The following is a 57,671-nucleotide window of genomic DNA, read 5'->3' as shown; positions in this document are numbered from 1 at the left end:
TCTACGGCCTGTCCGCTTCTCCGGAGGTTCAGGAACAACCCAGCCTTCTTCGAAACCTTTATCGATAATGGCCTGTTCAATCGTCTTGATCGTGACCGGCTCTCCGATCAGACCTACGGTACAAGAGCCTTCACAAGGGGCCGGACAAACTCGCCCCGTAAATTCCGGGAAGTTGTTGGTTTTGTGCAAACGGTCCAGCGCTTCCTTCCAGAGGTTACGGTATACCAGATTATTCCACTCCGGAATCAAGTTGTGTACTGGGCAGCCTGCTGTCCCGCCGGCCATATCAATGCCCGTGTGGCAATAAGGCGTGCCGCAATCCATGCAGCGTGCGCCTTGAATGCGCAAATCCTCCTCGGACATATGCTTATGAAATTCTTCCCAGTCCTTCACCCGTTCGGACGGGCTCCGGTCCCCGGGAAGTTCGCGTTTGAACTCCATAAATCCTGTTGGTGTAGACATCACAAGTTCCCCCATCCGTTATCATGTCACATGATACAAAAAGTCGCGAGTCGCCCGATCCGGGCAATCGAAAACTTTTCATACGCCGTCATCAATGTATCTTGATGTTAGCATTCGGGGGAAATGTTATTAATGGATTAATGATACGATAATTTGTACTTATTATCACATCATTTGCGGCGTTCGTAAGTAAGAAAACGGTAATCATAGGGATTCTTCTCGTCCCTTACTCCCTGTTCCTCATGGACTAATTCAAAATCTTCCCATGAAAAGTCAGGGAAAAACACATCCCCTTCGATATCCTCATCGATTCGGGTCACGATCAGCCGGTCCGCGAGGGGCAGGAAGTGCTGGAACACCCCCGCTCCACCGATGACCATCAGCTCTCCCCGATCCGTGTAGGTTAACGCTTCCTCCACGGAGTGGACGATATCCGCGCCTTCCGCTGTGAAAGAAGGATCCCCTGTCATCACGACACTATGCCGGTTTGGGAGCGGCTTACTGCCCATGGATTCCCAAGTCTTGCGTCCCATCACGATCGTTTTCCCAGTTGTATTCGCTTTAAAAAACTTTAAGTCCGCCGGCAGCCTCCAGGGCAGCTGATTATCCCGGCCAATAACCCCATTTCTGGACATCGCCCAAATAAGCGTGATCATTCCGATCGATCCCTCCGTCCTCCGTCAATGTTACACAGCAACCGTTGCTTTGATCGTCGGATGATACTTATAATCGATGAATTCAAAATCCTCGTACTTATAGTCGAAGATTGATTCCGGTTTCCGTTTGATCACCAGCTTCGGCAATGGGTAAGGCTCGCGTTCCAATTGGGTTTTTACCTGCTCGATATGGTTGTTGTAAATATGCACGTCTCCGCCGGACCAGATGAATTCGCCAACCTCCAGGTCACATTGCTGGGCGATCATGTGGGTCAGCAGCGCGTAACTTGCGATATTAAACGGCAGGCCAAGGAAAGTGTCCACCGAGCGCATCGTCAACATACAGGACAGCTTGCCGTTGGCCACATAAAATTGAAAAACAAAATGGCATGGCGGCAGCTTCATTTGATCGACTTCAGCTACGTTCCAAGCACTTACTAAATGGCGGCGAGAATCCGGATTTTTCTTAATCGCTTCCACCACGTTTGCGATTTGATCGATTTTTCGGCCGTCCGGGGCTTCCCAAGAACGCCATTGCGACCCGTATACCGGGCCGAGATCGCCATTCTCATCCGCCCACTCGTCCCAAATCCGAACGCCATGTTCCTTAAGATAAGCAATATTCGTATCGCCGCGCAAGAACCACAGCAATTCGTGAATTACTGATTTCAAATGAATCCGTTTGGTCGTTACCAACGGGAAGCCTTCGTTTAAGTCAAACCGCAGCTGCCGGCCGAAGACCGAGCGTGTCCCTACACCCGTCCGATCTTCTTTGGGCGTTCCGTTCTCCAGAACATCCTCCAGCAAATCCAAATATTTTCTCATGGTTCTAACACCCCGTCACATTGGTCTACTAATCCATCCTATTATAGCAGATTTATTTGCGACTTTCCGACTTTAACAAATCGAGTAAGTAAGCCTTCAAATCGACGATTCGTAAAAATTCCGGCCGCTTCTCCGTCCCGTAGATGATCAGAGGCACCAGCGATGCGGACGCATCCAGCCCCCCATGCGCTCCGCCACCGGAATGTGTCGGGGCTCCAGCTTCCGCGAGCTCATACCCCGGTTTGGCGGTGACGATAAGAAATCGCCCTTCGTGGGATTGTAAAGCGCCTTGAAGGCGACGCAGCGGATCAGGATATTTTCCATACGTAATATGGCGTGATTTGTTGCGTCTGCTTGTGCTCTCTCGCTTCAAATCAAGTATCTGCTCCGTCCCTTGAACGGTCCAGGATTGATGATAAGGATCGATCCAATCCCCGCCTGCTTTGAATCTCATCGATGTCGGATCCCCCGCGTTTACACAATGAATCCAGCCATCTTCTTGCCAGGTAATGAGGTCGATTCGTGGGTCGTTCCTCAATACATCGGCGATCTCCTTCAGCGAATTCTCCGGTTTCAAACTGTAGACGTAGGCCATCGTGTCGTTAACAGCGAGGGCAATTTCGGTGGATGAGTTCATGGTTTGGCCAGTCGGTAACACGTGAAACCGCTGTAACAGCTTGGGTAAATCAATTACAGGCTGTTGTTCTTTGGGCAATACTTGGCTCATTCCACTATCTCCCGCAACGATCAGAATCGTATCGTGTAACGCATGTGCTCGAGATTCATAAGCATCCAGCAGCTCTTTTAGTCGACGATCCGTCTCCTTGATGCCTTCACGATCGGTAAGGCCGCGTTTGTGCAACTTTCCATCCAGGTCCGGCAAATAAATCAGCAAAAAATCGGGCAATTGACCGGTTTGGATCAAGTATTTTGCCACTCCAATCGCATATCGATCATTAAAGCCCATCCGGTCCGCAGGCCCGTCAGGCAAATTCGTCACCCCGTCAAGCGGGTTCGACAATGCCCCGAAAGCCAGAAAATCCGGCCCTTTCACTTGAAAAGGCAAGTCCAGCGGAACAAGCTCGCGTAACGGTTGCGGCAAGTCGATTTGGTGTGAGGTCATCCCTCGGTAAACCAATCCGTTCACCGATCCGGAGGTGAAGCCCAACTGCTTCAAATCCTCATATTTAGTTGGCACATCGGGGTTTAAGTGCTGATTGTTTAAATCTTTTAACGCATGTGTCAAAACGGACTTCGTCCCGCGGCGCAAAATTTCAACGGGAGCTGAGCCATAACCTATCACTTTCTGTCCCTGATGCGGATACCAGGTTAAGCCCGGCACATGATGAGCATCCGGGTAACGCCCGGTAAGCAGCGTGCTGTCAATCGAGATGGACATGGTCGGAAAAGAGCTGATCATATCAGGATAATATTGGCCATGCTGAATGAGATATTGAAAGGCGGGGAGCTCATTATGCTCAATTCCGCGTTGAATCAATTGGTCCATAAGGGAGTCAACCAGGACAAAAATAACCTTCTTTTTTCCGTTGAAAGTGTTGTTTGTTGATTGGATATGCAGTAGATCCGCTTCTTTGGGATTCGAGGTTGAACGGCAACCACCCAGCAATAGACATATGACAAAGATCAGAAGCCAGAAACAGATTCGCCCGCTCCACAAGAACTTGAATCGCATGTTGTTCACCCTCTTTAAAGTTTAACCATAGTATGCCAATTCCGCTTGTGCCAATACCTCAGACCCTACTCTACAGAACGTAAGTTCGTAAAGAGGATTGACTTTTGGGAGCTGGTAGTTTATAGTTAAATATGCCAAAATCATATAGAATCAAGCGAGTGAAGCACCTCGCAAGTCTGGCGATATCGCCTTTCTTGCAGGTGCTTTTTTTGCGTTTCTATGAGAATGGCAAATTCATATAGGATGGAGTTGACGGTTATGAAGTGGAGAAGTTCGATCAAACTGCTGTTGCTGACGGTCATCACGATTTCACTAATGTTAGGCGGATATCGACCGACGTATGCTGCAAGCTCTTGGGATGCTGCCTTGAGTGGAATAGACGCGATGTATGATGGGTTAACCGCGGTACAAACGTTGGTTAAACAGGAGAGCCTCGAAATTTCAGCACTGCGCAAGAAGAATAACGACGCTTTGGCTGCCATCAATGCGAAGCTCAAAGTCATTGATCAAGCTACCATCACTCGCCTGACACAGGAATCCGAGTCATTGCAGCGGAAGCATGCCTCCTTGCTAGAGGAATACAAATCATTGGGCAAGCAAGTGACAGCAGCCAAGAAACGCAAGGATAAGAAAACCGCTGATTTATTGGAATTGAAGCGCAACAAGTTGAAGCCTGCGGCAACTGCTGCTTCGGCAGAAATTAAAGCGAAAAAGGATGCGTTAGCCGCTGCTAAGAAAGCGAAAACCGCCAAAGTCAAAGTCGTGAAAGATGCGCTCACTCCCGTGCAAACGTTAAAAAAGCAGATCACCGCCGAAAACAAATCCGTCGCCGCCGCGCGAAAACACCTTTCGGCGGCTGACAAGCGGTATAAAGCCAGTGTCAAGCGCGGTGACGCCATTGTCGCTGCATTGGAGTTGAAGACCGTATATGATCAAACGAAAGCCATTCACACTTCTTTAGCGAAAGTCTACGATTGGGAGAAGCAAATCTCCCGGATCATCACGAACGCATCTGCAAAACTGCCAAAATAGAAGGAATTCAATTTTCCTTCATTTCTCCTGTCGGTGCTCTAGACAATCTTCATTCGCCAATAGGGTGCCGACAGGTTCACCCCGATTCCTCTCCCCTTACCGGTCGTTTGAGCCGCAATCAGAAAGGATAATATCTCTGGGATCACCTCCTCCTGGTATCTACCCTCCAGGCCCTGTTTGTATCCTCGGCATCTACAGGATAGTCCAGTACGACCTCACCTTGGCCCTGACCTTCCCCATTCTGATCTTGTCTGGTCATGGACCTCACTAAATGGACCTTACTAATAACTGTATCTAACGCAAGTAGTACTTAGTTGCAAATTATATCGATATATCGTAATATTACAATATAGCGATTGATACGATTATAGTGAGGTGCACCTGCATGGATAACCATTTCAAAGCCTATCAGGAAACAGCAGAAATGCTGAAAGCCTTGGCGCATCCGGTTCGGTTATGTATCGTCCGCGGCTTGCTGGAGAAGCAGCATTGCAATGTGACGTACATGCAAGAGTGTTTGGATCTGCCGCAATCGACCGTATCCCAACACCTGCAAAAACTGCGCAGCTTAGGCATCGTTGAAGCCGAACGCAGCGGATTGGAAGTTAACTATCATCTGGCGAATGAGAGAGTCATCAAATTGGTTCGCCATTTATTCGAGGAGGAACAATAATAAGATGAGCAAAAAGGTAATCATTGTGGGAGGCGTTGCCGGCGGCGCCTCTGCGGCTGCAAGACTTCGCCGTCTGGATGAAGAAGCGCATATCATTATGTTTGAACGGGATCCTTATATTTCGTTCGCGAACTGCGGGCTCCCCTACTACATCGGTGATTCCATCAAGGAACGCTCGAAGCTGTTGGTGCAAACACCGGAAGCGATGCATCGCCGTTTCAACATCGATGTTCGTACGGAAAGCGAAGTGATCGGAATCGATCCAACGACCAAAACAGTGCTGGTCCGCAACAAAGAACGCGGTGAGTACCGAGAAAGCTACGATGCCTTGATATTATCACCCGGCGCGAAACCCATCCGCCCGAATCTTCCCGGCATCGAGAGCAATCGAATTCATACGCTGCGGAATATTCCGGACACCGACCGCCTCAAACAAAGGGTTGCTGAGGAGAACGCGGCTTCGGCCATCGTCATCGGCGGCGGGTTTATCGGTGTGGAAATGGCCGAGAACTTAAGAGAAATCGGGCTTGATGTTACGTTAATTGAAGGCGGCCCGCAAATTCTTGCGCCGTTTGATCCCGAAATGGCGGGTGTCCTGGCCAAAGAACTGGAGGATCACGGCGTAAAGCTGCTGATGTCGCAGACCGTCACCTCGTTTATTGAACAAGGAAACCGCATTACGGTTCAGACTTCGGACGGCCGCGAAGTTTCTGCTGATTTCGTGTTATTGGCGATTGGCGTACAGCCGGATACGGCTTTTCTGAAGGATACCGGTATCGAGTTTGGCCCACGAGGACATATTCTCGTAAACGATAAACTGGAGACGAGCATTCCTGACATTTATGCCGTTGGGGATGCAGTTGAAGTCGTTGATTTCGTCAATGGCTCGAAAACAGCGATCCCTCTCGCTGGACCTGCGAACAAGCAAGGACGGATCGCCGCGGACAATGTCTGTGGTCTAGGGACCACCTACAAAGGCTCGCAAGGCACGTCCATCATTAAAGTATTTGGCCTCACCGGAGCAGCGACCGGGAACAATGAGAAAACACTGCAACGGATGGGCATCCCTTACCATGTCACTGTCGTTCATCCCAGCTCCCATGCTTCTTATTATCCCGGCGCTACCCCGCTCTCGATCAAGCTGCTGTTTCAGCCTGATGGAATGCTGCTTGGTGCGCAAGCTGTTGGTTATGACGGGGTAGATAAACGGATTGATGATATCGCCACGGCGATTCGTTTCCGCGGGACGGTAGCGGATCTGGCCGAGCTGGAGCTGGCCTATGCCCCTCCCTACTCGTCAGCGAAGGATCCGGTCAACATGGCAGCGTATACCGCGGAGAATATCTTGAGCGGAAGAGTGCGCGTGTATGTTCCTCAGGATTTGGCGACTCGGGATGAACAGACCACCATGTTGGTGGACGTTCGTTCGGCAATGGAGCATGCCAACGGTCATATCCCCGGCTCCTTGCTCATCCCGGTCGATGAATTACGCGATCGCTTAAGTGAGCTGGATGCCAACAAGGAGATTTGGGTCTACTGCCAAGTGGGGCTGCGCGGGTACACCGCCTCTCGGATTCTGCAGCAAAAAGGTTTCAGGGTTCGCAACCTCACCGGCGGTTACAAGCTGTATCAAATGGCGAATTACCAGCCTGGCCGGGCAAGTTCACAGAAACTTCCCACAGATCCTGCGGCAAAAATGGAGGTTGCCGCAGCAAAGGCAGATCCGGCTGTACCGCAGACTGAACGTCATTCGGCTGCACCAAACGAAGCCCCAGCCCCGCTGCAGGCTGATGCAGAGCTAGACGCTTGTGGATTATGCTGTCCAGGCCCGTTGATTCAAGTGAAACAAGCAATGGACCGTTTGGAATCCGGACAAACTCTGCACGTCACCGCATCGGATCCTGGTTTCTATGAGGATGTGCAGGCCTGGGCGACCATGTCCAAACATCAGGTGCTCCAGGTCACCAAGCGTGCAGATGGGATCATCGAAGCCTACTTGCGGAAGGAAAGCCCAGCTCAGTCTGACACTACAGTAACCACGCAACTGGCGTCCTCACCGGAAGGCACAACGATGATTGTGTTCAGTGGCGATTTAGATAAGGCGATCGCTTCGTTTATTATCGCCAATGGCGCAGCGGCCAGCGGCAAGAAGGTTACGTTGTTCTTTACCTTCTGGGGTCTGAACATTCTGCGCAAATCGGAAAAGGTTCCCGTCGCCAAAACCTTCATCGGCCGCATGTTCGGCATGATGATGCCACGCGGCAGCCGCAAATTGTCGCTTTCCCGGATGAATATGCTTGGATTCGGGGCGAAGATGATTCGTGGCGTGATGAAACAGAATAACGTCTCGTCCCTGGAGGAATTGATGACCACTGCCATGGAGCAAGGGGTTGAAATCGTAGCCTGCCAGATGTCCATGGACTTGATGGGCATCCGCCAGGAAGAGTTGATCGACGGGGTCAAAATCGGCGGCGTTGGCTATTATTTAGGGAAGGCTGATCAATCGGGCATTAATTTATTGATTTAAACGTAACAAGGGTTCTTGGTCTACGCGACCAAGAACCTTTTTTGCGGTATAATTTGGGAATAACTTTCGTCTTGCGAATAAAAGGAGAGTTGCCCGATGAGCGAACAAATCCGCCAAAACAACATTGAACGTTTCACTGGGTTCAGTGATTTGTATGACCAAAACCGCCCCAAAGCTCCAGTTGATTTGATTGACATCCTCACGATGTATTTAGGACGCCGCCCCGAGGTCGTTGCAGATGTTGGCTGCGGTACCGGTCTCTCCTCTTTTATTTGGTTGGAGCGTGCGAAGCAAATCGTAGGGATTGAACCCAACGATGATATGCGTGCCGTAGCGATCAACCGTTGGCAGGAAGTCGGCAAGCCACAGCAGCTTCAATTTGTGAAAGGCTTGTCCTATGAACTGCCATTGGAAGCCTCCTCCGTTGATCTGGTTACGTGCTCACAATCCTTTCACTGGATGGACCCGCAACCCACACTGCAGGAGTTCGCTCGGGTATTGTGTCCTGGAGGCATTTTTGCTGCATACGATTGCGATTGGCCACCGGTTGTTTCGCCCGAGCTAGAGCAAGCTTACGAAGAGCTCACCAAGCTAGCTGACCAACGAGCCAGCGAACTAAGTGAGACCGGGAAAGAAGCTTATAAATGGCCAAAGGACCAGCATTTGCAGCAAATCCGCAAGAGCGGCCTGTTCCGATATTCCCGTGAGATCGTCTTCCACCATTGGGAGGACTGTGATGCAGATCGGTATGCGAACTTGGCCCTTAGTCAAGGTGGAGTACAAACTGCCTTGAAATTAGGCTCAGACGAGATTCTAACCGCTGCCGAGCATTTTCGCAAGCAAGTGAAACAAGGATTTGGCGGAGAACGTCGACGGATTCTGTTTGGCTATCGGATGCGGCTTGGAGTGAAATAAAGCAATTAAAAAAAAGGCAAGACCGTAACCTCGGTCTTGCCCAAAATATTAGGAGATGAACCACTTCTAGAAGAAGTGGGAGAGACGTACGCTAAACTTAGCGAGAGATGACGTGGATTGGATGACCTTCGACCAGCTCTGCAGTTTCCATTACGATTTCGCCCAAGGTTGGGTGAGCGTGGATGGTCAGCGAGATATCTTCGAGCGTTGCACCCATTTCAACCGCGAGACCCAGCTCAGCGATCAGGTTGGATGCTTCGATCCCTACGACTTGCGCGCCGAGTACAACATGGTTATCCGCGTTAGCGACGATCTTGATGAAGCCGTCAGGCTGATTCAGAGAAGTTGCGCGACCGTTGCCCGCAAACGGGAACTTGCCGGCTTTGACTTTGTAGCCCTTCTCTTTCGCTTCCGACTCCGTCAGCCCTACGCTGGCACATTCTGGATCGGTAAATACGACCGCTGGGATCGCTTTGTAGTCCACCACGGAAGGAAGTCCTGCGATTGCTTCGGCAGCAACTTTCCCTTCATAGGAAGCTTTGTGCGCAAGCGCTGGGCCCGCTACGATATCGCCAATCGCGAAAATTTTCGGGTTGCTGGTGCGGCCTTGATGGTCAACTTTCACCAAACCGCGGTCAGTCAACTCAACGCCAGCCAGATCCAGACCCAAATCGCCGTCAGTGTTCGGACGACGACCTACTGTTACCAACAGGTAATCAGCAGTTACTTCTTTGGTTTCACCGTTTACAGAATATTTCACCGTTACGTTCTTATCCGTTTGTTCTGCACTTTCAGCTTTCGCATTCGTCACGATTTCGATGCCGGTTTTCGCCATGTTCTTGGCAACCAGGCGAGTCATGTCTTTATCAAAGCCAGGCAGTACGGTATCCATACCTTCGATAATCGTCACTTTCGTGCCGAATTTAGAGTACATTTGACCGAGTTCGGCACCGATATAACCGCCGCCGATCACGATGAGGCTGCTTGGTACTTCTTGCAGTTCCAACGCTTCCGTCGAGGACAGGATGCGTCCACCAAACGGGAAAGGTTTCAGCTCAATTGGACGGGAGCCGGTTGCCAAAATGCAATGTTTGAAGCGATAACGCGGCGATTCATGATCGTTGAAGCAACGAGCTTCGCTTTCATTGATGAACATAACTTCACCGTTGAAAACTTCGATCTTGTTGCCTTTCAGCAGACCGGTAACGCCTTGGGTCATTTTCTTCACGACACCGCTTTTGAATTCTTGAGTTTTCTTGAAGTCAACGGTGACTTTCTCCGCCTTAACCCCAAATACTTCCGCATGCTGAGCAGATTCAAATTGATGAGCTGCTGCAATCAGCGCTTTGGATGGGATACAACCGCGGTTCAAGCAAACGCCGCCAAGCTCTGCTTTGTCGACGATGAGCACTTTTTGCCCGAGTTGGGCGGCACGAATGGCCGCCACATATCCGCCGGGACCTGCCCCAACAACTAATGTATCAATATCAATAGAAGCGTCTCCTACTACCATTGACGATTACACCTCCATAACGAGCAGCTCTGGGTTAGCGAGCAGCTGTTTGATATAGTTCATAAAGTTCTGTGCTGTCGCACCGTCGATCAGACGGTGGTCGAAGCTAAGCGACAAGGCCATAACTGGTGCTGCAACGACTTCACCGTTCTTAACTACCGGTTTTTCGCTGATACGACCCGTACCCAAGATCGCGACTTCAGGGTAGTTAATAATCGGAGTAAAGAACATACCGCCAGCAGAACCGATGTTTGTGATCGAAATCGTGCTTCCCTTCATTTCGTGAGGTGCCAGTTTACCTTCACGACCACGGGATGCCAGGTCTTTGATCGCTTCAGCGATCATCCAGATGCTCTTCCGATCCGCATCCTTGATCACCGGAACAATCAAGCCGTTATCGGTGTCAGTTGCGATACCGATATTGTAATATTTCTTATAAACGATCTCGTTGTTCGCTTCATCGATCGAAGCGTTCAGAGCCGGGAATTGACGAGAAGCGGCCACCAGCGCTTTAACGATGAACGGCAGATACGTAACTTTAATGCCTTTCTTCTCAGCGATTGGTTTCATGCGAGTACGGAAAGCAACCAGTTCCGTTACATCTACTTCATCCATAATGGTGACATGCGGAGCTGTGTAAGCCGATTTCACCATCGCGTTGGAAATTGCTTTGCGGATACCCTTGAACGGAACGCGTTCTTCTTCGCCCTCTGTTGCGATCGCTGTTGGTGCAGCAGGTGCTTTTGCAACTTGGGCTGGAGCAGCGGCTGGTGCAGGTGCAGCAGCTTGAGCCGGAGCAGCAGCAGCAGCTCCACCTTTCTTGAAGTTATCAACGTCTTCTTTCGTGATTTTACCGGCTTTGCCTGTCCCTGGTACCAGCGACAGATCAACGCCTTGCTCACGAGCATATTTACGAACGCCAGGCGTAGCGAGGATTTCGCGGTTTGGAGCTGCAGGAGCAGCGGCTGCGGCTGGTGCACTTGCTGCAGCAGCAGGAGCATCATGCCCTTGTGCAGGAGCTGCAGCTTGTTCAGGCAGATCGCCTTCAGCATCGATGACAGCCACAACTTCGCCTACGCGGAACACCGCACCGTCTTTACCGAACACTTCCAGAACCGTACCGTTAACCGGACATGGAACTTCAACGACCGCTTTGTCGTTTTGAACCTCCATAATGATATCTTCATCCGTTACCTTGTCGCCCGGTTTAATATGCATTTTGATAATTTCCCCTTCATGCAAACCTTCGCCAAGCTCAGGGAAGCGGTATTCGAATTTGTTAGACGAAGCAGCTGCTTGCGGAGCCGGAGCTGCAGCGGCAGCCGGTGCGCTTGCTTCAGCTGCTGGAGCTGGAGCCCCTTCTTGTTCAGGAATGTCGCCTTCAGCTTCGATAACGGCAACCACTTCACCTACACGGAATACGGCACCGTCTTTACCAAACACTTCTTGTACTACACCATTCACAGGACAAGGCACTTCAACGATCGCTTTATCGTTTTGTACCTCCATGATGATATCTTCATCCGTTACTTTGTCCCCTGGCTTGATGTGCATTTTGATGATTTCACCTTCATGCAAGCCTTCGCCCAGTTCAGGGAACCGATATTCAAACTTCGCCACAGGAAAGACCTCCTATTTTGTTCTTCGTTTTAGAATTCCAGCACTTTGTTAACGCCATCGATCACGCGAGCCGGAGACGGCAGCCATTGATCTTCGATTTGCGCGAACGGATAAACCGTATCCGGAGGAGCGACACGCAGTACAGGAGCTTCAAGGTGCAGAATCGCCTTTTCGTTAATTTGCGCGATGACTTCCGCAGCGATACCAGCCGATTTTTGCGCTTCTTGAACGATGATAGCGCGGTTCGTCTTCTTCACAGAGGCAACGATTGTATCGATGTCCAGCGGCACCAGGGTGCGCAGGTCGATAATTTCAGCTTTAATGCCTTTGGTTTTTTCCAGTTCTTCTGCTGCTTTCATAGCGGTATGAACCATGAGACCATAAGCAAGAATCGTTACATCAGTGCCTTCACGAACGACTTTCGCTTTGCCCAGTTCAACGGTATATTCACCTTCCGGTACTTCTTCGCGGAACGCATGATACAAGTTCAAGTGTTCCATGAAGAATACAGGGTCGTTATCGCGGATCGCAGAGATCAACAGACCTTTTGCGTCATAAGGGTTCGAAGGAACAACCAGCTTGATCCCCGGAGTTTGGGCAATCAGGCCTTCCAAAGCATCAGTATGCAGTTCAGCCGCTTTTACGCCGCCGCCAAACGGAGTACGGAACACGATCGGAGAGTGATAACGTCCGCCGGAACGGTAACGCATCCGAGCCGCTTGTACGAGAATTTGGTCCAATGCTTCAAAAATAAAGCCAACAAACTGAATTTCCGCGATTGGACGGAAGCCTTGGATCCCCAAACCTACCGCCAAACCGCCGATAGCGGATTCCGCGAGCGGCGTATCCATGACGCGCTCTTCCCCAAATTCTTTTTGCAGACCTTCCGTTACACGGAACACCCCGCCGACATTACCTACGTCTTCGCCGAAAATCAGAACATTTGGATCGCGTTGCAGTTCGACGCGCAAGGCGTCGCGAATCGCTTCTTTCATATTCATTTGTGCCATTGCTTGTATCCTCCTCTATAGAACGATCAGACTAAAATACACACGTACGTTTATTGAAAATCGGCCTTTTGCTCTTCCAGGTGTTTAGGCGTTACTTCAAACATGCTGTCGATCAGGCCTGGAATTGTCATTTTTTCCGTTTGTTCTGCTTTCTTAATATGCTCGTTTACTTTTGCTTTCGCTTCTTCTTTCACACGAGCAGTATCTTCTTCAGTCCAAAGACCTTTCTTCTCCAAGTATTTGGCCAGACGAGCGATCGGGTCTTTCTCACTCCATTGACCTTCTTCTTCCTTCGTCCGGTATTTCGAAGTGTCGTCAGACAGAGAGTGCGGACGGAAACGATAAGTTACGGCTTCAATCAAAGTCGCACCTTCGCCGTTGCGAGCACGTTCAGCAGCTTCACGCACCGCGCTGATAACAGCAAACACGTCCATCCCGTCGATTTTCACGCCGCGGATCCCGGCAGCCACTGCTTTGTGCGCGATCGACAAAGCCGCAGTTTGCTTGGAGAACGGTGTCGTGATGGCATAACCATTGTTTTGTACGAAGAAAATAACCGGCAGTTTAAATACGCCAGCATAGTTCAGTGCTTCGTAGAAGTCACCTTCAGAAGAACCGCCGTCACCGGTGTAAGTGATAACGACTTGTTTTTGTTTTTTGAGCTTGTAGCCCATGGCGATCCCCATCGCATGCAATACTTGTGCGCCGATGATGATTTGCGGCATAAGTACGTTAACGCCTTCTGGAATTTGTCCGCCATGTTGATGGCCGCGGGAATACAAGAAAGCTTGATAAAGCGGAAGTCCATGCCATACGAGCTGCGGCATATCGCGGTAACCCGGGCAAATGAAGTCCTGTTTATCCAGCGCAAATTCACTACCTACCATTGTCGCTTCTTGCCCGGAAACTGGAGCATAAAATCCGAGGCGGCCTTGGCGGCCCAAGTTGATCGCACGTTCGTCCCAAGTACGGGTAAATACCATGCGATACATCAATTCTTTCAATTCGTCGTCGGACAGAGCCGGTACTTTATCTTTGTTAACGATTTCACCGTCTGGCGAGAGCACGGACAAAGCTTCTACTTCTTCCGTGTATACTTCATAAGGAATCTTGCTCATTTTTTTCACCTCGACTGAAAATTTGATTAACTTGTTCCTCTGTTATAGAATTATTATACTCCTGTTTCATTCTAGAAGTCAAAGGAATTAAGGATTGTTGTGTTATATTTTTATCTTTGTGTATGTAACAGTTTAGAGAAAATAGTATAACACAGATCCATTTTGTGGTAACCTATCGTTGTCCTGCTTCATGGTAAATGTTACTTGATTCAACTTACAAAAGCAAAAATCTATACAACGGAGTGTGTAGAACTATGACAGATTCGAAATATTTAAAACGAACCGTCGTCAAAGAGGAAATCCAAAGTCAATTCTTAGGTGAGAAACGTTATCTGCGTGTGTATCTGCCTCCTGGGTATAACGAAATCCTCAGTTATCCTGTCGTTTACTGTCAGGACGGCGAGGAGTTCTTCAATTTCGGACGGATTGCGACACATGCCAATCGCCTGATTTTAGATGAAGGGATTGAACCGTTTATCATCGTTGGCGTTGAGGTGAATACCGCCGTGCGTACAGAGGAATATGCCCCATTCGGAAACCGGTTTGAGGCCTATACCCGCTGTTTCACGGAAGAAATTATTCCCTTCATCGAGCGCAATTATCCGGTTCGCCGTGAACCCGAGGAAAGGGTGCTGGCTGGTGACTCTTTAGGAGCAACGGTCTCCCTCCACCTGGCTATGAAAAATCCGAAACTGTTTTCCAAAATCATCAGCTTGTCCGGCGCCTACTATGAACCGTCCCTTAACCTCCTCGCTCAAGAGACCGATCTCTCCTATTTGTCGCTCTTTATGATCGTGGGATTGCAGGAAGATCATTATACAACGGATACAGGCACCTATAATTTTGTTGAGTTAAATCGCAAAGCCAAAGCCTTGCTCGAAGAGCGCGGAGCCAGAGTCACCTATTTGGAGAAGGACGGGAAACATTTGTGGGGATTTTGGCAGCAAGAGCTTCCCGATGCGCTAGTCCACTTCTTAAAATAACGCTTTCATATCCAGTAAAATGGGAGGCTGTCCAAGGTAGAACCCTCATCTACTTCGGACAGCCTCTCTTGATGTCTTTCCACCATAGTCTCCTACGCGCGTTAAGGAGTCTGATCCTGCACGATAGCCCGCTCTGAACTGGATTTCGTCTTCGGCTTCGCTTCCGTTCCAATATAGATATCCCCTGTTGTCAGTGACCGTCTGGGCAGTTTCCATTTATAATGGACGGATAACATCCGGAAAAAGACAACTGCCGCAAACAACAAAATCAATTCCCATGTTGAAACGAACCACCCCATACCTACTGCCAGTCCAGCCAGCATCGCCCAAACCGCATAGATCTCGTCGCGCAGTACCAGCGGTTTACGCCCGGCCAGCAAATCGCGAATAATTCCGCCCCCGATGCCAGTCAGCACCGCCGCCACAAGCACCGCACTCATCGGATGCTTCATGTCCGTGGCATACAACGCCCCTTGAATTGCAAAAGCCGACAAACCAATCGCGTCGAACAGAACCTCTGTCCGTTTCCAACGACGAACCCATGGCATCGGCAGCACGAAGGCGACCAACACGGACATTACGGCCAACATAATCAAATCCCCTTGTCCCCATAACGTCGTTACTGGGACACCGATCAAGACATTGCGGACGATCCCGCCGCCAAACGCCGTAACTAGGCCCAACACCAGCACACCGAGGATATCGTACTCCTCTTCCATCGCTACGAACGCGCCGGACATCGCAAACGCGACTGTGCCGATGATGCTAAAAATCTCAAAGATGTGCATCTCTTCCGTCCTTCTCTGCCTTTCGTTGTCAGCTTTTTATTTATCAATCCTCATTGTAGGCCCACAAGTGGAAATTGTGCAACCCTAAAATCTGAATTATACTAACGAAAGTAGAAGATATTGTTCGGGAAAGGAAGAAAATCGAAATGACTGTGAACCGGGTGCTCATTTTTGCAGGCGGACGATTAAATCCGGGAATGCTTCGTGAGGTTCGTTCGGATGATTGGGTGATCGGTGCTGACCGCGGGGCTTTATTTCTAGTAGAGCACGGGATAACCCCTCATCTGGCGGTGGGCGATTTCGATTCCGTGAACGAGGAAGAACTGGATCGGATTCGCAGACACAGCAAAGAGCTGGTCATTTGCGATCCGATTGATAAAGATCTGACGGATACGGAGCTGGCCTTTGACCTAGCCGTTCAGCGTAACCCGGCAGAAATCGTATTAACCGGAGTAATCGGAACTCGCTTGGATCATTCGTTGGCCAATATACATATGTTACTGCGCGCAGCGGAGCAAGGCATTACCTGCTCTATATGGGATGAACATAATTACATTACATTGTGCGGATCGGTCTGCCGAGTTGAGGATCGCGGATATACATATGTTTCTCTTCTTCCGCTGACCCCTGTCGTAACCGGCATTACATTAAAAGGATTCATGTACCCATTAGATGATGCAACGCTCCGCATAGGTCAATCTCTGGCGGTGAGCAATCAGTTAGCGGCTCCCGTCGGAACGGTGTATGTGAACGAAGGCTGGTTGCTTATTATCCAAAGCCGTGACTAGGTATTTGATTTGATTTTAATATGTATCATTTTTGTAACCTTTATGTGACCCCGGAATGAAAAGATGAAAGAAAAGCAGAACCCTTGATTTTTCAAGGGTTTTTTTCATGGATTTTCATTGATAAAGGAGGATGAAAAAACGCTATATCTTAAAAAAATGTAAACTTTAATGTTATTTTAATAATCGCCTCCAAACCGTTGCGGCCCAAGGTTTTTAGGGAAATATACCAAAATATAGGAGATTACAAATCTGTTATACTCCAACTAACGAACCGGTCAAATCAGAACTTGGAGGTATTACAACATGATGAAACGCAATCTATTCCAAAAAGTATTGACGGTCGGACTGGTGTCCGCCCTTGGTTTCGGTACGCTGCTTGCAGGCGGGGCTGAACCAGTACAAGCCCAATCGGCAACAAGCACTGCTGTATCCAAAGGCACGCAGGTTGTAAACTACGCGAAGAAGTTTATAGGCACTCCTTATAAATTCGGAGCATCGACTTCGACGACTAAGGTATTCGACTGCTCTTCCTTTACGAAGTATGTTATGAAGAAATATGGCGTTACTCTGCCGCGTACTTCCGCTGCTCAAGCTAAAGTTGGCTCAGCAGTATCGAAATCCAATCTGAAAGCGGGCGATCTGGTCTTCTTCTCCAGCGGCAGCCGGGCAAACGGGAAGAACGTAACTCATGTAGCGATCTATATGGGCAACGGAAAAATTATTCATACTTATGGGAAGCCAGGGGTAACGATTTCGAATTTGAACTCTGGTAACTGGAAAAAAACATATCTGAAGGCTCGTCGCGTCCTCTAGTCGGACAAGCCTAACTTGTAAATGAAGAAGTCGTTGCATAGATCTATTGATCGCAACGACTTTTCCCATTGCCATAAGATGAACAACCCGTCCGTTTTACGTTTAACCAAACATGTACCCGGTGCCGCGAATGGTGTGGATCAGCTTTCGTGAATGGCCTTTATCGATTTTTTTGCGTAAATGCCGGATATAGACATCCACCACGTTGGTCCCGGTTGAAAAATCATACCCCCAAACCTGCTGCAGGATCAAATCCCGTCCGCACACCTTCCCCGCTCGCTTCATTAAAAAGAGCAGCAGATCGAATTCCTTCGGTGTTAAACGAATGGATTCCCCGTTCCTCCACGCTTTGCGGCTGCGCAGCTCAACTCGTAAATCCTCAAAAGATAATTCAGTTAAGGAACCATCCCCTAACCGTTTGAACAGCGCGATCAAATGACCCACCCGTGCATACAGCTCAGCCATCGGGATTGTGATTGAAACGACATCGTTGGCTCCCCGAGCAAAGCCGGCGACAACGTCCTCGGTGTCCCACTCCTTCAGCAGAAGGATCAGCGGAAACGGAGCGAACCGCCCAATTTCCTCTAGAAGCACTTCGGAAGCGTCATCAGGCAAATCCGCCCCAAGCATCAGCAGATCCGGAATCTCTTCTTCGATGATCCGAAGCACGCCGGAGCCGCTTTGCTTCCAATTAACTCGATAGCCGGCTTCCACTAATCCAGCATGGATGCGTTCTCCATGAGTCGGATCCTCTAAAACAAGCAAAATGTAACCTTTCATCGCGCGACCACCTTACCTGCATCTGCCAATCCATTATTAAGATGGTCATTCCGCCGGGAAACCATTCGGTTCCCCCGAAAGGATCCATGTTGGTCCTTAACCTATATAGCGATCATAGATCGTTTTGGCTTCAGAGGGATCTTGCGTGCCGTGGATTAACGCTCTCCCGTCCGCAAACAGAACCAACCGCTTCTCCCCTATTGTAAAAGAGAGCAGAAACGGATTAACCTCCACTTTCCCCTCCTGCAATCGTTCCAGTCTCACCGCCATCTCACGGAGTTCTAGCTTCCGCTTGGTTGCCGGACGAATCTGCACGGTATCCCTGCCGCAAAGCACCTCTGTTTTCCGATTGCCGGCCGCAGACAGATATGGGTAAGAGGCTTTGCTTCCGCAAGAAAGGCAATCCTCCCGTTTGGCCGTCCCCACTCTGATGGAGGTTTGCTCGTTTCGCCACAGATCAAAGGTCAGCAGTGTGCCTCGCAATGCCTCGATATTCCCGGTGAGCAGCTTTAACGCTTCCGTTGTTTGGTGGGCTACAACTAGTTGAACGGCAGGCGGGATCACCCCTACCGTGTCACAAGTATCCCCGCCCAACGGCACAGTTCCTAGCAAGCAGTTTAAGCAAGGCGTCTTGCCGGGCAATATCGTATATGTGATCCCGTAACTGCCCACGCATCCGCCGTAGATCCAGGGGATGCGATATTTTTGCGAGATGTCGTTAATCATTAATCTCGTATCGAAATTATCTGTAGCATCCATGATGAGGTCAACGCCCTGAATGAGGTGTTCCAATTCTTCTGGATCAACATCCATCACATGGGCATCAATTTGCACCTGACTATTGATAGCATTTAACCGTTGCTTGGCCGCGATCGCTTTTGGTACTCGTCCCGCTGCATCCGCTTCAGAAAACAGCTGCTGTCGCTGCAGATTGCTCCACTCCACATAATCCCGATCCGCGATGACTAGATGACCGACACCTGCGCGAACGAGTGTTTCAGCGATCCCTGTGCCAAGCGCTCCAGCACCAACGACAAGTACCTTCGCTTGTCCTAGCTTGTCTTGACCTGCATGCCCGATCGGTGCAAACAATCGTTGCCGAGAATAACGATCCGGCATCTGATGTTCGTGCTGCTGTTGCTGTTGCGCATGTGTTCTCTCCAATTTCCGTACTCCCCTCGCCAAAGCTTGTCTTCTTATCGAATTCCGGTAAAACAACCCGCTTCGATGGATTGATTCAAGCATAGTACAGATAGGGCAAGAATTCAAAGGAGTTTCCCTCACGCTTAAGGTGCGGATTCTCTACAATCCAGCGGAAAATACCCGTTTTCGGCCGCCGCACGTTCATTCGGGAAGATCTCCTCTTCATGATAACTATACGCATTAGCGCGATTACAGCTCTCCCGAAAGTAATATTTTATTCCCGTGTTAGGATCAACGGCTCCAATGACCGCCGGGGCCAAATCTAATCTTCCCCCGCCGAAGGCGTAGTTGTTATAGTAGTGATCACCTACGGGAATGCCTTGTAGAAACACCAGCATGCCGACATCATCTAACGTATTGTTCCACTCCTCCTGGGGGATCACCGGTAGCGTAAACGTATAATCTACCCCCAGCTTTGCCGCAATCTGATTATGAAGGCGAATAGCCTGAGCGAGATCCTCTTCTATCCGCCGAACGATCGTTGCACGCCGAACAGCATCAAAAAGAGCCTCATTTTGCAGCAGCGGGATGGAAACCTCGGATTTGATCTCGTTTTGCAATCCGCTGACCCACCGGTTTGTCGCGGCATCGTAAGCCGTCACCTGCCTGTCTAACGTAAATGCGATGCTGTTCCCGCTAGCGTCTAAATAGGTATAGGGCTTTTTATCCTGCCATCGATAAGTCCACGTATCACTGCTCAAATCCAAGTCCGCTGTATACAGAAAATATCCGTCATAATCCATGACAACGATCGCGGGGATATAACCTAAGAGGATTTGCTGACCCGTCAGATCGTCGGCAATGCCGAAATTCAAAGACAAGCTCCGAAGCAGTGCGGCAAGGGCTTGTTCTTTATCCGCCCGCATCCATTTGGAGGATCCGTATCCGCTCTCGAATTGCTGCAGCTCGTTCCGATTTAGCGAAGCCGCTGCATCATGAACCGCCGTGCGTAAGGCGGAAGTATAGCGGGTTTCAAGCCGATTGACCTCCCGTAAATTTTCCGCTCGCAGCCCGCCCAGCCAAACAACAGGAGCAATAATAATGACAAAAATCACGGCCCAGTCAGTAATCTTCATTGAGCACCATACCTCCGTAGGTGAGCAAAGACGTTCCCTGCTTCCCTGTATCGTTATATAGGAACTCCGATAGAATATCCAGCAGGCTCCGAGAGCGATCATAGGCTGTCACAGTGAAGAAATCCCCTGCCTCGAGCTTGTATGGAACACCTTCCTGCCCTGTCTCAGATGGAAAAAGGGCCTTCAAAATATCGGAAGTATAGTACGCATCGTATACAACGCTGAAATCACCTAAAAACGTTCCTGGGTCAGCCGGATCGCCATATTCCGGATGATAGATCTTATGGCGATGCTCCAGCTCAACCTCATAACCTCCTCCTGAACGCTCCAATTCATGAACAAAATCCTCATACATGTCCGGCGTGACGAACCCTTTGTTTCGCACGGCATCAGCAAACTGAACCAACGTATGGTACGCCGACAAATATCGAAGATCTTCGTGACGTTGAGCAGTCTGTAACGCTGGAAACAGAAACAGGAGCAGTACGGCAAGAAGTGCGGCCGTTATTTTGGACAAGGCATTCACCATTTACTGCAACCTACTTTCTATGAATGATCGCCCGGGTCACTTTCCCTGAAGAATCATACCTATTCTCCACGCTGTATTTCGCTCGTAAATCCAATACTTGCAAAGCACGTTTGCGACTTACCTCCAACATGTCCTCCATGGGACCAAGCGAGACGTTGTTCAGCACTTCCCCATCAACCTCAATCTCTACTCCGAGCTCGATCCAATCCGGAATCCGATGAAGCAGATCATTCCCGGTATATCCGCCGATTGTTTCTCCCTGAGGATCTTCATAGAGGGGTCTCTCCTCCTCTTCGCTTGTGAGCACTTTTCCTTCATGCGCGTAGACGCTGCGTCTAACGCCGTGCAACTGAACCGCGAGCGCGTCGTAGGACGCGTTTTGATTCGTTCCGATGTCCAGCATATAAATCGTAGCTACAAGAAAAGAGCTGACGGAGAAAAGCAACCATACCAGACTTTTCACATGATTAATCACCTTAAATGATGCCCCCAGCCTACGCCTCTACGGGAGGAGTGTGGTTTGCGTAAATATCAATCCCCGAACCACATTCGAGCTGTCCTTAACTACCTTCGCCTTGAACTTGCCGCTCGGATTGACATATTCATTAAGCCGTTCGTCCCAGGCATTGCTAATTGGCACATTGCTGTGATTGATCACCGCACCGTAAAATTCTGAGGACTCAGGGTCATTGACATTCAGGATATCTCCATACCATTCTCCGCCTCTGTTCTTCCCGGTTTTCACCAGAATGCCAAATTGATCGCGATCTTTAAACTTCCGTAAGGCATTAGTGACCTGCGAACCGCTAACCGTCGTATCGTCATATACGGTAAAAGCGGCTTGGGACAATTCGGTCTGGATGTCGGAAAAGCTGTTTTGCGCCGTTTTGGTCGCTTCCTGGGCAGAAACAAAAAGAATAACTACGATCGTAATCAAAGCGATGGTCAAAAAGATTCCGGCCGCAACCTTCAGTGCGGATGATGCGTTGTTCATGGATAAATGCCTCCTTAAATCCTTTATAGTTTTTGGAGTTGTTCAAAATAGAAGTTCATTTGTTCAAAGCTCATCCAAATGAGCGGAATGACTAAATAGGCGAAGACCAGCCCATACATCGGTGTAAAACCGATGATGCGACCCCAATTCGCTTTGATATCCAGCGATTTCTCGTAATCCAACCGTCTCCGCTCAAATTGATAGGACATATCGCTATCAAGATCGTCAAAGGCATCGACAACTAACAGCTTCTCCGATGCGAGCAAGAGCTTGTCCGCCAACCGTTGGAATTCCTCCAGAACGACCTCCTTCTTCAGCTCCAACAGCGCTTCCTCAGGGCTGAAGCTGTAGTTTAAAAGGCATTTTTGCAAAGGCTCCCGGAAGATCACCGCATAAGAGGTCAGCCATTCCAAAATTTCTTCCACGGAAATCCGCTCCAGTTCCCGCAGGATTGCGATCATCGTCAGAAACTGATATACCTCATGCCGCATGTCCATCAATCGCATCCAACGCTGGAAGTAAAGCATCCATAGCGGCAGGTAGTATCCGGCACATCCGGCTAGCAAAGCCAATCCAAACTCCCACCATTTGAGATATTCCTCATTCCAGCGCTGTAATTTGTCTAGGATTCTGTGAGTTGCTTCTGCTATCGCTTCATGGGCTTTCCCTTCCCCTGCATCCTCCAGCACTTTGGAAACAGAGCGGAAGACTTCATCATAACTGGCTTTGGGTGACATGCCTAAGTGACGCATCACCACAGCATCTCTTACAGCCTCCTGTCGTCCGGCATCAACCGTGTCCTCTGGCAAAGCGCCAAAAAAGGTAGATACGGCTGGAGGCTCCGTTAAAATCCTTTGCTTCGTTAACTGATGAAGCATAAGAAATCCCCCGAGAGCAAGGATGAAGCTTAGCAACAAAATGCTGATTCGTCTAACCTGAAACGCTTCGATCCGAAGCTGATGATTTGTCTCCTTGAGCAGCTGTGAAATACGATGATAGGCTATGGATTCAGACGTCGGAACGAACTTGCGGCAAAAGCGGCCAAGGATTGGGTGCGTATAGACCTTGGCTTCCCACGATAGTTTCGCATGTTTGGCTCGATAAGCGGTTTCTTCTTCATTCTTCAGCTTCTGCAGCAACACATAACAGAGCAGGATGGTCAGAAATAGACCCGCTTTGATCACCATCCCTGCTTTGCTTAAATAGAACCCATCCATTAACGGGAAGTGCCCTCTGGCCCACATCTCTACCGGCTTCGTAAAAAAGACCGGTACTAAAGCGATGACATGCAGCCCTTTCAGTAAATAATCCAACCGTCTTCTGCGGATAAGCTCCAACTGAACTTCTCCAGTCAGGCGGCTGATGCTGCGCAGGTACATCGAACCTTCGGTGCGTTTTCGATCACCGTACTCCGATACCAGCCGGGAAATGCCGGCAAAAGCTTTTAAATAGCGATTGGGAGCTTTCTCGTAATATTTCTCCAAGGCGATGTCCGGGTCAGCATCGACTAAGGCCTCGCTAATCCAGTGGGCATGAACCCCAATTTCACGTCCCGCCGCTTCGCCAGCTTCCTCAATTGCATCAGATACCATGCCATGTCGATGAAAGGCATGTCGAACGGCAGCGAAGAAATCAAGCAGCTGTTCCAGCAACTTGACTTGTAATCGATTGACATAACCATCAATGAGCAAGTCTTGCAAGACGACAGCCGTGATCAGCAGTGACAAAACAAACAACACGTCGGGATGCATCGCGGTTAAGATCGCAATCGAACTACCAAATGCCCCTGTGATTCCATAAACAAGCTTCATCGTTTGACATCTTAGCTTCAACTCATCCTGGGGATAACTTAGTGCGAGCCGCATGCGGATTTTCCCCACATAAAACCTTAGCGCAGGCACCTTCATCCAAGCGGCATACGACTTCAGCAGGAACGCAGACCCACATTGCCGTATCCTGCTCAGTGTTTGCTTAGAAGAAGCTCCGGCCGTACTCCCGGCGTCTACCCATAGAGGGTTTGTCTTTCTTCCGAGCCATTGCCCTGCAGCATACAAGCCGATGCCACCTAGGGCTGATGCTCCTAACACGATCAGAAGGATCGACTTAAGCTCCAACCTTCTCCCCCCAATACGAGCTAACAAAACGTTCAAATTCGGCGACGTCCTCCGGCAACATTTCCCGTATCATAGCTGCTTGGGTCTGACGAGAAATCGGTTGCACGGCAACATAACGGCCATTTCGGTATTCCATGATCACCCGTTCTTGATAGTGGGCATAATGTACTGAAGTTGATGGACCTCCAGCCGCTGGGTAGGAATCCTGATCTTCCTGTTCAGGCCCATACCTTGGCTCCCGGCGGCAGCATTCTGTGATCCGCTCGATATAACGCCGCCCCGTCATATCGCGGCGCAGGTGAACGTCAAAGTCAATCACGGTTGCCACTTGCAGTTCAGCGACTCGTTCGTCACGGAATACGCCGGTTTTGAGCAGCGAATTGCGTAACGACTCTATAAGATCGCGAAACGTCTTGGCATGGTGCGTAAAAATTGTGAACAAGCTGGCTACCTGTGCCATCTGTACCATCCAGGCAGCAACCTCGTCCGTAGCGATCTCCCCTAATATGTGGACGGTGCCGTCCGTCTTTTTCTGAAGATCCAATGCGGCTTGCCCACTCACGTAGTCCGTCTCCCGAAAGCTTAAAATGTTACGGCCACTATACAAGCGGCGTAAATGCAGTTCAAAGGACATTTCCTGGACACGCAACGTATATGCGGCATAGATATACTTGACCATGGCCATCAATAAGGTTGTTTTACCCGATCCCTGCGAACCCGTAATCGAAGTAATCCGGCTGCCCTTCATGAAATATTTCAGCAGTCCGATCGGCAGCTCGGCGTTCTCTCCCTGGATCAAGTGCTCCAACGAGGTACCCATCATATCGAATTTCCGCACGAAAAAAGCCCATGACTCTGCAAATGGCGGCCGAACAACAACAATCCGCGAACCGTCCTGCATCTCGTTCACCTTATATCCGTTAACCTCAGATAGTTGGCCTGGCAGATTGAATTTATAGATGTTCTGACAAACACGCTTTAACTCCGCTTCGCTGCCAAAGGATAGAAATGACAGGCGGATACTCTTCCCTCGATAGAAAATCCAGACGCTCTCCCATGAATGGGTCAGTTGCTGCCCATCCTCATCTACAGGAAATAACTTGCTCCCCTCATATCTATGACCAATGCCAGAGGCAGGCTCAATGGCTCCATATCCACTTGGAATCCCGCTTACTCCGCCGCTCAACCCGTCGATCCGCATCTCCCTCAGCTCGTCCACGACCGAGAAGCCCTTATACATTTGGAAAACACGCTGCACGACAAGATCCAACTTCTCTTGGAACGCCAGAGGCCGAAACTCTAAGAAAAAGATACGGTCGATGTCCTCACCCGTAATTTCGTATACCGGGGAACCCTCCGACGTTTTTGGCAGTTTCGCTTCATCCAGCGCATAGTCTTCGATCATCTGCGCTAAACCGTCGGCGCCATACCGCTGTTTATAGAGGTATAACACGAGATCGAAGCGGTCCTGGGCGGTTAACAGCTCTTGGCGATGAAAAGGCAGAATCCGATCGATATTGTGCTCGTTAATCCCGTAATCGCCCGTGAGCAAGTCCCGAATAAATGACTTAATGTATTGCTTGTCCTTTGGATCCCCATATGCACAGCCCCGAAGCGCTTGGCGCAGTTCTGCACGCGCCTTCGCTTTACGGTTCCATGCTTCCTCGTTTAGGCCCCAATCCGCTCCGCTCGTACGGCTAAGGTCATGCAATCGTTCTTTGACGTAGGTTACAATCACTGACCATTCAAAGCGATCCTGTCCAGTAGGACGTTCCACTCTACCGGGTCTCGTCATTTTAACCTTGCGCCACAATAAGATCAGAACCGCCAGGAGAAGAAGCGAAATAATTATCCCGTTCATCAGCCCGCTCACACTCTATGCCCCCCTTTCCTTCGGTGAAATGGATACACCCGTTTCGGCGGCCATTTCCATCAGCATGTCTCCGAGCTCGGCGTATCCTTTCATAAGAAGCTCACGCTCCCTCTTACGTTTCGACCAAATCGAAGATTGGCGAAAATATGCTAGGATGTTCCGGGCATTCCAAGCATCCGCGAACCCGGTATGATATGGTATCCCGATCAAGCGTTGCACACCGGAATAACGCCGCTTCAGATTATTTAGCCCCCAGCGGGACCGCGGATCATAGGGTGAAATGACAAAAAGCAATTTTCTGTTCGATTCACCTAGATAAGGAGCCGCATCCGCCAACCAACCATCCAAGGTTCCGAGTCGATGCGGCAATACCGCGACGAGAACATCTCTTTCGCGTAGCTTCTGCAGCGCCTCGCTTAACCGTAGCTTTTGCTCGAGAAGGATTAGGCGATCGTACGATTGTTCTGCAATCGCCAGTATTTCAGGGATAACCTCGTTATCCGGCTCCATCCTCGCCGAGTTGCTTATACGCGTTCCGCACACCAGGTCAAGCCGTCCACGCAACAACGGGACGGTATAATCGCTAAAATTGCTCGCCGTTAACCGCCCGCTGGACTGCAAGCGCAGCAGTGCATCCAGGCCATGCTCTGGAACCCCTCCCTCCCCGAAGGTATCGCTATGCAAACGGACGATTTGTCCGATGCCTTCCTCTAAGCCGCGTCCAGCGGGCGCATCATTAAGCAGGAGCAGACGTTGTGGATGTCGCAGCCCTAACGTAACAGCGGTAGACACAGCAGCTTCGGCGGCGCGGCCTAGTCCGCCATCCCAAAACACAAAGCGGCTCATGCTTGTCTCCTTTCCGCTTGACGCACAGCACGTTTAGCGATCGAATAATCCCAGCCTGCCAGCTCACGAAGCAGTTGGCGCACCGCCCTTTTATAGGAACGGGAGAAGCTCCGAAGGCGTAGCTGCTGCAAATGTTCATTTTCCAAGTGAACAGCCCAATTTGATTCATCCCAAGGGATACAAATCGCTTCGGAGTGCCATTCCAGCGGAAGGTCTTCTAACAGACCCAGAATATATCGACTGTTCACCCCGCTGTCGACCGTACGGATAAAGACCGGCCGAACAACCAGCCCCCGCAGCTCCGGCCAATGTTGACACAAGCTGCGGAACCACCCGGCACTTACCTCAACCTCGTAACGATCGAACGTGGTGACCCAAACAATTTCATCTGCGGACAATAACCGTTCAGGAGTGAGACCATTAGGCGTGTCGATATCTTCTAATATGTAGTCGTAATTGGTGGACGGGTCTTCATTGCTTAATTCCATAGATACAGCGCTCATGAAGCCCGACGTCCCGGTAGCAACATCAAAACCACAAAACTCCGTTAAAGGAAGATAGGAATCTCCATCCCCAATCGAATAACGGTATTTACTGTTTTCTGTGCCATCTGTGAGCAATACTTTGGAGCCGGATGCCGCCAAAACGCTGCTAAAATAAAGTAACAAGTCTCTTTTGTCGCTCTTGCCTACGAACATCCATCTTTTCATGCCAAATCCTTTCCTCCTCTCAACTTGCTGGATCGAGCTCAAATTGGTCTCGGTCACCTGATCTTCCATCCGAAACGATGTTACCAGCAGGTTGATCCGAGCCCCGAACCTCTGTTTGTGAACGCGAAACAGTGGTCTGACGAGCAAATTCGCTGGCACGCTGCGGCGACATAGCGGAGAGATCCCGTTCCAAGCCGCTTCGGGCCATATTGCTGAGTTTAAGCGCATGTTCCGCTTTCTCCACGATATTCGGATCTTTGCGAATCAGCTCCATCACGCCTTCGTTTACTGGATATGTCGGGACCGGCTTGCTCTGCAAATTGGGCTCGACATAGGCGAGCGCATATATCGAAGCCTTATGTAAATAAGCGTCTACGATCGCGCTGGATAACGAGAGAATTTCGGCTTCATCCAGCGTCACCGTGATCGTATCAGAGCTCAGATTCGCGACTTTCTTCTTGGACAGCAAAATATAATCGTGGCCCGTTGGAAATTGAATGCGAATATCAATAACATCGTTCGCCTTCAATACTTGTGGAAGCTGTACAAACGCCATTTCCCGCCAACGTAAATCGTCCGGAACCGGAGCCTCTTCATAGACGAGCGTCTCCGTCAGGGGCGTCATGGAACGCAGCGCAACCTTGGCATATTTCCCGGCAACGGCTTCCTGCGATGTAAAGAGGTCCGCTGGCACGCTATTGGCAGGAAGCTCCACCCGTTTTAAGTCGCTTGCTGCAATGAGGTTGCCAGCAGGAATATCTCGTGTAGGTACCCATCCCTGAACCATCCGCTGTTGAGCCTGCTCACGCAAACTGGCCAACTTAGTTTCATAATCCTGAACCAGGGTTTTCCTCTCAGCATGAACCTGTCTTTCCCGCACGAAGGTATACCCCGCAAACACCACGCTTGCTGTAACAACACCAACCAATCCGGATAACAGCATTTGCTTCGTTTTTTGCCTTAATCTAGGCATTCGTCAGTAGCACTTCCTTTCTATGGTTTGACTTTCATCCGTAACCTGAGTCCTGGTCGTTTGCTCTTCAAGAGCAGATGCTCACAAACCTCCTGCAATGCAGCCGCAGTTGACGGTCCGGGATCAAACGGATTCGAATCGGGAGGAAGAGCATATACGCCCTTAAAATGAAGCTCCCTGCGAATTCGCCGTAAACGGGCAGGCGAAGCAAACGGGATACAGATCCTCCAAGATACAGGGATCTGACCTTTGACGCCGAAGGTTTCGACGAAGCGATCGATCTCTCCGGCCCTCCATTCTGCTCCTGCACCAACGACGATAGATAAGTCGGCACGGTGGAATTCCTCCATCAGCTCCTTGCTGCGGCACGTCCCCAAGTCACAGATGACGCATCCGAAACCTTCCGACAACATCGCGAGAAAATCTGCTCGGGACGTCAGCTTGGCATAAACCACTTGACCTACCCGAAAACGCCCTCTATTGTTCAGTTCAGCTGCATATTCATCACCCTCCAACAGCTGAACTAACCTAACAAAAGCCGTTGATTTGGGGTTCATCTCCACGACCGCAACCTTCTTCATGCTCCGTGCCATTGTGTGGGCCAGCGCAATGGCAGTATGGGTTGCACCCGCCCCGGCTGAGGCAGCCATAACACTGACCAATGCCGGGCGACCGTTGTACGCAACCATGTCAGCTATTCGGGCATTCGAACCTGAGGCCGCCAAACTGGCATCTGATAACCCCCTCAACAATAAGGTCAAGGCCTCACTTACCGCCTCAGCCGAAACAAACCGCTCCTCCGGGCGAACCTGCAGCAGTTTGGACACGATTGGACGAAGCTGTTCACAACCATGTTCCCGTAAGGCCACCGCCGCTTCGGATGTCCACACCGTATATCTGCCCCCCGTTCCCATATAGAGCAGGACTGCGCCTAAAGAATACAGATCCGTACGCGCGTCGCTTTGGCGATTGTCATATTGCTCTGGTGCCGCAAATCCAACCGTGCCAAGCTGCACCGTATCTTCCGATTTCCCCACCGAAAAGATTCTGGCGATTCCAAAATCGACGAACCTCAGCTCGCCTTTATCATCAACCAGCAGATTGGCAGGCTTCACATCCCGGTGGATCACTGGAGGCTCATGTCGATGTAAATAATGCAGCCCTTCCGCGATTTGCAGACCAAATCGAAGGATCAACTCCAGCGGTAACCGCCCTTCTCTTGCCCGAATAAATTGATCCAATGGCACACCCTGGATATAATCCATCACAATATAGGAATATCCGTCCCGGTCGGGGTCAATAAAATCAACGATCCGTGGCAGACGGTGATGATTTAATGTAATCAGCAGCTTGACCTCTTTCGCGACAGATACCGGCGCTTCGGGTACGTTCAAGCATTCTTTCACAGCCCAGTTCTTTCCCGGCAGCTTGATGTCCTCGGCTAAATACACCCAGCTCATTCCTCCCTGACCAATCAAATATTTGATCCGGTAACGCCCAGCCAGCAAGTCACCAGGAACGAGCTTGGACACGAACCTAGTCATACCTCCTCCTTTCTTGAACGCAAAAAAGGGAAAGCCACCTCCCGTCATTTCCCGACCCTACGGCCGATATCAATGACTGGGGATGCTTTCCCTAATCGAGTTCAATGTATAATTTTGGAATTAGTATAGAACGGATGGCGGAAAATGTAAAGCTTTTTTTAAAGCCACTTCATTCACGCCATTAATATTTAATCATGTACAGCGTGATTTCATCCCGGTTATGAAATAGCTGCTTTGCTCTTTGTACTTGCAGGCGGGCTTCCTCAAATTGAGTGATCACCTCTTGAATTAACGCCATCGGTTTCTTCGTCAGCAGCTTCACTGTCACGATAGCAGTCCCTCCCGGAACCAAGGCGTAGAGCAGTTCAGTCACGAGCTTAGCCGTCAATTTGGGACTCCAGCTCATGTCGCAAACCAACAGATCAAATTGATTTTCTTTAAATTTCACCCTGTTCGCATTACGCTGCAAAAACGTCAGTTTAGGCGAAGATAACAATGCTGGATGCAGCTTCGCCGTATCCACTGCCGTTACGTTTAATCCGCGTTCCAGCAGGAACGAGGTCCACCCCCCGGGAGCCGCGCCAATATCCAGCGCTTCGCGGAACGATTCAAACGGAATTCCAAACGTAGCTTCCGCCTCCAACAACTTGAACTTCGCCCGCGAGATTTGCCCCTCCTCCTTGCGGAAGCGGATTGCCCCGCCGTTCCAGTCGGAAAGGTTATCCTGCGGATGCGCGACACCGGCAAATATCCGATCTTGCCCGGCAAACACTGAAATGATCCAGTCGGCATTCCTTACCACGAATTCCCCTACACACACGTCCTGCAGTAATTCCTGCAGACGGTCCTTCAACTCCGGCGCGGTTCCCGGCCATAGTCCGTCGTCTGATTTGCGCGCTTGCACGGCAATCTTGGCGCCTGGAAGCCGGAAATCCGCCATCAGATACTTGCGCAGCGGTTCCAACCATTGCTCTGGATTGACCTCTTCCGTTTCAACCGGACACCATTCCCAATCAACCAGAAATACATGCCGCAGAAAAATCGGCGGATCCTGTCGCAGCCGGTGCTGCACATCCTCCGGCACCGCCTGCAACGAAGCGGCAAAAACCTCGCCGGGAACCAGCATCGTACTCTTGACGCTGCCAAACATGCGGCGCAGCTCCTCCTGGGCATAAGGAGCAAAGCCATGATTCGCCGTGCATATCCATTTCGATTGCGGCGGCACCTTGCAATTTCGGGCGATTTCCTCCAACCGTTCGAACGGAATCGGCCCGTTATGCAGCTTCACATGCTCCGGCAAGCCTTGATAGAAAATTTCGTACATACTCTTTTTCCCGGACATGCTGGAGGTGTGAAGATAAATTTCACGAGGGAAAAGCCGTTCCCGCACCATGGCAGCTGCCAATTCCGTACCGTTAGGTTCATCCGGCCCCATATCGTAATCCAGCGACAAGATGTCTACCTCCGTCAAGCGAAGCAATTCTAGACACTCCTCGACGGTGCGCGCTAACGTAAATCCCTGCGGACATCGGCGAAAATCGTCCATATATACATGAATCAATAGTGTTCTTCCTTTCCCGCGGTATTTCACTCCAAGCGGAGCCCGGTTCTCTCTCTAGGTCTCCGCCCACCGTCTCACTCGCTCCATATCCTCTCTGTACGTCCCGTCTTCCCCGGTTTCGCTCTCAAAGATAAGCGGGGTTCTCCGAATCGCGTCGATCTGCAGAAGCCAGCGAAAGCCGGCTTCGCCGATATGGCCCTGCCCCACACGGGCATGACGGTCCTTTCGCGATAATACCGGGTATTTTGAATCGTTAAGATGAACGGCACAGAGACCGTCCCAGAACTTCAGCTCCTTGGCTTTGGCCGCAAAGCTCTCGTCCCCTTCACCCCGCCACATCCCCGCTCCAAAAGCATGGCAGGTGTCGAGGCAAAAGCCGATGTGCTCCGAATCCCGGCACAATTTGCGGATTTGGACCAACTCCTCGATCGTCATCCCCATGTCGCCGTGATCACCGGCCTGGTTCTCAATTAACAGCTTCGCGGAACCTTGCCAGTCAGATAGCACATCATTAATACATTGTATAATATTTTGGTATCCTTGTAAGGGGTTTCCTGCCTTAAATGTGCCAAAATGTACCACAATCCCAATCGATCCGCACGCTTCAGCGATTTCCATATCATTTCGCAACGACTGTACAACTCGGCCATATGCTTCGCCGTCAGTCTCCTTGCTGATCGCGAGGTTGCTGGGATAAGGGGTATGCGCAATGGAGACCAAGCCGTGTTGTTCGCAAAATGTTCGGCATTGTTCCGCATCCCGCGGATCAAAGCTTTTGACTGCAAGGCTCCGTGGATTTTTTGGAAAATACTGAAAAGCGCCGGCCCCCATCTGCAGCGCAGCTTTGGCAGCCCCAAGATAACCGCTTCGAATGCTAAGGTGTCCCCCAACCTTCACCTTATCGGTCATGCTGACAGCCCGGGCTGTAAAATACTTTACGCCCGTTCATTTCCGCTTTGACGATGGTATCTCCGCAGCGGGGACAGGTCTCTCCCTCCCGGTCGTACACCCTGCAGATCTCGTTGGCCCCACCGGTCAACTGATCGTCCCGGGTTAACGGCATCTCCATATAACCACCAGCCTCGGTTGCCTCGATGAGCACATCCCGAACCGCTTGATACAATCGTGAAAAATCTTCATCGCTGAAATTTTGCAGCTTCGCCATCGGCAGCAACTGGGCCGCAAACGCAATTTCATCCGCGTAACAGTTGCCAATGCCGGCTATGACGTCCTGGTTGACGAGGGTCGTCTTCAGACTTCCCCGCCGCTTGCGCAGCAGTGCGGTAAACCGTTCTTCGTTCATCCGCCGATCCAGCAGCTCCGGACCCAAGTGCGAAAGCAGCTCCTCAGCCTCCTTGGCACTGTGCAAGTGCAAATGACCAAGACGCAACCCGATGAAGTACAAGACAAGCTTCTCACCAAAGGTGATCTCCACCTGCGTGTTCCGGTCGGGACGATCCTCCTTGGAGCCGAGGTACAGTAACCCACCCAGCATCAGGTGGAGCATCAATCTTCGCCCATTATCCAGATGGAACAACAGGTTCTTGCCTCGACGTTCAATGAAGATCACCTGTCTACCCATCAGTTCCCGTGTAAAGTCTGCGACCGGCAAATTCACGGATTTCTCCCGGCCGATGTTCACTCCCGTAATGGGGAGATCCAAAATATGCTGAGACAGCTGGATTCGATAATTTTCCATCTCCGGCAATTCCGGCATGGTACATCTTTCCCTTCATCCGTATAAGTTCGTAAGTTCGATCATTAGTTCATCTCATAAAATAAAACAGGATCATCCACGATTTCCGCAAATTCGTTCACGGACTTCCGCAAGATCGCGGCACACTACATCCGCCTCTACACCGGAAGATTTCACATAATCCGGCAGGTTATCCGCTGTGGTGACGCCGGTTAGGGTTAGAATGGTCCCGCAGCCGGCATGCTTCCCTGCAGCGATGTCGGTATTGAGATTATCGCCGATTACCGCCACTTCCGAAGCTTCCAGACCCAGCTGAGCGATGGCAAAATCCATCAGCGGCGCAGCCGGCTTGCCAATCACCGTCGGCTTAACGCCCGATGCAGCTTGAATCGCGGCGGAAATCGTTCCCGCTCCGGGCATTAAGCCGTCTTGGGAGGGCAGCAGCAAGTCTGGATTGGTTAGGATATAACGCGCCCCACTTCGGATCCAACGGGCAGCCCGGGTTAATGTTTCGTATGTAAAATGGCGGTCGATGCCTTGCACTACTAGGTCCGGATGTTCCAAGACTATTTGTAATCCGGCATCCTCCAACGCCTTTATCAGACCAGTCTCACCAATGGCTGCGACTTTACAGCCAGGCTGTTCTTCGGCAATATACTTGGCTGCAGCTACGGCCGAGGTACAGACTTCTTCGGCCTGAGCCGATATGCCCATCGCTTTCAAATGTGCAGCGACCTCCTCCGGTGTCCGCGAAGAATTGTTCGTCACGAACAGAAAAGGGATTCGCTGCGCGCGTAAGGCGGAGATCAGCTCGTCCGCACCGGGAATCATTTGAGGCCCATGATATAACGTGCCGTCTAAATCAATGAGATAGGCCTTCCAACCCTTTGGCAAAATCCTCATCCTTTCGATACGACCGTGTCTCTATTTATTGTACCTAGGAACCTAGGGGTCAGGCAAATTTTTCCGTTCAATTTAGGGGAAATGTCATTTCAAAGTTTGAGTCCGCCGTTTGGCGTCGAACGATCGCGAACAGTGACATAAATCGGTCTTGTTCCTCTTGACAAACTTTGAAATGCCCTGTCAGTTCCTGCGCTTTCCCGGAAAATAATTATTTCCGCCCGCAGCGGCGTGCCACTGGATAGAGGACATGTTCCCGGGCTAGGTGCGAGTTTGGAAAGACGGAACGCGCCTCTTCTTCTAATCGCTGCAACTGATCGTCTGATTTATAACGCGAGCTAAAATGAGTCAGCAGCAGCTGCTGCACCCCGGCTTCCTTCGCAGCAGTCGCCGCTTGCTTCGCCGTACTGTGGTGATAGTCGTGGGCCGTCTTCGCTAGTTCATGCAAGAAAGTTGCCTCATGAACCAACATATCCGCGTTTTGAGCCAAAGTTAACACAGAATCACACGGCCGCGTATCGCCTAGGATAGTGACAATCCGGCCAGCCTTCGGCATCCCCAGCACATCCTTGGCATGAACCGTCTCGCCATTTGGCGCAACCACACTTTCCCCGCGTTTGAGCTTGCCGTACAGCGGGCCTGGACGAATGCCGCAACGCTCCAGCACAGCGGAGTCCAGCTTACCAGGCAAATCTTTTTCGATTACTCGATACCCGTAACTGTCAATCCGGTGCTCTAGCAGCGCCGCTTCAACCCGGAACGAATCGTCCTCGAACAGGACACCGCCCTGGTGCTCCACCAGCTCGAGCTTATAGTTAATCCGCGATTCGCTAAGCGACAGCGTCGTTTCAACGAATTTTTTCAGGCCTTTGGGACCGTATATGACGAGAGGTGTATCCCCGCCCTGATAGGCACGGCTCGAAATGAGCCCAGGCAAGCCAAACAAATGATCACCATGCAAATGGGTGATGAAAATATATTCCAACTTGCTTAATTTCAGCGGTGAACGCAGGATCTGATGCTGAGTGCCTTCACCGCAATCGAACAGCCAGAGCGAACGGCGTTCCTCCAGCAGACGCAACGCCACTGAAGTCACGTTCCGTTCCAAGGACGGTACCCCTGCATTCGTCCCTAAAAAGTAAAGTTCCATGCCATTTCGTCCTTTACGCTAGAATGATACATCGATACACGTACAGATTGCCAAAACCCTCCGAATCTCGGAGGGTTTTGCAAAGGTTGCATGACGGGCTTAGTTCCCGGCTTTGTCCACATTGAAATATTGCGCTTCAGGGTGTGCAAAGACCATCGCTGAGACGGATGCCTCCGGCTCCATCATGAAGCCCTCCGTCAACGTGACACCAATGTCTTCCGGATGCATCAAGTCAAACAGCAGCTGCTGATCTTCGAGGTCCGGGCAGGCCGGATAACCAAACGAGACGCGAATCCCTTGATAACGCGCTCCATGCCGCTGTTTCATCGTCATATTCGCCGGATCCGGGAAGCCCCAAGTATCCCGCATAATATGGTGAACCCGCTCCGCCAGCGCTTCAGCCAGCTCCAGCGCTACCGCCTGCAGCACATGGGAGCGCAGATACTCGCCTTCATTCTTCCATTTCTCGGACAATTCTCGAACGCCTTGCCCTGCCGTTACAACCAGGAAACCAACGTAATCCATTTGCCCGCTGTCCACGGACTTCAGGAAATCCGCCAAACACAGGTAAGGCTCGACCTTCTGGCGAGGGAAGCTGAATCGCTTGAGCACCTTGCCAGGTTCAGCCGGATCATAGATCAGAATATCGTTACCGGATGATTGTGCCGGGAAGAACCGATACATCGCCTGCGTGCGGATGATGCCGTCTGTGACCGCTTCGAGCAGGATTTGATCCACCGTCTCCTTCAGTTGAACTGCCTTTGTCTCACCTGCCGCCAGCTGCTGCTCCACAGAACCGCGGAGTCCTAGGTGATGACCTAACAGCATCTGCATGTTGATATAAGGCGTAATGTGACCAATCGGATAATCACGCAGGACGTGACGCTCCAGATCCGGTGGAGTAAATACCGGCGCATCGGTAGAAATCTTGGAACGCTCCACTCGTGTAAGCTCCGGCAGCGGCTCAGCAACGGCTACAGCGCTATCCGCTTCTTTCTCCGCTTCTACTTCCAGGCGAATTTGCTCCCGAGCGACCGGATCCATCAGCTTGTTGGCCAAATCGAGACCATCCATTGCGTCTTTGGCATACAAGACCAAGCCGTCGTACTCTGGCCGAATCCGCGTTTTGGTAAATTTGCGGGTGAGCGCCGCTCCGCCTACAAGGATCGGGACGTCGATGCCGGCATTCCGCAAATCCTGTGCCGTTGTGACCATTTGCTGAGCCGATTTCACCAGCAGACCGGAGAGTCCGATCGCATCCGCTTTCTCCTCCCGATACGCTTCGATAATGCGTTCCGGTGGTACTTTTATGCCCAAATTCACAATTTGGTAACCGTTATTGGACAGAATGATCTCAACCAGGTTTTTGCCGATATCATGAACATCGCCCTTCACCGTTGCCAACAGAATTTTCCCTTTTACGCTGGTTTCATTCTTCTCCATAAACGGTTCCAGGTACGCTACCGATGCCTTCATTACTTCGGCACTTTGCAATACCTCGGCAACGATCAATTCATTGTTATTAAATAACCGGCCCACCTCTTCCATCCCTGCCATCAGCGGGCCATTAATAATTTCCAGGGCGGTATACTTTTTAAGCGCCTCATCAAGATCAGGAATTAACCCTTCCTTGGTTCCTTCTACAACATAGGAAGCCAACCGTTCCTCCAGCGTGAGCTGAGTGGTAGTTACGGCCTTCTCTACCTTCTTGTTCCGGAAAGCTGCTACGAAGGCGGCCAGCGTTTCATCATTCGTATTATAGATCAGTTCTTCCGCCAGACGACGCTCCTCTTCCGGAATTTTTGCATAGCGCTCCAGCTTCTCCGTATTCACGATCGCATAATCCAGTCCTGCTTTGGTGCATTCATACAGGAAAACAGAGTTCAAAACCTCGCGGCCGGCTTCAGGCAAACCAAACGAGACGTTACTGATGCCCAACACCGTATGAACTTTTGGTAATGCCTCTTTGATCAGGCGGATCCCTTCGATCGTCTCCTTGGCCGAACCAATGTACTGCTCATCCCCTGTCCCTACAGGGAATACGAGCGGATCGAAGATGATATCTTCCGGTTGCAGACCATATTTGTTTACGAGCAGATCATAGGAACGCTTAGCAACCTCAAGCTTATCCTCCCGCGTGATCGCTTGCCCGCGTTCATCAATCGTACCTACGACCACAGCCGCACCGTATTTATGAATCAACGGCGTGACGCGCTCGAACTTCTCTTCGCCGTCCTCTAAGTTAATCGAGTTAATAATCGATTTGCCCTGACAATATTGTAGAGCAATATCCAGCACCTTCGGATCGGTCGTGTCAATCATCAGCGGGACTTTGACTTTCTTGACCACCAATTCCAGGAACTTCTTGATATCCTCCGCTTCATCCCGGTCCGGATCCTGGACGCACACGTCGACAACCTGTGCTCCGTTCTTCACTTGCGCCCGAGCGATTTCCGATGCTTCTTCGTATTTGCCCTCCACGATCAGCCGTTTAAACTTGCGTGATCCCAAAACGTTTGTTCGCTCTCCGACCAAGTAAGGTCGGTTTGCTGATTCGATATAAACCGGCTCAATACCGGAAAGTGCCGGCAAATGGCTGCCGTTCAGCTCACGCGGCCGGTAATCCTTCAGCTTGTTCGCTAATGCAGCGATATGAGCAGGCGTCGTACCGCAGCACCCGCCGGCAATATTCAGCCAACCTTGCTCGGCAAAAGCAGACATCTTCTGGGCAAGCGAATCCGGGGACTCATGGTAAGTGCCGTTTTCGTCCGGTAAACCGGCATTAGGGTGACAGCTTACCGCTGCTTTCGCTAGTCCAGACAAAGTGCGGATATGGTCACGCATGAACTCTGGTCCCGTTGCGCAGTTAAGTCCAATGGAGATCGGATTCAGATGTTCGAGCGAGATATAGAAGGCTTCGATATTTTGACCCGCCAGCGTTGTCCCCATCGGCTCGATGGTGCCGGAGATCATCAGAGGCAACGTGGTTCCAGTCTCGGTAAAAGCCCGTTTAATTCCGATACTCCCGGCTTTTACGTTCAGTGTATCCTGTGAAGTTTCCAGCATCAGCGCATCAACACCAGCTTCGATTAACGCCGTAGCTTGTTCCGCATAGCTGGCCGTCAACTCATCGAACGTCACGCCGCCAGTAACGGATAAGGTCTTGGTTGTGGGTCCCAGGATGCCTACCACGTAGCGTGGATGATCCGGAGTACTGTATTTTTCCGCTGCTTCAATCGCCAGCTTGGCCGCAGCCAAATTGATTTCACGTGCCTTATGCGGAATATCATATTCAGCCAGCACGACAGATGTCGCACCGAACGTATTCGTTTCTATCAAATCAGCACCTGCCGCGAGATACTTCTCGTGGATGCCACGGATCACATCCGGACGGGTGAGCACGAGCATTTCGTTACAGCCGTCCAGCTCTTCACCGCCGAAGTCGGCTGGAGTCAGGTTTTCCTGCTGAATCATGGTGCCCATGGCGCCATCGAGGATCAATATTCGTTCTTTCATTCTGTCGAGCAGGCTTGGTTTACTCATGTCATGTCCCTCCCGTAAAACGTTAAGTTATAGTTTAACAGAATAAAGCGTTGAAGAAAAGAGAGTTCCGTGAAATCTCCAAGTGAAACACTTCATTCAAGATCTTGTTATCCTATCGGTCATCCCCGAATTAAAATCCGAACAACGCTACAAATCTTTTCTTTTAAAGTTCGGAAATTCGCCTTATCAGGAGGATCAATTTAATAGAAAAGCCGCCTTCTCCAAATGGAGAACAGCAGCTCCTTTAACAAAAGCACCGATTCAGTTGTCAGCTTATTCCACCGTGAATTGCTTCGAAGGCATGGAGTGCTGATCGCGAGCCGTAACATGGGAAATCACTTCATAGGTTCCAGGTTCCTTAAAGGTATGCTCCAGCACATAGGTTCCGTTGCCGGCACTCTTCACTTGGACTTGATTGTGCTTTGCGTTATCGTCATCTGTATTCCAAAATTCGAACATAACTTCCTTCGCATCATCCACGTTCTCGCCGTTGTGGGTTACTTTGGCTGTAAACGTCACCGGTTCACCGGCCTTAGCTGCAGCTGGTGTTACGTCCAGCTCAACTTGAATCGGCTGCAGTGCCGCTTCTTCCGCTGAAGCAGACGATGATTCACTACGGCTGCATCCAGCGACAACAATGAGCGCAAGAACGATGGCAACAAGCAGCCCCGTTTTTCCCTTGATTCGCATTCAGATTTCCCCCTTCCACCGCCTAAGAATACCTTACTTCTGATTCACTACAAGCCAACTTGAGTTATGCCAACTTCGCTAAGAGGTCATGAAGTTCGGACAAATGCTTGATCTCATAATCCGGTACGATCTCACCGGTAAGTGTTTTGCCGTCTCGATTAATCCAAACGGCGGTCATACCAACACTTAGCGCACCTTTGATATCCGTCGTCAGCTTATCACCAACCATGATTCCTTCATTCGGTTCGATCCCTAACCGTTCTAAGGCGTGGCGGAAAATGGATGGATCGGGTTTGCCCTTACCGAAGTTTCCGGAGATCACAATCTCATCGAAAAAAGGCGCCAGCTCAGGCACACCATCCAGCTTCTCCTGCTGTAAGGCTGGACATCCGTTCGTAAGTAACAGCAGCTTCACCTTGCCTTGCAATTCCTTCAACACTTGAAAAGTCTCCTCGTATACATGAGGACGGGCACGCCGTTCGCGGCCAAACTGTTCTGCCAGTTCACCGGACAGTTCCTCGTCATCAACGCCAAGCGCAAGCAGACCGCGCCGCCAGGATTCCTTACGATAGGTTGGAGCTAACTGCTCCAACTGGCGGAATTCCGGTTGTTCTCCAGCAGAGAATGTCGCCCATAACCCTTCAAACGGATTGATTCCAATCATCGTTGTGAAAGGATACGTTTCATAGGATTCATACAACCCCCGAGCTTCCCGGCGTACAGCTTCTTCCAATTGATCGGGGTTTAATCCATCAATTTTCGCCGCAGCGCGTTCACACGTTGCAGCAAAAGCTTCCTTTACGCTTCGCTCATCCCAGAGCAGCGTGTCATCCAGGTCAAAACATACCGCCTTGATTGTCATTCGTCCCAACCTCTCCATTCCTATCGCAAGTGTATTGTATAAGGTTTATTCCTTCACCAGCTTCACATGATGGGTATCAGCATACAACTGCAGGCGTGCAGCCATTGCTTCCGTGTCAAAACGGTTACGGGTGCGGTAGAACACCCACTTCGGTTCCCGCGTCTTCGGTTCAATGACGATTTTGTTCCGGCTCACTTTGATCTTGCTGATGTTACCCGCATCCAACATCCGATCGCGGTTGAACTTCGAAGTGTACAACGAGCTCTTATTCACGCGCAAATAAGGCTTGCGCAGGAAAATCACCAGAGCCAGCACGAAATACAAAAAGATCGTTGCCCAGAACAATACCGAATTCACTTCCTCGGTATTCCCGATCAACCCGACCACGGCATACAGCAGCGCTAACAGAACCAAGGCGGTAGGCAAAATGAAGTTCCGCCCTTTAAATACGTCGCCTTCCCCATTTGCTCCAAGTGAAGTACGAGGGTTGCGCGTCCCTTGTCCGACATTGGAACCTTTGCCTTTCTTGTACATTCTTCGTTGATTGCGTTCTACTTTTCGGTCAAACGACCCCATACCTGTTCCTCCCTATTTATCTACAATCTCGATCGACTCGAGCTGTTGCCGAAAATTTCTGCGAACGTTTTGCAGATACGTTTCCCGAAGCTGGGCTCTTTCCAAGAGTTCGTCTTGCGTTAACCCTTCTTGTTTCGCTTTTCGAGCCAGCTCGTTAATCCGCTTAACCAAAGCATCAATATCCATAAATCCACCTGCTTCTTTGATATACTATGCTACCCATGATGTCTCACAGGGCATTAATTCTTACTTTGACATGAGAAAAAGAGCTTGTCAAGGCGCGGCAACCCCTGCCGTAATACCTTAAGACAAGCTCTGTTCGAATACATTGATAAACCTGTGAATTATTTTTTAACGTATGAATTATCTACTGGGCAACATCAACGTATCGCCAGCTTGAATCGCACTGCTGCTCAACCCGTTAGTCCGGATCAGCTTCTGAACATAGACCCTTGTGTCCAGTCCTTGTGGCTTATGTGCTACAGCAATTTCCCACAACGTATCTCCTGGCATAACCACGACATATTCCGGCCGATACGTTCCGTCAGCGTTGTCTGTGGAAGCAGCAAAGGCTTGTACCATTCCAGTACATGTGATGCTGAGGATGATTAAAAGCAGGACGATTTTGGACAATCTACTCTTAAGGAAGACATTCATATGTAGACTTCTCTTCACCGGACGACGAAAAGAAGGTTGTTCATAGATGCTTTGATAAGAACTATATTTCAACATTTCACCATCACTCCAAACAAGTGTTCTGTTTTACATGTATTCAATATAACACGAACATTTGTTTGATTCAATAGGTTTTTCGAACAGTTGTTCTTATTTTTTTAAAGTAGTTCTCTTCTCCTAAACTATTTAGAACTAATGTTTGTACGAACGGAAGTTCTATGTTATAATTTTTCCAAACGTTACTAAATGGGGTTGATCCGTAAATGTCAAAGGTATCGAGCCGGCAACAGGCTATTCTTGAGTTTATTCGCAACGAAGTACGCGCTAAGGGATATCCTCCTTCGGTCCGGGAGATCGGTGAAGCCGTCGGATTGGCTTCCAGTTCTACTGTTCACGGCCATTTAGACCGTCTGGAGAAGAAAGGATTTATCCGCCGCGACCCAACGAAACCGCGCGCCATTGAATTATTGGGTCAAGAGGAATCGGAGAATTACAATTTATTTGCACACAGCGTGACCCGCGTTCCGATTGTTGGGAAGGTTACCGCGGGCGTGCCGATCACAGCGACAGAGAATATTGAAGATTATTTTCCGTTGCCAGAGCACTACGCAGCGGAAGGGGATGTCTTTATGCTTTCCGTGGTTGGCGACAGCATGATCGAAGCTGGAATACATAACGGGGATTATGTGATCGTCCGCCAGCAGCAGACGGCGAACAACGGAGATATCGTTGTGGCCATGACGGAGGATGACGAAGCAACGGTTAAGACGTTCTATAAAGAAAGTGACCATATTCGCCTACAGCCGGAGAATTCAACGATGGAACCGCTTCGTTTGAAGCATGTAACCATTTTGGGCAAGGTCATCGGCTTGTTCCGCGACCTGCACTAATTTGAAATCTTCCCTTTCGTAGGCCACATAAGATAAGGAAACCGAACAGGACGAAGCGATGCAGTGACTTCCGCTTCGTCCTGTTTACTTTATGGGGAACTTGATGACTTCCCCTCTTACTCCCATTCGAGGTCTAAGAAGCTCATGGAATTATAGCCGTTCTTCTCCCGGCGCCCGCGCGTACCCCACCCTAGCCCCGAACGCTCTGTGATCCACCACTGCTTTAACCGATAGCGACGACGTTGGTATCTTTTTAGTTCGGTTACTGTCATCTGCATGAACCTCCTTATACCTATAAGTTGTCCCAATTCGAGTGAAATCATGGCATTGTTTCGAAATCCAAAAGCTGTAATTCATTCGTCTTCACCATAAAAAAAGCCAGCCCCTGCTTGAAATGCCGGGAGCTGGCTTGGCTGTGAACCCTGATTAATACAGCGTCATATATTGATCGCGTTCCCATTGGTGAACTTGGGTCCGGAAAATATCCCATTCGATCTCTTTCAATTCGTAGAAGTGAGTTAATGCGTGATCTCCCAGCGCTTCGCTGATGATTTCGCTGCGGAGCAATTCGCCGAGCGCTTCCTTCAAGTCGGATGGAAGACTTGGGATGCCTTCCTCTACCCGCTCTTCTTCGGACATCACATAGATGTTGCGATCAACCGGATCAACCAACGGAAGCTCTTTCTTAATTCCATCCAGTCCGGCTTTCAACATCACAGCCAGAGCCAAGTATGGGTTAGCAGCTGGGTCCGGGTTACGCACTTCGATCCGTGTGCTGAGACCACGGGAAGCCGGAATCCGAATCATTGGGCTGCGGTTGCTCGAAGACCAAGCCACATAGCAAGGAGCTTCATACCCAGGTACGAGACGTTTGTAGGAGTTTACGGTTGGATTCGTGATCGCTGCAAATGCGCGGGCATGCTTCAGAATACCGGCCATATAATGACGCGCTTCTTTGCTCAAGCCCAATTCATCACTTTCGTCATAGAAAGCATTGACATTGCCTTTGAACAGCGATTGGTGACAGTGCATCCCGGAGCCATTTACGCCAAACAGCGGCTTCGGCATAAACGTTGCATGGAGCCCATGTTGACGAGCAATCGTCTTAACGACCAGCTTGAACGTTTGGATTTGGTCAGCTGCTTTGATTGCATCAGCATATTTAAAGTCGATTTCATGCTGACCTGGTGCCACTTCGTGGTGAGAAGCTTCGATTTCAAAGCCCATTTCCTCCAGGGTCAATACGATTTCGCGGCGGCAGTTCTCGCCCAAATCCGTAGGAGCCAAGTCGAAGTATCCGCCTTGGTCGTTCAATTCGGTTGTAGGGTTGCCTTTATCATCGGTTTTGAACAGGAAGAATTCCGGTTCTGGACCAACGTTCATTGAAGTGTACCCCATTTCCTCAGCTTCCTTGAGCGCACGTTTCAGAATCGCGCGTGGATCGCCGGCAAACGGAGTGCCGTCAGGCATGTATACATCACAAATCAAACGTGCAACGCGATCCTCGGTCACCCAAGGGAAGATCACCCAAGTGTCCAGATCCGGGTAGAGATACATATCGGATTCCTCGATGCGGACATACCCTTCAATGGAAGAACCGTCAAACATCATTTTGTTATCCAATGCTTTCTCCAACTGGCTGACTGGGATTTCTACATTCTTGATCGTTCCCAGCAAATCCGTGAATTGCAAACGGATAAAGCGTACATTTTCTTCCTTAGCAATCCGCAAAATATCTTCTTTGGTGTATTGCTTGTTACTCACCCTAACCTCTCCCAACGTTTAGATTATTTTTTGAAAAACCGAGACAACTCACCTTGGAGCAAAGAAACTTGTCCCGGTTTGCTCCCTGACACCAGTTGCTGCTTCAACATCCGGTAGATCTGGGAATCTGTCATTTCCTTTCGCTTCTCTTCCGTGTCCTTCGTGATGACTGTCGCATCCTGGGACTCCCGAGACATCGGATTCATAACCTGCTTGATTCCCGCGATATTGACACCCTTGTCGATGAGACTCTTGATTTCCAGTAACCGCTCGACGTCATTCAGAGAAAACATCCGCTGATTTCCCGAGGTACGTGCGGGTACGATTAATTCATGTTGCTCGTAATATCTTATTTGTCTTGCCGTTAAATCCGTAAGTTTCATGACGATACCAATAGGAAACAAGGCCATATTTCTGCGAATTTCCTCACTCATCGCTATCAACCTTCCAGTTAGATTATCATGACCTTATCATATGTTAGTTATCCTAACATGTCAATAGATATGTTAGGATAACTTACAACAAGTTGCGGTCTTTCATCGTCTGAAGTGCGGTGAGCAGGCCAAATTTAACATGGGAATACGTTAAACCACCTTGCATATACGCGATATATGGCGCACGGATCGGAGCATCGGCAGACAATTCCAGGCTCCCTCCCTGGATAAATGTCCCGGCCGCCATGATCACCGGGTGGTCATAGCCCGGCATATCCCAAGGTTCGGGCACTACGTGGCCGTCCACAGCAGCTGCCCGTTGAATCCCCTGAACAAATGCTATTAATTGCTCTGGGGCGTCAAAGGCAATCGCCTGGATGAGATCGGTACGCCGATCCTGCCAAGCCGGCCGGCTTCGGAATCCTGCCCGCTCAAACAATGCTGCAGCCAGGATAGAGCCTTTAACGGCTTGTCCGACGATCGTTGGAGCCAGAAACAAACCTTGATAAATGCCTCGCGTCGTTCCCAGCATCGCTCCCACCTCGCTGCCAATGCCCGGTGCAGTTAACCGGTAAGATGCGAGAGTGACCAGATCCTGCCTTCCGCAAATGTATCCACCGGTTTCTGCCAAGCCGCCTCCCGGATTTTTAATCAGCGAACCAGCCATCAAATCGACACCAACCTGTGTTGGTTCCTGTTCCTCGGTAAATTCACCATAACAGTTGTCTACAAAGACGATCAGATCCGGCTTGATTGCTTTCACTTGGGCAACCATCTCACCGATCTGCTCAACGGAAAAGGAATCCCTCCAATCGTAGCCGCGCGAGCGCTGAATCCCAATGACTTTGGTCTTATTGGAAATTTTGGTCTTCACGGTGTCCCAGTCGACTGTGCCGTCAGCCAGCAATGCAGCTTCGTGATACCGGATACCATAGTCCTGCAACGAGCCGCTGCCGTCACCCGGCGTTCCAATCACTTTATGTAGTGTATCATATGGACGCCCCGTAATATAGAGCAGTTCGTCCCCGGGACGCAAGACCCCGAACAACGCTGTAGCGATTGTATGCGTGCCGGAAGCGAAATGCGGCCTTACCAGTGCGGCCTCCGCTCCAAAAACGTCCGCATAAACCAGGTCCAAAACTTCACGACCCCGATCATTATAAGCATAACCGGTGGAACCGGCAAAGTGAAAATCGCTGACTTGATGACGTTGAAAAGCTTCGATAACCTTCCATTGGTTGTGATCGACGATCCGGTCGACCTCCCGGAACCGGCTTTCCACCTGACGTTCAGCGGCTTCCAGCCAATGTACGATTTCTTCCGAAAATACTGCCATTGTTACGTAATCTCTCCCTTAATCTATTCCATCGTTTGTCGTGTTATCCTCAGGGGCTTCTTGCTGTGGAATGAGAAAAGGAGCTAAACGATAACCGTACTTCTCGAAATCGGCTTGATTCACATCAATTTCGTAAATGAGGTCTTCGTCGTCGATCTGCTTGTCCACTACTTCGCCAATTCGGTATAACACAGAAGCGAGATCCCCGCGTTCTGCAGGAATCCGATACGACTTGGTGCCGCCGGACAGCTTGCGCTGTACGGCTTCGCGAACCGCAGCCAAGTCGCGTTCATCAAACGCGGATATCTTTAAATAACCCTCGCCCGCCGGCAGCATCTCCAGCTGCTCCGGTGGACAAAGATCTTTCTTATTAAACAACATGATTTGCGGCTTTCCCCCAGCTCCCAAATCATTTAAAATCCGATCCACGACCTCGATTTGCTCCTCACGCATCGGGGATGAGGCATCCACGACGTGGAGAATCAGGTCCGCTTCGTTCACCTCTTCCAGAGTGGCACGAAAGGCAGCAACTAGGTCGTGCGGCAGATTTTGAATAAATCCGACCGTATCGGTCAGCACCACTTCTTTGCGACCCGGCAACGGGAACAACCGGGTGGTCGGATCCAGCGTTGCGAACAGCCGGTTTTCCACGAAGACATCCGCTGAGGTTAACGCCTTAAGCAGTGTAGACTTTCCCGCGTTGGTGTAACCTACCAGGGCAATTTGCACTACACCGCTCTCCTTCCGGCGCGCTCGATGCAGTTGCCGATGTCTTGTGACTTCCTCCAGCTGACGTTTTAATTCACCGATCCGCCGGCGGATATGGCGGCGATCCGTTTCCAGCTGGCTTTCCCCGGGGCCCCGCGTACCAATCCCGCCGCCGAGACGGGACAGATTCTTGCCATGCCCAGACAAACGCGGGAGCAGGTAGGTGAGCTGCGCTAACTCGACCTGAATGATCCCCTCCCGCGTTTTTGCCCGTTGCGCAAAAATATCCAAAATCAGCTGAGTACGGTCGATAATCTTCACGTCCAGCATCCCTTCCAGATTGCGCACCTGCACTCCGGACAGCTCTTGGTCAAATATCGCCGTATTCGCCCCATGCTGCGTGATAAGGTCACGAAGCTCCAACACTTTCCCTTTCCCAATCAACCAGCGGGGATCGGGCTTCTCCCGATGTTGGACGACCGTTCCTGCGACCTCAACCCCGGCTGTTTCGGCCAGCTGTACCAGTTCGGCCAGGGAGTAGTCCGAATTTATTCCATTTTGCTTCGTCTCCGATGTAACCAAGCTAACTAAGATAGCTACATCTGGTTGGTGGGTCGTCGTTTCATGCAATTGCATCTTCGACATGATCACTGCTCCTTCAAAGGGATCCCAAGCGATACTTCCATTAAGTTTTCTTCACATCCAGCTTCAAGTCTTCGGTTCGAATAGTCATCAGCTCCAGCTTACCTGGTGAACCACCGCCATATTGATTCAGCAACCGCACCGCCTGCTGCCGGACAGACCGTTCAATGATGTTGCGAACATAACGAGCATTGCTGAACACCTGATCACTTTCACATTTTTCACGCAATAAATGTTGCTTTAATTTGAGTATCGCCTGCGGCATCAAGATATAATCCCGCTCTTTCGCCATCCCCTCGGCAATTTGAATCAGCTGGTCGATTGTATAATCCGGAAAATCCATCTGAATCGGGAATCGAGACGGCAGTCCCGGATTGGTGGACAGGAAAAAGTCCATTTCATCGGAATATCCGGCAAGAATTAAGATAAATTGGTTTTTATGATCCTCCATCGCTTTGACCAACGTATCGATGGCTTCTTTGCCGAAGTCCTTCTCTCCACCGCGCGCCAAACTGTACGCCTCATCGATGAACAAAATGCCGCCCAGTGCTTTTTTGACTAAGTCGCGCGTTTTCTGAGCCGTATGGCCGATATATTCGCCGACCAGATCGGCACGCTCAACTTCAATCAGATGCCCTTTACTCAGCACGCCCATCCGTTGAAACATTTTCGCGACAATACGTGCTACTGTCGTTTTTCCGGTACCCGGATTCCCTTTAAACACCATATGGTATACTTGGGAACTCGACAACAATCCCGCTTCCGAACGCATCGAGGCGATTTGCAGAAGCGCATAGATCTCGTACATGAGCTCTTTAATATGATCTAAACCGACCAGGTGATCCAGTTCCTTCTGGATTTCGGCAAATATCCCTTGCTGCGGCAAACCTTTGGCTGACACCTGAGGTTCGCTATCGGCAATGGCCTGCGAGACGACAGGTGGCTCGGTATTGCGGAGAATCACGTTGATCTGACGCGACGGTCTCTCATCGGAAGAGCCGTTTCTGGCCATGACACGCCCGGACATAGGTAATCACCTCTTTATAAGGGTAGGGCTGAGAGGAAGAATAAATCCCAATCTACGGAACACACATCTAAATGTATTCTCTCTCCCTGTCCGTTATTAGAAGTTTTGTCATGAGATCAGACCGATGGCTAATCCTATTTGATCGAGCTTCCATTTCGTATACGCCAAGATCTCCCGGAACGTGTTGGGAAGCGGCTTCAGCACCTTAGAAGAAATCAGCGACAGGCGAGGTTGCTCGTAATTTAGCGCTTGCGCGATTTCATAAGCACGGTTTCCATGAAACGTGTGGGTCACGATCAGAACGGATGTAAACCCCCGTTCTTCTAGGATCTCCTGGCTAAATTTCAGATTCTCATAGGTACTGGTCGCCTTGTTCTCAAGCAGCATCTTCTCCCGCGGAACTCCCTGCTGCTCCAAGTAATTTGCCATCCCTTCTGCTTCGGTATAGTTGGAGGTTGCCGTATCCAACCCACCGGTCAGCAGAAACCATTGAAATTTGCCCGCCTTGTAATCCCTCAGGCTTTGATCCAGCCGCTCCCGGAGACCTGGACTCGGCTCGTCCCCCCAAAGCGCGGCTCCCAAGACAATGCCCACCTCTGCCGGTTCGGATAAATCAGAATTCGCCGCCGGATTCCGCTCGATGCTGCCGATCTGAGCTAGTACGTACAACATCCATCCGATCCCCAGCGAAATCACGACCAGCCCCCAGCGGAAGATCCGTTTCCTCACACGCCCTTTGCGCTGGTTGGGCCGCAGCGACATCCGCATCATTTCGTTAGGTTTGGCATTACGCATGGTTTATCCCCCCGATTGATTCGGTTCCGAAGTCATAAATCCGCTCTGATAATGATCTAGAGACAGGCGGAAATAGGGAAAACGCCGCTCCTTAATGTCATGAAGTAATCGCTGAGCCGTTTCCGTTGCCAGATCATAGTCTTTTACCGATATAAGTCCTTTCGTTAAAGCTTCATCCAGCTCGTCTTCATCCAAAAGAAACACTTCACGATTTTTGAGTACGACGATATCCAGGTACAAATCATCAAACCAGGGCACTCCCTGATCGGTCACGCCTTGGGTCTTACAAACATCGATGTACCACTCCACGATCTCACCTTGATCATCAAACATCGCCGTCACAACGAAATGGGCACCTTTGGGATAGTACTGCAGCCAAGTATAGCCCTTGTCAGCGATCCGAAAAGTATGTCCCCCGTAGGTTTTCCATAACGGATCACGCAAGGCGAAAATACTGTACAGCGTGACATATCCCGTAAACTCATCGCTCTCCACATACTTGGATTTGAATTGACGATGAGTCACACGGCGCCAATTCGCACGGTCTCCGAATTTTCGCTTCATAAATAAGATCCCTTTCAACACAATGTAATAACAGCTTACCATATTTGAAAGAGAGTCACAAAAGCCATTTTCCCATGAAAAGAACGCCTGTCAACGTATATCCAAGGTAGATTAATCGTGTTTTGCAGAAGTGTTTCTTGATTTAACAGAAAAAACAACCCCCAGTCACGCCTATGCGAGAGCTGAGGGTTGTTTGGCTTGAACATAAACATGGGATGACTAGCCGTTATCCACCAGCCCCTACGGTTCCATCCGTAGTTCCTGCTGGAATATCCGTGTTGCCGGTTCCGTCCCCGCCATCGGCCGGTGGAACGATCACACCTCCGTCATCATCATCCATAGGCAAATCATCCATTGGGTTTCCGGTGTTGTCTCCCCCGTTGCCTTGGCCGTTACCGTTGTTCCCATTCGGACCACCATTTCCGTTCCCATTGCCATTTCCGCCATTGTGATGGCCACTTCCATTCCCTGGACCATTCCCTGGACCGTTGCTTGGCGGGAACCCTTGATCTCCACCTCCGCCATCAGGCAGATTGGGATCTAGTGGATTATTCGGATCCGGACCCACAGGCGTTTCGTCGTCGGTTGGCGGTTCCACGCCGTCGATCAGCACTTGCGCAGTGTTCGAAGGTTCGCTCTCTACCGCATTCACCGGATCATACGCCGTGACGTAATACACATACCCAGTACCCGGTGTGACGCTGATATCTTCAACGTCCGTCGCCACGGAATCCAAAATATGAGTGAAGGTCGTTTCAGATGCCTCCCGGCGGTAAATATGATATACCGTGTCCGGAGTTTCAACGCCAGTCCAGCTGAGGGATACCGCACCGGTATCCGGATTATAGACGGCATTTAAACCAGTTGGAGCGGCGATTTCCGGCTCATCAGGCTTATCCGGCTGCAAGTTCTGCGGAACCGGGAACTGCTTCACCGGCTCGCCCTTCAATGCCTCCTTCATAACGGCGGCGAACAAGGCTGCGGTCTGGCCGCTGCTTCCGTTCAGCAAATGATTTTTGTCCGGCTTATCGTATCCCATCCATACTGCTCCGGTCCATTCTGGGGTATAGCCCACAAACCAGACATCGCGGTTTTTGCTGCTCTTCAGCCCAGGAATCCCGTGCTGCGTAGTCCCAGTCTTACCGGCCACCGGACGGTCTAACTTCGCGCGTTTCCCGGTACCGTCATTCACGACGTTTTGCATCATGGTCGTCATGTAATAAGCCGTTTGCTCACTGATGACCCGTTTTGGCTTAGGCGCATTGTATTTATATTTCTCCACGCCATTATGGTCAACGATTGATTTGATCGAATAAGGCGGATTATACAAGCCGCCATTAGCGAAAACGCTGTAAGCGCCGGCCATTTCCAACGTGTTTGTGCCGTAGGTTAAACCGCCCAATGCGATGGCCAAGTTGCGGTCATTTTTGTCCATTTTTATGCCCATCGCCTCGGCATATTTGACCCCGGTGCTTACGCCAATTTCATTCAGCAACCAGACGGCTGGGATATTCTCGGACTTCGTCAACGCGTCCGTCATATTAATCGTCTTCGAATACCCATGCAGGTTCGTTGGGCAATAATCGCCAAAACACTGCTTCTCATTGCTGATCTGCGAGTTTGGCGTAAATTTGCCGGATTCCAGAGCCGGTGCGTACGATACGATCGGCTTGAACGCCGAGCCCGGTTGACGGCGACTGTCCAGTCGGCTGAACCCTTTGCGCTGATAATCCCGGCCGCCCAGCAAGGCGACGAGACTCCCATTTTGATGGTTCATGATAACCATCGATGCCTGAACTGGCTGGTCATCTTTGCTCTTCTCAAAAAAATCGTCGTTCGCGAAAGCTTTCTCCAACGCTTTCTGCGCTTGTGCATCCATCGTCGTGTAGATCTTATATCCGCCGCGGTTCAACTCGTCCTCGGTTAGCCCAAATTTCTCCTCGGCTTCTTCCACGACATAGTCTTTAAATGCGAGATAGCTTTGATTGGTAGCCGGCGGCTCGTAGTTGTAATCCACCGCCTTCGCTTCATCCCGTTGCTCCGCTGTAATATAACCTTCCTGATACATCAGCTCGAGTACCACGGCACGGCGTTCTTTAGAAAGCTCAGGGTTTTTTAGCGGATTGTATCGAGACGGCCCCTTTGGCATCGCCGCTAGTGTAGCCATTTCCCACAAGTCAAGTTCATTCAAATCGCTTTTGCCGAAATACCGGATCGAGGCGGCCTTGATTCCATAGACCGTCCCCCCGAAGTTGATTCGGTTCAAATATAAGGTTAGGATTTCATCCTTCGTTCTGCGGCGTTCCAAGGCCAAGGCAATCGACATTTCCGTTGCCTTCCGGAAGAAGGTTTTGTCCGAGCTTAGGAAAATGTTCTTGGCTAACTGCTGGGTGATCGTACTGCCGCCTTCAACCAACGAGCGGGCGATGATATCTTTCACAGCCGCACGGCCGATCGACCATAAATCCACACCCTTATGATCGAAGAAACGGCGGTCTTCCGTTGCCACGAACGCTTGCTTCAACAGCTTCGGAATCTCGTCCGATTCCACGGGTTCACTCTTATCGATGGACAATTCGCCCATCAGTACCCCTTTGCGGTCATACACCTTCGTTGTTTCATAAACCGTCAGCTTGTCCCCATTTTCCATCAGGATCTTCTCACCGCTGACCGTAATGTACATATAGCCTGCAATTGCGCAGAAGACCGCAAAAGCAATCGTAAAAAATGAAGTCCACAACACGCGTTTGGCCGTCAGCCTTTTCTTTTTATGAGCTTTCGGCGCTTTGTTCTTTTTGTCCGGCTTACCGCTTCGTTGCAGTCTTGATGGCCTTTGGCTAGACATGGTTTGTTCTGACTCCCTTCCTGCCATTTCACTTAAGTCGATGTTCAAAGATCGGCCTTTGCGGTTTGTTCTCTCTATCCTGTGCGTGAATGGAAATTCCCAACCACGAGCAGTGTTCAGTGGCGTAAGGTGCAGCCCCTTCCACTTTGAACCTATCATATCACCGCTCAAGCGTTCGTTCGATGACGGAATCGATGATATCCGAGTGATTTTTGAACATCACCTGACCGAACAACAATTTCGGCAGACCCTAAGCTTCTGGCTTAAAAGTGCCTGGAAAGAAAAGAACAACCTTGGTTCAGGTTGCTCCATCTTCATCCTATACTCTTAACGTATTGAGGTTCAAAAAGTTTCAGCCTGAGTTAATCCTCGTTTTGCGATTCCTGCATGAGCGATACATTCCGCTGCGGCTGGAACGTCGAGATCGCGTGCTTGTACACCATTTGCTGGCGGCCATCGCTGTCAATGACGATCGTGAAGTTGTCAAATGCTTTAATCGTCCCTCTGATCTGGAAGCCGTTCGTCAAAAATACGGTGACCGGGATGCTCTCTTTCCGTAATTGGTTCAAAAATGTATCCTGGATGTTAATGGTCTTATTCATAGCCGTACCCCCAATAGGAATCAATTAGTGTTTAGAATTATATTCAAGATCAGCGGGAAACTTTCCTGCTATTATAGCATGCGCTGACGCCAAAATCTCGGAAAAATTTTCGCCGTCGCCGACGTCAATCCATTGGATATCCTTCATATGGCGGAACCAGGAAAGCTGTCTCTTGGCAAAGCGGCGCGTATCCCGTTTCAACTTCTCGACCGCAGCATCCAACGGAACGCCGTCCACCAGATGTTCAACGATTTCTTTATACCCCAGACCTTGCATCGAAACGGAATCGCGGCTGTATCCTTTCTGCAGGAGTCCGCGAACTTCATCCACAAGGCCAAGCCGCAGCATCTCGTCAATTCGCCGTTCAATACGGTTATAAAGCATTTGGCGGTCCATTGTCAAACCGATGAGGCAAAGCTCGTAAGGGGATTGCTTCTGCTGTTTCTCCAGCTGGGACGATAAGGTCTCCCCCGTGATATGAAAAATCTCCAACGCCCGGATCACCCGACGCACATCATTCGGATGCAGACGTTCTGCAGATTTGGGATCGACCTCCGCCAATTTGGCGTGCAACGCTTCGACCCCGTGAGTTTCAGCGAACGCTTGCTGCTGAGCACGAAATTCTTCATCTGCCCCCGCTTCCGTAAATTGAAACTCATAACAGACCGATTCAATGTAGAGCCCCGTCCCGCCAACGATAAAGGGCAAATGCCCGCGTTCGGTAATCTCTGGGATCAGCTTGCGGCACCACTCCTGAAATAATGCGACGGAGAACGGTTCGTCGGGATCCAGCACATCGATGAGATGATGCGGAATGCCGCCCATTTCTTCCTTGGTGATTTTAGCGGTGCCGATGTCCATTCCCCGGTAGACCTGCATGGAATCGCCGGAAATAATTTCGCAAGACAGGTCCCGCGCCAGCTCGATGCTAAGCTTCGTTTTGCCGACCGCCGTTGGGCCGAGCAGCACAAGCAGTTTCGGTTTATCGTTTCGGGTCAAGCGAAATCACTCCATAGGCAATTTTGGTGTGGGAGCGGTTGATCGCCTGAAACCCCAGTCGATCAAATTCGCTGCTCCCGCGCTTCTCTTTCAGCACTACCGCTTTTCGAGCAACCCGGCAAGCCTCCTTCACCGCCTCCGGATCAAGTTGATTTGGATTCGCAAACGCTCGCAGCGGTGAAATGGACGACGATTCCGTGATCGGATCGCGAAACATCGGGTCGAAGTAGACGATATCTGCGCTCTTGTCGGGCATCGCCCGAAGCGCGTCCAAGTGGTTCGTATGTATCGGTTCGATCCGCCGCAACGCTTCGTCAAAAGCCGGCAGACCGGAGACGTAGTGCTTCAGCCCCTCGTACAGCAAGGCCCAAAGCGGCAAGGAATCCTCCAAGGCCAGCACTTTACCGTCAGCCCCTGCGGCAATCGAAAAGATCATCGCATCTGCCCCAAGTCCTGCCGTACCATCGATGATGACATCGCCCGGTACCACACCGGCCGCATCCAGCATCGCATCGTTTTCTCCTTTAAACAGCCGTTTGGCCCGTACAAACGCCATGCTGGGGTGAAACGTCATCGTCTCTCGGCCAGTTCGATGCAGACGGGCGCCTTGCTCCAGGACCACCAGAATATCGCTGTCGCCATGGCGTTCGGCCAACCGAGCCAGTGAGGTCCCGCTGCGCGGGATATACGGAACGCGGGCCAGCTGGGCCAGTTCTTGTGCGCGGCGTACGGCAGCGGGTGATTCATGGTCTCCTGTGGTAATTAACATGATGAATTCCTCCGTTTGCGTTCGTTACATGACCCGCTTGAACAGCTTCTCCAAATCGTACGTAGAGAAGGAAACGATGATCGGCCGCCCGTGCGGGCAGGTATATGGCTGTTTGCAGGCAGCCAGTCGGCGAAGCAGCGTGTTTGCCTCTTCCGGCGTCAGCTTCTGGTTCGCCTTGATCGAAGCTTTACACGAGACCATCGTAGATGAAGCTTCACGCAGCTTGGCCAGGTCAATGGCCCGTTCGTTCAGCACCCATTCGGCCATTTCTTCAATAATGCTTGCTTCTTCTCCTTGCGGGAACCAGTACGGATGCGCCACCACGCGGAAGGTACCGCCTCCGAAATGCTCAAGTACAACCCCCACCTGTTCGAACCAGTGCAGCCGCTCCTGCAGCTTCGCGCTGTCCGATGGGGTAAATTCCAACGTAATCGGAATAAGCAGCTCTTGTGAAGCATCGGCCGGCCGCCCAAACTTCTCGTAATAGTACTCGTAATTTACGCGTTCATGGGCGGCATGCTGGTCAATGATGTAAAGTCCCTGATCGTTCTGGGCGATCAGGTAGGTCCCATGATGCTGTCCGATCAAGGACAGCTCAGGAAACGCCGGAAGCTCCGGCGCCGCCGCAGGCGAGCCGTACAACGCTTCCGGCATCTCTTGCAGCCGCTCGCCACCCCCATAGGTGGCGGCGTTAGGTTGGCCAAGCCTGCCTTGCGGCTTGGCCGAGCTTGGCGCGGCGCCGTACGTGCCGGCGCCGGCGCCCCGCTCCCGCAGCGTTAGGCCATCGGCCGCTGCGGGGGGATAGGCGGCGCTGCGCGGCAGCGCGCCGCCGTCAACAGGCGCACCAGCTGCGCTGGGTGCGCCGTTCATCGGGGCGCCGCTTGCAGGCGCCCCGGCCCAGCCGCGGTCCGCGCCCGCGGACCGCGCGCCCGCGGACCGCTCCGCGCCGCCGCCGGACACCGGCGGACGGAGCGGGCTTTCCGCCGCCGCAGCCGCTTGGCCGGCGGCGGAGGCGCCCTCCTCCGCGCCTAGAGGCGGCGCGGGGAAGTGGAACTGCTCCTGGATCACAGAGCGGTTCGGGCCTTTCCCGATCGTCTGACGTACGACTTGCGGGATCAACACCTGCCCGGACAGCACCGCACGCACGCTGTTCTCCACGAAGCTGTTCAGCTCCGGCTCCTTGCTGAAACGCACCTCCAGCTTGGACGGATGTACGTTCACATCCACCAAGGACGGGTGCATCTCCAGCATGAGCACCACCAGTGGATAACGATTAATCGGCAACAGCGTATGATATGCACGCATAATTGCCTGATGCAACCCTTGATTCCGGATATACCGACCGTTCACAATCGTGGACATGCCCGAGCGGCTGGACCGCGCCAAATCCGGTCGCCCAATATACCCGGTCACCCGGTAATCCAGATCCTCTGCTTCAATCGGCACCATACCTTTGGAGGCATTCACGCCATAGATGGCTGCAATGACCTGCAGCAGATCGCCGCCTCCCGGGCTTTGCAACAACGTATTGCCATTATGCCGCAACGTAAAAGCAATCTCAGGATGAGCCAAAGCCTGACGATACATCGTATCAGAGATATGACCCAGTTCGGTCTGGATCGTCTTCATATACTTCAGCCTTGCCGGTGTGTTGTAAAATAATTCCTTCACCACAATATCCGTTCCTTGCGGGGCAGCGATGTCCTCGTTAAGCTTTAACGAGCCGCCCTCGATTTCGATCACCCGCCCAAGCCCGGAATCGTCGCTCGAAGAGACAAGCCGAACCTTGGCGACCGCCGCGATACTGGGCAAGGCTTCACCGCGGAACCCGAGACTGCGAATCTGGAACAGGTCGCGTCCGGAAGTGATTTTACTTGTCGCATGGCGATAAAACGCTGTTTCACAATCCTCCGGTTCAATCCCGGAGCCGTTGTCGGTTACGCGGATCAGCTGCAGCCCGCCCTCTTCGACAGCGACCTCGATCTTCGTAGCCCCTGCGTCAATCGCGTTCTCCACCAACTCCTTAACTACCGATGCCGGGCGCTCGACCACTTCCCCCGCGGCAATCTGGTTGGCGATATGCTCGTCCAATATTGCGATTTTTGCCATAGCTATTCCCTCCTTCCTTGTTTACCGCTCTTACGACATCTGGACATATCTATATGTAATTTCATATAGACTTCCGAAAGGAAATGACCAAATTACCGCCTATACTCGAAATTTCATCCATAAATACGGCACGAACCTGGGTTTTTGCACTAGCCTTGCATCTAAAGTGACATGGTATTCAATTAATTGTTAATCTTGGTTGTATCAACTTATTGGATTAAAATTTACCATTTCTATTTTCCGCCAATGTGCTAAAAGGGTAACAGGACGTGAAGTGTAGTCATGTTACCAAAAATTAGTAGATGAATCATTCGGTTACTCTAGTACCATCTTGACGCTCTTGAGCTTCAATGGATGTTTTCTCGGCCTTCCTGGCCGCCCTTTCTTACGCCGGCCTTTGGATGGCTTAGACGGCGGTCGTAACACAGCTTGTTGAAACTCTTCCCACGATCGCTCAGCATATAAGCGCATGCGTT

General features: G+C 50.7%; 53 protein-coding genes (1 of these 53 running past the window's edge). 8 read left to right on the top strand and 45 right to left on the bottom strand.

The window, feature by feature from the left end; genetic code table 11:
* The 4 genes from M891_RS0101710 to M891_RS0101695 form a co-directional block, all read right to left on the bottom strand.
* Positions 1-462, bottom strand: partial view of a glutamate synthase subunit beta gene (locus M891_RS0101710; protein WP_028537581.1) — the 5' portion only. 1,026 nt of this gene lie to the left of the window's left edge; 462 of the gene's 1,488 nt are visible here — the first part of the coding sequence; the start codon lies at positions 460-462; the stop codon falls past the left edge of the window.
* Between the two features lie 170 nt (positions 463-632).
* Entirely contained in the window at positions 633-1,118 is a 486-nt protein-coding gene (locus M891_RS0101705; protein WP_036699200.1) for a dihydrofolate reductase, read from the bottom strand.
* 30 nt (positions 1,119-1,148) lie between these two features.
* Entirely contained in the window at positions 1,149-1,943 is a 795-nt protein-coding gene (gene thyA, locus M891_RS0101700) for a thymidylate synthase (protein WP_028537579.1), read from the bottom strand.
* Between the two features lie 52 nt (positions 1,944-1,995).
* Complete coding sequence (locus M891_RS0101695; protein WP_232228260.1) at positions 1,996-3,450, bottom strand: alkaline phosphatase family protein; 1,455 nt, start codon at positions 3,448-3,450, stop codon at positions 1,996-1,998.
* A gap of 444 nt (positions 3,451-3,894) precedes the next feature.
* Between M891_RS0101695 and M891_RS0101690 the strand changes: the two genes are divergently transcribed.
* The 4 genes from M891_RS0101690 (at position 3,895) to M891_RS0101675 (ending at position 8,783) form a co-directional block, all read left to right on the top strand.
* Positions 3,895-4,668, top strand: a complete 774-nt coding sequence (locus tag M891_RS0101690; protein WP_016312071.1) for a hypothetical protein — start codon at positions 3,895-3,897, stop codon at positions 4,666-4,668.
* 385 nt (positions 4,669-5,053) lie between these two features.
* Positions 5,054-5,341 (top strand): ArsR/SmtB family transcription factor, encoded by a 288-nt coding sequence (locus tag M891_RS0101685; protein WP_028537576.1) that lies wholly within the window; start codon positions 5,054-5,056, stop codon positions 5,339-5,341.
* Between the two features lie 4 nt (positions 5,342-5,345).
* Positions 5,346-7,868 (top strand): FAD-dependent oxidoreductase, encoded by a 2,523-nt coding sequence (locus tag M891_RS0101680; RefSeq protein ID WP_028537575.1) that lies wholly within the window; start codon positions 5,346-5,348, stop codon positions 7,866-7,868.
* Positions 7,869-7,964: 96 nt separating this feature from the next.
* A complete protein-coding gene (locus M891_RS0101675; protein ID WP_016312068.1) occupies positions 7,965-8,783 on the top strand; it encodes a methyltransferase domain-containing protein in 819 nt (272 codons plus the stop codon).
* Between the two features lie 97 nt (positions 8,784-8,880).
* On the opposite strand, the gene lpdA is transcribed toward M891_RS0101675, so the two are convergent.
* Genes lpdA through pdhA form a run of 4 tightly spaced genes read right to left on the bottom strand, consistent with a single transcriptional unit; the run spans position 8,881 to position 14,044 of the window.
* Positions 8,881-10,296: a dihydrolipoyl dehydrogenase gene (gene lpdA / locus M891_RS0101670; RefSeq protein WP_016312067.1), complete on the bottom strand. Its 1,416-nt coding sequence runs from the start codon at positions 10,294-10,296 to the stop codon at positions 8,881-8,883.
* A 6-nt stretch (positions 10,297-10,302) separates the two neighbouring features.
* Positions 10,303-11,916: a 2-oxo acid dehydrogenase subunit E2 gene (locus tag M891_RS0101665; RefSeq protein ID WP_028537574.1), complete on the bottom strand. Its 1,614-nt coding sequence runs from the start codon at positions 11,914-11,916 to the stop codon at positions 10,303-10,305.
* Positions 11,917-11,945: 29 nt separating this feature from the next.
* The gene (locus M891_RS0101660) at positions 11,946-12,926 is read right to left on the bottom strand and encodes an alpha-ketoacid dehydrogenase subunit beta (protein ID WP_028537573.1); all 981 of its coding nucleotides are present in this window, start codon (positions 12,924-12,926) and stop codon (positions 11,946-11,948) included.
* A gap of 50 nt (positions 12,927-12,976) precedes the next feature.
* On the bottom strand, positions 12,977-14,044 hold the full coding sequence (gene pdhA, locus M891_RS0101655) for a pyruvate dehydrogenase (acetyl-transferring) E1 component subunit alpha (RefSeq protein WP_016312064.1): 1,068 nt from the start codon (positions 14,042-14,044) through the stop codon (positions 12,977-12,979).
* A gap of 254 nt (positions 14,045-14,298) precedes the next feature.
* Here pdhA and M891_RS0101650 point away from each other — a divergent pair, with 254 nt between their 5' ends.
* Positions 14,299-15,027: an alpha/beta hydrolase gene (locus M891_RS0101650; RefSeq protein ID WP_009226187.1), complete on the top strand. Its 729-nt coding sequence runs from the start codon at positions 14,299-14,301 to the stop codon at positions 15,025-15,027.
* A gap of 101 nt (positions 15,028-15,128) precedes the next feature.
* Here the strand turns inward: M891_RS0101650 and M891_RS23135 are convergent, their stop codons facing one another.
* Complete coding sequence (locus M891_RS23135) at positions 15,129-15,815, bottom strand: trimeric intracellular cation channel family protein (protein WP_009226188.1); 687 nt, start codon at positions 15,813-15,815, stop codon at positions 15,129-15,131.
* 146 nt (positions 15,816-15,961) lie between these two features.
* Here M891_RS23135 and M891_RS0101640 point away from each other — a divergent pair, with 146 nt between their 5' ends.
* Together M891_RS0101640 and M891_RS0101635 are read left to right on the top strand one after the other, a co-directional pair.
* Positions 15,962-16,603 carry a thiamine diphosphokinase gene (locus M891_RS0101640; RefSeq protein ID WP_028537572.1) on the top strand — a complete coding sequence of 214 codons (642 nt, stop codon included), beginning with the start codon at positions 15,962-15,964 and terminating at the stop codon, positions 16,601-16,603.
* Between the two features lie 303 nt (positions 16,604-16,906).
* A complete protein-coding gene (locus tag M891_RS0101635) occupies positions 16,907-17,416 on the top strand; it encodes a C40 family peptidase (protein ID WP_009226190.1) in 510 nt (169 codons plus the stop codon).
* Between the two features lie 102 nt (positions 17,417-17,518).
* Here M891_RS0101635 and M891_RS0101630 read toward each other — a convergent pair whose 3' ends face one another.
* The 23 genes from M891_RS0101630 to M891_RS0101520 all read right to left on the bottom strand — a co-directional run bounded on the left by M891_RS0101630 (position 17,519) and on the right by M891_RS0101520 (position 41,693).
* Complete coding sequence (locus M891_RS0101630) at positions 17,519-18,196, bottom strand: winged helix-turn-helix domain-containing protein (RefSeq protein ID WP_028537571.1); 678 nt, start codon at positions 18,194-18,196, stop codon at positions 17,519-17,521.
* Positions 18,197-18,292: 96 nt separating this feature from the next.
* On the bottom strand, positions 18,293-19,315 hold the full coding sequence (locus M891_RS0101625) for a thiazole biosynthesis adenylyltransferase ThiF (protein WP_051416807.1): 1,023 nt from the start codon (positions 19,313-19,315) through the stop codon (positions 18,293-18,295).
* Between the two features lie 167 nt (positions 19,316-19,482).
* Complete coding sequence (locus M891_RS0101620) at positions 19,483-20,475, bottom strand: hypothetical protein (RefSeq protein WP_028537569.1); 993 nt, start codon at positions 20,473-20,475, stop codon at positions 19,483-19,485.
* A complete protein-coding gene (locus tag M891_RS0101615; RefSeq protein WP_232228267.1) occupies positions 20,462-21,001 on the bottom strand; it encodes a hypothetical protein in 540 nt (179 codons plus the stop codon). Before M891_RS0101615 ends, M891_RS0101620 begins: the two co-directional genes overlap by 14 nt.
* Positions 21,002-21,014: 13 nt before the next feature.
* Positions 21,015-21,467, bottom strand: coding sequence for a hypothetical protein (locus M891_RS0101610; protein WP_157268737.1), 453 nt, complete (start codon positions 21,465-21,467; stop codon positions 21,015-21,017).
* Between the two features lie 39 nt (positions 21,468-21,506).
* On the bottom strand, positions 21,507-21,998 hold the full coding sequence (locus tag M891_RS0101605; protein WP_016312055.1) for a hypothetical protein: 492 nt from the start codon (positions 21,996-21,998) through the stop codon (positions 21,507-21,509).
* Between the two features lie 23 nt (positions 21,999-22,021).
* Positions 22,022-24,112, bottom strand: coding sequence for a hypothetical protein (locus M891_RS0101600; protein WP_028537566.1), 2,091 nt, complete (start codon positions 24,110-24,112; stop codon positions 22,022-22,024).
* The gene (locus M891_RS0101595) at positions 24,102-25,973 is read right to left on the bottom strand and encodes an ATPase, T2SS/T4P/T4SS family (protein ID WP_036699218.1); all 1,872 of its coding nucleotides are present in this window, start codon (positions 25,971-25,973) and stop codon (positions 24,102-24,104) included. Before M891_RS0101595 ends, M891_RS0101600 begins: the two co-directional genes overlap by 11 nt.
* 15 nt (positions 25,974-25,988) lie before the next feature.
* Positions 25,989-26,831 carry a hypothetical protein gene (locus tag M891_RS0101590; protein ID WP_028537564.1) on the bottom strand — a complete coding sequence of 281 codons (843 nt, stop codon included), beginning with the start codon at positions 26,829-26,831 and terminating at the stop codon, positions 25,989-25,991.
* Complete coding sequence (locus M891_RS0101585; protein ID WP_016312051.1) at positions 26,828-27,541, bottom strand: hypothetical protein; 714 nt, start codon at positions 27,539-27,541, stop codon at positions 26,828-26,830. Before M891_RS0101585 ends, M891_RS0101590 begins: the two co-directional genes overlap by 4 nt.
* 19 nt (positions 27,542-27,560) lie before the next feature.
* Positions 27,561-28,514 carry an SAF domain-containing protein gene (locus tag M891_RS0101580; protein ID WP_028537563.1) on the bottom strand — a complete coding sequence of 318 codons (954 nt, stop codon included), beginning with the start codon at positions 28,512-28,514 and terminating at the stop codon, positions 27,561-27,563.
* A gap of 20 nt (positions 28,515-28,534) precedes the next feature.
* A complete protein-coding gene (locus M891_RS0101575) occupies positions 28,535-30,058 on the bottom strand; it encodes a serine/threonine protein kinase (protein WP_028537562.1) in 1,524 nt (507 codons plus the stop codon).
* Between the two features lie 181 nt (positions 30,059-30,239).
* Positions 30,240-31,619 carry a cyclic-phosphate processing receiver domain-containing protein gene (locus M891_RS0101570; protein ID WP_016312048.1) on the bottom strand — a complete coding sequence of 460 codons (1,380 nt, stop codon included), beginning with the start codon at positions 31,617-31,619 and terminating at the stop codon, positions 30,240-30,242.
* Between the two features lie 54 nt (positions 31,620-31,673).
* Positions 31,674-32,528: a deoxyribonuclease IV gene (locus M891_RS0101565; protein ID WP_028537560.1), complete on the bottom strand. Its 855-nt coding sequence runs from the start codon at positions 32,526-32,528 to the stop codon at positions 31,674-31,676.
* On the bottom strand, positions 32,518-33,336 hold the full coding sequence (locus M891_RS0101560; RefSeq protein ID WP_028537559.1) for an Fpg/Nei family DNA glycosylase: 819 nt from the start codon (positions 33,334-33,336) through the stop codon (positions 32,518-32,520). The genes M891_RS0101565 and M891_RS0101560 overlap by 11 nt, the downstream gene beginning before the upstream one ends.
* Positions 33,337-33,408: 72 nt before the next feature.
* A complete protein-coding gene (locus M891_RS0101555) occupies positions 33,409-34,218 on the bottom strand; it encodes a TIGR01457 family HAD-type hydrolase (protein WP_036699196.1) in 810 nt (269 codons plus the stop codon).
* A gap of 208 nt (positions 34,219-34,426) precedes the next feature.
* A complete protein-coding gene (rnz, locus tag M891_RS0101550; RefSeq protein WP_016312044.1) occupies positions 34,427-35,365 on the bottom strand; it encodes a ribonuclease Z in 939 nt (312 codons plus the stop codon).
* Positions 35,366-35,464: 99 nt separating this feature from the next.
* Positions 35,465-38,908: a methionine synthase gene (gene metH / locus M891_RS0101545; protein ID WP_028537557.1), complete on the bottom strand. Its 3,444-nt coding sequence runs from the start codon at positions 38,906-38,908 to the stop codon at positions 35,465-35,467.
* A 273-nt stretch (positions 38,909-39,181) separates the two neighbouring features.
* A complete protein-coding gene (locus M891_RS0101540; RefSeq protein WP_016312042.1) occupies positions 39,182-39,598 on the bottom strand; it encodes a FixH family protein in 417 nt (138 codons plus the stop codon).
* A gap of 64 nt (positions 39,599-39,662) precedes the next feature.
* Positions 39,663-40,460, bottom strand: coding sequence for an HAD family hydrolase (locus M891_RS0101535; RefSeq protein ID WP_016312041.1), 798 nt, complete (start codon positions 40,458-40,460; stop codon positions 39,663-39,665).
* Positions 40,461-40,505: 45 nt separating this feature from the next.
* Positions 40,506-41,036 (bottom strand): hypothetical protein, encoded by a 531-nt coding sequence (locus tag M891_RS0101530; protein WP_028537555.1) that lies wholly within the window; start codon positions 41,034-41,036, stop codon positions 40,506-40,508.
* A 12-nt stretch (positions 41,037-41,048) separates the two neighbouring features.
* Positions 41,049-41,222: a DUF896 domain-containing protein gene (locus M891_RS24795; RefSeq protein WP_016312039.1), complete on the bottom strand. Its 174-nt coding sequence runs from the start codon at positions 41,220-41,222 to the stop codon at positions 41,049-41,051.
* A 177-nt stretch (positions 41,223-41,399) separates the two neighbouring features.
* Positions 41,400-41,693: a LysM peptidoglycan-binding domain-containing protein gene (locus M891_RS0101520; protein WP_232228259.1), complete on the bottom strand. Its 294-nt coding sequence runs from the start codon at positions 41,691-41,693 to the stop codon at positions 41,400-41,402.
* 281 nt (positions 41,694-41,974) lie between these two features.
* On the opposite strand from M891_RS0101520, the gene lexA reads away from it, so the two are divergent.
* Entirely contained in the window at positions 41,975-42,601 is a 627-nt protein-coding gene (gene lexA / locus M891_RS0101515) for a transcriptional repressor LexA (protein WP_016312037.1), read from the top strand.
* A gap of 116 nt (positions 42,602-42,717) precedes the next feature.
* On the opposite strand, the gene M891_RS25490 is transcribed toward lexA, so the two are convergent.
* The 13 genes from M891_RS25490 to mutL all read right to left on the bottom strand — a co-directional run bounded on the left by M891_RS25490 (position 42,718) and on the right by mutL (position 57,195).
* Entirely contained in the window at positions 42,718-42,873 is a 156-nt protein-coding gene (locus M891_RS25490) for a hypothetical protein (protein WP_198032010.1), read from the bottom strand.
* Positions 42,874-43,027: 154 nt separating this feature from the next.
* Entirely contained in the window at positions 43,028-44,365 is a 1,338-nt protein-coding gene (glnA, locus tag M891_RS0101505; protein WP_016312035.1) for a type I glutamate--ammonia ligase, read from the bottom strand.
* A 23-nt stretch (positions 44,366-44,388) separates the two neighbouring features.
* Entirely contained in the window at positions 44,389-44,799 is a 411-nt protein-coding gene (locus tag M891_RS0101500; RefSeq protein WP_009226599.1) for a MerR family transcriptional regulator, read from the bottom strand.
* 82 nt (positions 44,800-44,881) lie between these two features.
* Complete coding sequence (locus M891_RS0101495) at positions 44,882-46,135, bottom strand: methionine gamma-lyase family protein (protein ID WP_028537554.1); 1,254 nt, start codon at positions 46,133-46,135, stop codon at positions 44,882-44,884.
* A gap of 18 nt (positions 46,136-46,153) precedes the next feature.
* A complete protein-coding gene (gene hflX, locus M891_RS23130; protein WP_442952237.1) occupies positions 46,154-47,479 on the bottom strand; it encodes a GTPase HflX in 1,326 nt (441 codons plus the stop codon).
* A 49-nt stretch (positions 47,480-47,528) separates the two neighbouring features.
* On the bottom strand, positions 47,529-48,512 hold the full coding sequence (gene spoVK / locus M891_RS0101485; RefSeq protein ID WP_028537553.1) for a stage V sporulation protein K: 984 nt from the start codon (positions 48,510-48,512) through the stop codon (positions 47,529-47,531).
* Positions 48,513-48,620: 108 nt separating this feature from the next.
* Entirely contained in the window at positions 48,621-49,307 is a 687-nt protein-coding gene (locus M891_RS0101480; RefSeq protein WP_016312031.1) for a YdcF family protein, read from the bottom strand.
* A 3-nt stretch (positions 49,308-49,310) separates the two neighbouring features.
* Positions 49,311-49,871 (bottom strand): DUF402 domain-containing protein, encoded by a 561-nt coding sequence (locus M891_RS0101475; RefSeq protein ID WP_036699214.1) that lies wholly within the window; start codon positions 49,869-49,871, stop codon positions 49,311-49,313.
* Positions 49,872-50,097: 226 nt separating this feature from the next.
* Positions 50,098-52,716, bottom strand: coding sequence for a transglycosylase domain-containing protein (locus tag M891_RS23125; protein WP_036699193.1), 2,619 nt, complete (start codon positions 52,714-52,716; stop codon positions 50,098-50,100).
* Positions 52,717-53,078: 362 nt separating this feature from the next.
* Positions 53,079-53,318 carry an RNA chaperone Hfq gene (gene hfq, locus M891_RS0101465; protein WP_016312028.1) on the bottom strand — a complete coding sequence of 80 codons (240 nt, stop codon included), beginning with the start codon at positions 53,316-53,318 and terminating at the stop codon, positions 53,079-53,081.
* A gap of 24 nt (positions 53,319-53,342) precedes the next feature.
* The gene (gene miaA, locus M891_RS0101460) at positions 53,343-54,317 is read right to left on the bottom strand and encodes a tRNA (adenosine(37)-N6)-dimethylallyltransferase MiaA (RefSeq protein ID WP_009226591.1); all 975 of its coding nucleotides are present in this window, start codon (positions 54,315-54,317) and stop codon (positions 53,343-53,345) included.
* Positions 54,301-55,086: a class I SAM-dependent methyltransferase gene (locus M891_RS0101455; RefSeq protein ID WP_028537550.1), complete on the bottom strand. Its 786-nt coding sequence runs from the start codon at positions 55,084-55,086 to the stop codon at positions 54,301-54,303. Before M891_RS0101455 ends, miaA begins: the two co-directional genes overlap by 17 nt.
* Positions 55,087-55,110: 24 nt before the next feature.
* Positions 55,111-57,195, bottom strand: coding sequence for a DNA mismatch repair endonuclease MutL (mutL, locus tag M891_RS0101450; RefSeq protein ID WP_028537549.1), 2,085 nt, complete (start codon positions 57,193-57,195; stop codon positions 55,111-55,113).
* Positions 57,196-57,671 lie beyond the last annotated feature (476 nt).

Source organism: Paenibacillus sp. J14 (assembly GCF_000518465.1).
Lineage (GTDB): Bacteria > Bacillota > Bacilli > Paenibacillales > Paenibacillaceae > Fontibacillus > Fontibacillus barengoltzii.
The sequence above is the reverse complement of the archived record's forward strand: the minus strand, read 5'-3'. Positions and strand labels throughout refer to the sequence as shown.

Coding starts and splice junctions, on each gene's coding strand:
- M891_RS0101625 (WP_051416807.1), bottom strand. CDS start 19,315: ATGCCGGATCGTTATTCTCGGCAACGATTGTTTGCACCGATCGGGCAT.
- M891_RS0101495 (WP_028537554.1), bottom strand. CDS start 46,135: ATGGCAGTATTTTCGGAAGAAATCGTACATTGGCTGGAAGCCGCTGAA.
- M891_RS0101705 (WP_036699200.1), bottom strand. CDS start 1,118: ATGATCACGCTTATTTGGGCGATGTCCAGAAATGGGGTTATTGGCCGG.
- M891_RS0101560 (WP_028537559.1), bottom strand. CDS start 33,336: ATGCCGGAATTGCCGGAGATGGAAAATTATCGAATCCAGCTGTCTCAG.
- M891_RS0101635 (WP_009226190.1), top strand. CDS start 16,907: ATGATGAAACGCAATCTATTCCAAAAAGTATTGACGGTCGGACTGGTG.
- thyA (WP_028537579.1), bottom strand. CDS start 1,943: ATGAGAAAATATTTGGATTTGCTGGAGGATGTTCTGGAGAACGGAACG.
- M891_RS0101675 (WP_016312068.1), top strand. CDS start 7,965: ATGAGCGAACAAATCCGCCAAAACAACATTGAACGTTTCACTGGGTTC.
- M891_RS0101555 (WP_036699196.1), bottom strand. CDS start 34,218: ATGAGGATTTTGCCAAAGGGTTGGAAGGCCTATCTCATTGATTTAGAC.
- M891_RS0101620 (WP_028537569.1), bottom strand. CDS start 20,475: ATGAAGATTACTGACTGGGCCGTGATTTTTGTCATTATTATTGCTCCT.
- pdhA (WP_016312064.1), bottom strand. CDS start 14,044: ATGAGCAAGATTCCTTATGAAGTATACACGGAAGAAGTAGAAGCTTTG.
- M891_RS0101660 (WP_028537573.1), bottom strand. CDS start 12,926: ATGGCACAAATGAATATGAAAGAAGCGATTCGCGACGCCTTGCGCGTC.
- M891_RS0101575 (WP_028537562.1), bottom strand. CDS start 30,058: ATGACTAGGTTCGTGTCCAAGCTCGTTCCTGGTGACTTGCTGGCTGGG.
- M891_RS0101500 (WP_009226599.1), bottom strand. CDS start 44,799: ATGAGTGAGGAAATTCGCAGAAATATGGCCTTGTTTCCTATTGGTATC.
- M891_RS0101680 (WP_028537575.1), top strand. CDS start 5,346: ATGAGCAAAAAGGTAATCATTGTGGGAGGCGTTGCCGGCGGCGCCTCT.
- hfq (WP_016312028.1), bottom strand. CDS start 53,318: ATGAATAAGACCATTAACATCCAGGATACATTTTTGAACCAATTACGG.
- M891_RS24795 (WP_016312039.1), bottom strand. CDS start 41,222: ATGGATATTGATGCTTTGGTTAAGCGGATTAACGAGCTGGCTCGAAAA.
- M891_RS0101640 (WP_028537572.1), top strand. CDS start 15,962: ATGACTGTGAACCGGGTGCTCATTTTTGCAGGCGGACGATTAAATCCG.
- M891_RS0101605 (WP_016312055.1), bottom strand. CDS start 21,998: ATGAACAACGCATCATCCGCACTGAAGGTTGCGGCCGGAATCTTTTTG.
- M891_RS0101535 (WP_016312041.1), bottom strand. CDS start 40,460: ATGACAATCAAGGCGGTATGTTTTGACCTGGATGACACGCTGCTCTGG.
- lexA (WP_016312037.1), top strand. CDS start 41,975: ATGTCAAAGGTATCGAGCCGGCAACAGGCTATTCTTGAGTTTATTCGC.
- M891_RS0101580 (WP_028537563.1), bottom strand. CDS start 28,514: ATGCCTAGATTAAGGCAAAAAACGAAGCAAATGCTGTTATCCGGATTG.
- M891_RS23125 (WP_036699193.1), bottom strand. CDS start 52,716: ATGTCTAGCCAAAGGCCATCAAGACTGCAACGAAGCGGTAAGCCGGAC.
- M891_RS0101650 (WP_009226187.1), top strand. CDS start 14,299: ATGACAGATTCGAAATATTTAAAACGAACCGTCGTCAAAGAGGAAATC.
- lpdA (WP_016312067.1), bottom strand. CDS start 10,296: ATGGTAGTAGGAGACGCTTCTATTGATATTGATACATTAGTTGTTGGG.
- M891_RS0101565 (WP_028537560.1), bottom strand. CDS start 32,528: ATGACCGATAAGGTGAAGGTTGGGGGACACCTTAGCATTCGAAGCGGT.
- M891_RS0101685 (WP_028537576.1), top strand. CDS start 5,054: ATGGATAACCATTTCAAAGCCTATCAGGAAACAGCAGAAATGCTGAAA.
- M891_RS25490 (WP_198032010.1), bottom strand. CDS start 42,873: ATGACAGTAACCGAACTAAAAAGATACCAACGTCGTCGCTATCGGTTA.
- hflX (WP_442952237.1), bottom strand. CDS start 47,479: ATGCAATTGCATGAAACGACGACCCACCAACCAGATGTAGCTATCTTA.
- M891_RS0101590 (WP_028537564.1), bottom strand. CDS start 26,831: ATGAGCCGCTTTGTGTTTTGGGATGGCGGACTAGGCCGCGCCGCCGAA.
- M891_RS0101530 (WP_028537555.1), bottom strand. CDS start 41,036: ATGGGGTCGTTTGACCGAAAAGTAGAACGCAATCAACGAAGAATGTAC.
- M891_RS0101475 (WP_036699214.1), bottom strand. CDS start 49,871: ATGAAGCGAAAATTCGGAGACCGTGCGAATTGGCGCCGTGTGACTCAT.
- M891_RS23135 (WP_009226188.1), bottom strand. CDS start 15,815: ATGCACATCTTTGAGATTTTTAGCATCATCGGCACAGTCGCGTTTGCG.
- M891_RS0101585 (WP_016312051.1), bottom strand. CDS start 27,541: ATGAAAAGATGGATGTTCGTAGGCAAGAGCGACAAAAGAGACTTGTTA.
- spoVK (WP_028537553.1), bottom strand. CDS start 48,512: ATGTCCGGGCGTGTCATGGCCAGAAACGGCTCTTCCGATGAGAGACCG.
- mutL (WP_028537549.1), bottom strand. CDS start 57,195: ATGGCAAAAATCGCAATATTGGACGAGCATATCGCCAACCAGATTGCC.
- M891_RS0101520 (WP_232228259.1), bottom strand. CDS start 41,693: ATGAATGTCTTCCTTAAGAGTAGATTGTCCAAAATCGTCCTGCTTTTA.
- rnz (WP_016312044.1), bottom strand. CDS start 35,365: ATGGAACTTTACTTTTTAGGGACGAATGCAGGGGTACCGTCCTTGGAA.
- M891_RS0101695 (WP_232228260.1), bottom strand. CDS start 3,450: ATGGACCAATTGATTCAACGCGGAATTGAGCATAATGAGCTCCCCGCC.
- M891_RS0101480 (WP_016312031.1), bottom strand. CDS start 49,307: ATGCGTAATGCCAAACCTAACGAAATGATGCGGATGTCGCTGCGGCCC.
- M891_RS0101690 (WP_016312071.1), top strand. CDS start 3,895: ATGAAGTGGAGAAGTTCGATCAAACTGCTGTTGCTGACGGTCATCACG.
- M891_RS0101630 (WP_028537571.1), bottom strand. CDS start 18,196: ATGAAAGGTTACATTTTGCTTGTTTTAGAGGATCCGACTCATGGAGAA.
- M891_RS0101540 (WP_016312042.1), bottom strand. CDS start 39,598: ATGCGAATCAAGGGAAAAACGGGGCTGCTTGTTGCCATCGTTCTTGCG.
- M891_RS0101595 (WP_036699218.1), bottom strand. CDS start 25,973: ATGAACGGGATAATTATTTCGCTTCTTCTCCTGGCGGTTCTGATCTTA.
- M891_RS0101455 (WP_028537550.1), bottom strand. CDS start 55,086: ATGTTAATTACCACAGGAGACCATGAATCACCCGCTGCCGTACGCCGC.
- metH (WP_028537557.1), bottom strand. CDS start 38,908: ATGAGTAAACCAAGCCTGCTCGACAGAATGAAAGAACGAATATTGATC.